The organism is Azospira sp. I09, assembly GCF_009177135.1.
In the GTDB taxonomy this organism is placed as follows: domain Bacteria; phylum Pseudomonadota; class Gammaproteobacteria; order Burkholderiales; family Rhodocyclaceae; genus Azospira; species Azospira oryzae.
In genome coordinates, this window is the sequence record NZ_AP021844.1 from 2,915,676 (window position 1) to 2,970,729 (window position 55,054).

A 55,054-nucleotide genomic window follows, 5' to 3' on the forward strand; every position below is an offset into this window, starting at 1 on the left:
TGGAAAACACCTACCCGGACGGCGACAACTACGTCTGCGCCGATTGCGGTTTTGAATGGCCCCAGGCCGGTGCGGCGGCGGAAGAAGAAGCCGACGCCGTGATCAAGGACGCCAACGGCACCGTGCTCAACGACGGCGACGCCGTGGTGCTGATCAAGGACCTCAAGGTCAAGGGTTCCTCCATCGTCCTCAAGCAGGGCTCCAAGGTGAAGAGCATCCGTCTGGTGAGTGGCGGCGACCACGAGGTGGACTGCAAGCTGGACCAGGGCAATTTCATGCTCAAGGCCTGCTTCCTGAAGAAGGTCTGAGTCGTATAGGCACCGGCAGCGCCGGTCCCGCCGCAGCAAGGCCCGCCTCTCCGGCGGGCCTTTGTTTTTGCGGCTTTACATTCTTTTACCGAGGCCGTCAGCTACTTAACGGGGAGCGCCCCTAAATTTGCCGCATCGCATACTTACGGCGCCCACCGTCAGGGTCCGCCGCTGCCGCCATGACTTTGCCCCCCATCTCCGCCAGCGCAGCCGCCCGGGCGGAACGCCTCTACCACCAGGGCATCGCCTGTCTGGAAGCGGGGCAGGGGCAGCAGGCGGAAGCGCACCTGCGCCAGGCCCTGGTCCTGGCGCCCCAGCTGACCCGGGCCCGGGCCAACCTGGGCTATGTGCTGGAGGAACGGGGCGCCTGGGCGGAGGCCGAGGCCGCCTACCGCCGCGCCCTGGCGGAAGATCCCGGCCTGGGGCCGGTGTGGCTCAACCTGGGCGGCCTGCTGCTGTCCCGGGGGCGGGCCGAGGAGGCCCTGCCGGTGTGCCTGCAGACCCTTACCCTGCTGCCCGGAGCGGCGGCGGCCTGGGTCAATCTGGGGGCAGCCTGCATCTGCCTGGAGGATTTCGCCCAGGGCGAGCGCTGCCTGCTGAAGGCCCTCAGCCTGGAGCCGGACCGGCCGTCGGCCCACATCAACCTGGCCTACCTGCTGCTGCGCCAGGGGCGCTACGAGGCGGGCTGGGAGTGCCTCGAGGCCCGGCCCTGGTACCGGGAACTGGCGGCCCACGCCCATTGCCCGCGCTGGCGAGGCGAGGCGCCGGCGGGGCGCCACCTGCTGGTGCTGTGCGAGGCCGGCCACGGCGACATGATCCAGTTCTGCCGCTACCTGCCCTTGCTTGAGGCCCGGGGCGCCCGTCTCAGCCTGGTCTGCCAGCCGGCCCTGGTGCGCCTCTTCGCCGCCCTGCCGGGGGTGGAGCGGGTCATTCCCCTGGCCGACCTGCCCGGCGCCCGGGGCGACTGGGATGCCTGGGTGCCCCTGATGAGCCTGCCCCGCCATTTCGCCACCCGGGTGGACAGCATTCCCGCTGCCCTGCCCTATCTGCAGGCTGGCGCCCCTGAACGCCAGGCCTGGCGGCGGCGCCTGCCGGCGGCAGGCCTGCGGGTGGGTCTGGCCTGGCGCGGCAATCCCCGCTTCGAGAACGACGGCGAGCGCTCCCTGCCCGGGCTGTGGACCCTGGCGCCCCTGGCGGCGGTGCCCGGCATCGCCCTGGTCAGCCTGCAGAAGGGCGAGGCGGAGGAAGAGGCCCTGTGGCCCCCGGCCGGCATGCACATCGCCGCCTTGGGCTCGGAGCTGACGGACTTCGCCGACACGGCGGCCCTCATCGCCAACCTGGATCTGGTGATTGCGGTGGATACGGCGGTGGCCCATCTGGCGGCGGCCCTGGGCGTGCCCTGCTGGCTGCTGCTGCCCCGCTACAAGACCGACTGGCGCTGGCTCGAAGGGCGCCAGGACTCGCCCTGGTATCCGGGGGTGATGCGCTTGTTCCGCCAGGAGCGGCGGGGCGACTGGGACGAGGTGGTGGCCCGGGTGGCCGGGGAACTGGCGGCCTGGGCTGCCGGTGCAACTCCTGACAGCGGGACCCCTGCCCTAGAGGAGGGCGCTCACGGAGAGGGTGCCTAGGGCCGGCCCGTCCTCGTTGCCGAAGCACTCGGCCAGATGGGCGCAGACGCCGCAGGAGGGAGCGCGGCAGGCGCGGATTTCGGCCTGCTCGCACAGTTGCAGGTAGAAGAACTTCTTCCAGCGCATATTGCCCGTGTTGCGCGCGAAGAGCCGGGGAAAGTGTTCCCGCAGCAGGTCCGACAGGGCCTGTCGGTGGGGCAGGCCCAGGTCCTGCCACAGGTGGTTGTCGCCGAGGCAGCCCTTGGCCACGGCGGCGGCCAGGGGCCGGCTCTCCGGTCCGCTGCCATGGTCGAGCAGGAGGGCCAGCAGGTCCTCGTACTCGTCGTCCCGCGCCCGGGGCAGGCGGGCGAGACGGCCCAGGTCCATCAGGGCCAGGTAGTGGGCGGCGTCCATGGCGGCGGCTCGGGGCGGAACGGGATTCAGGCCTTGGCCGGGGCGTGGCTGATGCACTTCTTGGAACAGTTGCGGGCACAGGCCTCGCAGCCGACGCAGTTTTCCGGGTGGGCCACGGTCATGACCTTTTTCTCGTACTCGTCGTCGTCGCCGTCGTCGATGGCGATCAGCTCGCCCTCGTCGTCCATGGCCATGAGGGAGAGCACGTCCCGGCCGCAGGTCTTGAAGCAGCGGCCGCAGCCGATGCACTTTTCGTCGTCGATGCTTTGCACGAAGTTGGGAGTCCACTCCACACCGGAGGGCAGGGTGACGCTGAAGACAGACATGATGGCTCCTTGTAGAAAAATTCAGCGGGGCAGGGTGGCGGCCAGGGCGTAGTGGCGCCGCTCCGGGCGGCAGGCGCCGGCGGCGCCGTGCTCCCGGGTGCACACCAGCCAGTTGCCGGCGAGGCGCCAGGCGAATACCGACTGGCCGTAGCAGCGGGCTTCTTGGAAGGCGCCTTCCTCGTCGTCCACGATGGGGGCGGGCACTTCATAGACGTGGTGGTAGAAGCAGTTCTCGCCCCAGCGGTCGAAGCCCATGACCCGCACGCCGCCGGCCTGGAGGTCGGCCTCCCGCTCGAAGCGGATGGGCACCGCGGTACGCCGCCGGTAGTCCGCCGGCAGGTAGCGTTGCCATTCGCGGCGCCAGGAGGTCTCGTCCCGGGTCAGGTCGGGCAGGCGTTCCACGATTCCTCCTAGCCCAGCTCGGCCAGGCGCTGCCGCGCCGCGGTGAGGGCGGCGTAGGCATCGTGGGTCTTCTGGGCCGTTTCCATGATGTTTTCCCAGTTCACCGGCAGCTCCTCCGAGAGGTCGTGCAGGTTCATCTTCCAGGTCATGGCCTGGGCCGAGAGCTTCTTGATCTGGGCCTTCAGTTCTTCGGGATTGTCGCTCATGGGGGATTCCTTAAATCGTGGCCATAGAGGGCACAGAGATCACAGAGGGGAAAACATCGCAGCGGAAACGCCGGGGGGTTTGACGATCCGTATTGCCGCCGCTACTGCCCGGAATTTCTCTGTGCTCTCTGTGTCCTCTGTGTCCTCTGTGGCTAAAGCCTTTCAACCGTAATTCGCCACCTCGCCAAAGCGGGCGATCATGGCCACCGCTTCGTTGACGATCTTGTCGCCCTGTTCGGCCAGGGCTTCCAGGGAGTCGAAGCCGAAGCGGTGCACGTCCCGGTGGTATTTGTTGAACACCACCAGGCGGCCGGCGATGAGCACCACGCGGCCGAAGCCCTCGTGGCTCATCTTGATCATGGGGGCGCACATCACCTTGCTCTGGCGCTCGATGGCCAGGCCGATGGCGTTGTAGTACAGCTCCAGGCGCCACAGCACGTCCGGGTCCGGGTCATCGATGATGGGGATGGCCTTGCGGGCCTCCTTGTCCAGCACGTAGGGACCCACCACTTCCACATCGCTCTTGCCGTCCCAGTGGCCGTAGCTGTCCTGGGAGCGCAGCTGCTTGACCAGTTCGGAGAGGAAGGGGGAGTCGGCAATGGCAAAAGTTGCGCAGACAGCTGAATCAGACATGGGATTTTTCCTCTTCCAGGGCGTCGTCGAAATTGCGTTCCTGATCCTTCATCAGGGCCTTGCGCAGCCAGGGCGGCGGGGTGCCCTTGAGCACGGCCTGCAGCTTGCCGATGATGGCGGTGATGGGTTCCGGATTGGGCACCTTCACCGGGTGGATCTTCATGTTCACCACCCGGGCCGCCGCCGAGCCGCCAATGGCGGCCACGTACACGATGGCGCAGTCCTGGATGGCTTCCAGCTTGGCTCCCAGCTTGTCCTCGGTGCCGTCCTCCTTCAGGTCCCCCTCGAAGCGGACCACGGTGGCCAAGGTCGAGCTGTCGGCGGTGATGTCGTAGATGGCGATGTTGCGGGCCCAGCCGAAGTGGGCGTCCACCTGTTGCAGGTCCTCGGTGGCGAATGCGACTTTCAGCGGTTTGCTCATGGCGGCACCTTCCTTGGTTGATTCAGTGACAAGCGACAGCCGCCGCACCGTGCGCGCAGCCGGTGCCGCAGCTACCGGCGGTTGCTTCGGCGGTCGGCCGGAAATCGTCGGGGACGGCTTCGTGCAGGTTTTCAATGAAGACATTGCCCACCTCGAAAATCAGGTTCCGGGTACCCCGGTAGCCCACGCTCACCTTGTGGGCCGCGCCGAGGCGGTCGAAGGTGGGCAGGCCGGAGCGCCAGAAGGGGATGCCCAGCCGCGCCGCCGCCTGGCGGCCGTGGGCATGGGTGATGAGCAGGTCGGCGCCGACGGCGCCCTGCTCGAAGTCTTCCAGGTCGCCGATCAGCACTTCGTCCGCCGGCACCCGGTTGAGGAGCGGGGATTCGGTGCTGCTGACGGCTACCTGGATTTCCGCCCCCATCTCCGTGAGGAAGGTGGTGAGGGCGTACAGCAGGTCCGGCTCGGCGGCCACCGCCACCTTCTTTTTGCCGAAGTGGAAGTGGCCGTCCAGCATGGCGTCCAGCAGCTGGCTGCGCTGGCGCTTGAAGCGGGGCGGCACCTCGGTGTTGGCGATGCGGGAGAGCAGGGCCAGGAAATCGTCGCAGGGCTTCAGACCGGTGAGCCGGTCGAAGACGGTGTAAGGCACGCCGGCGATGTCCTTCAGCTTTGCCGCCGCCGCCCGGCCTTGTTCGCCGATGACCAGGGTGTAGGCCGACTCGCCCATGCTGCGCAGTTCGTCGAGCCGGGTGCCGCCCAGGGTGGTGGGCAAGAAGGTCTCGGGAATGTGGCCGTCCATGGAGCCGGAGAGGTCGGGCAGCACCACCGGGGTGAGGCCGAAGGCCTCCACCATCTCCTTCACCTCCTCGATGTCGCCGGGGGTGAGGTGGCAGCCGGGCAGGATGTTCACCTGCCAGGGGCGGCGCACGTTCGACGGTTTGGCGATGGTCTCCACCATGCGCAGCACCGCCTTGCCCCAGCCGTCCTGGAAGGCGCCGGCGAAGTCCGGGGTGGAGACGAACACCACCTCCATGTCCGCCAGTTCCGGGTGCTTCTGCCGGATCAGCTGGAGGAAGCCGTCCACGTCATCGCCCTTGGCCTCGGTGATGCCGGTGGAGATGAGGCCCACCAGGGCCGGGGCGGCCCGCTTGTGGATATTCACCAGGGCCTGCTCCACATTCTCCAGGCCGCCGAGGATGGTGGTGACCTCGTTCATGGCCGTGGTCTGCAGGGGAATGGTCTCCCGGAAGTGCTTGACGAAGAGCACCAGGCCGAAGGCGGTGCAGCCCTGGGAGCCGTGCAGCAGAGGCAGGGCCTGGTCCATGCCGAGGAAGGCCAGGGCGGCGCCGATGGGCTGGCTCATTTTCAGCGGATTGACGGCGCAGGCCTTCCTGCTGTGCTTGACCTCAGCCATGGCACACCTCGCCTGCGCATTCTTCCTGACTACAGGACTGCCATTCTTCGAGGTCCTGTTCCCAGTCGGGCCGCTCCCAGGGGGCCGGCTGGCGTACCTGCTGCCACACCGGGTTGTAGAGGGCCTTGTCGATCTCATCCACCAAATTGACGATGCCGTCGTAGCCGGCCAGGGCGTGGTGCCGTTCCTGGTTGATCTCCACCCAGGGGGTCTTGGCCTTCAGCGCCACGAACTGGGAGCGGCCGCCGGAGAGCATCACGTCGGCCTGGGAGTCCTTTAGCATCCGGTACATCTCCCGGGGCGGCAGCTCGTCGAACATGTGGGCGTCGGTGCCCATGATTTCCTTCACCTTCTCCCGGTCGTTGGCGGTGGTCTTGCGCATGGAGGTGCCGACGATTTCCATGCCCACTTCCTGCAGGGCCGAGACCACGGACCAGGACTTCACCCCGCCGGTGAACAGCAGCACCCGCTTGCCCTTCAGGCGCGCCTTGTAGGGCTCCAGTCGGGCCCAGGCCTTGGCCTCCTCCCGGGCGATGAGGGCCTCGGCCCGTTCCGGCAAATCCGCCGGGCCGCCCTGGCGCACCAGCAGGGCGCTGATCTTGCGCAGGGCGTCGGACATGTCGGAAACGCCGTAGAAGCTGCCCTCGAAGAAGGGAATGCCGTAGCGCTCCTCCATCTTGCGGGCCACGTTGATGAGGGCCTGGGAGCACAGCATGATGGCCGCCCTCGCCTTGTGGGCCGTGGCGATGTCGTTGTAACGGCCGTCGCCGGAGATGGTGGCGAGGATGCGGATGCCCAGCTCGTCGAAGAGGGGCTTCACCTGCCACAGCTCCCCCACCACGTTGTATTCGCCGATCAGGTTGATGTCGCAGGGGGTGGTGTACTCGGGCTCCCGGGTGCCGATGACGTAGTCCAGCAGGGCCTCGCCGCCCAGCTTGTTGCCCAGGTTCTTGCTGCCGACGAAGCCGGGGGCGTTCACCGGGATCACCGGCTTGCCGAACTTGGCGGCGGCGGCCTTGCACACCGCCTCGATGTCGTCGCCGATCATGGCCGGCAGGCAGGTCTGGTACACGAAGACCGCCGGCGGGTCGTACTTGTCGATGATTTCCTTGATGGCCCGATAGAGCTTCTTCTCGCCGCCGTACACCACGTCCATCTCGTTCATGTCGGTGGTGAAGCCGGTGCGGTAGATATGGGAGCCGGAGGAGAGGGTATGGCGCGAATCCCAGGAATTGCCTTCGCAGGCGATGGGGCCGTGCACCAGATGGGCCACGTCCACGATGGGCTGCAGGGCGATCTTGGCCCCGTCGAAGGCACAGCCGCCGGCAGCGGCACCCGGGGTGAGCTGCTTCTTGCAGCCCGCCTTGCGTTCCTTCTCGCCCTTGGCCTGGTTGGTGGCGCAACCCGGTTCTTCCAGGACACTGGCCACCTTCTGTTGCAACGCGCTCATGTCGGCTCTCCTACAATTTTTCTTTTGTGAGCCTTAAGTAGCAGGTTTGGTGCCAGTGCCCGGCACTGCCCCAAAGTGCTTGTTTTTGCTGCCTCGTCAGGGCCGTGGCGGCGCTGTGGGGCGCCGTCCTGTCGGTTTCGCGACAGCCCCGGGGCGCCTCTTGTTGCACTTGGCACCAGGCCGGCCGGACCGGGGGCCAGCCTTTATGCCGGCCCCCGCTCGCGGTATATTTGCCCCCCTATGACTGACATTCGCCCTGCCATCGTCCTGCTTTCCGGCGGCCTGGACTCCGCCACCTGCCTGGCCATCGCCAAGAGCGAAGGCTTTGCCCCCTATTGCCTGTCCTTCGACTACGGCCAGCGCCACAAGGCCGAGCTGCAGGCCGCCGCCCGGGTGGCGGCCGCCCTCGGCGCCAAGGAGCACCGCGTGGTGCGCCTGGACATCGGCCAGTTCGGCGGCTCCGCCCTCACCGACAGTTCCATTGCCGTGCCCGTCGAGGGCGTCCAGGCCGGCGGCATCCCCGTCACCTATGTGCCGGCCCGCAACACCGTCATGCTCTCCTTCGCCCTGGCCTGGGCCGAAGTGCTGGGGGCCAAGGACATATTCGTCGGCGTGAATGCCGTGGATTATTCCGGCTACCCGGACTGCCGCCCCGAATTCATCGCCGCCTTCGAACGCATGGCCAATCTGGCCACCAAGGCCGGGGTGGAAGGGGCCGAGCTGCATGTGCATGCGCCCCTGATCGACCTTACCAAGGCCCAGATCGTCCAGCGCGGCACCGCCCTCGGTGTCGATTACGGCATCACTGTCTCCTGCTACCAGGCCGACGACGAGGGCCGGGCCTGCGGCGTCTGCGATTCCTGCCGCCTGCGGGCCGAAGGCTTCCGCGCCGCCGGCCTGGCCGATCCCACGCCCTACCGTAGCGCCTGATGGACAGCCTGCCCGATCTGTCGCCCCTGCTGTGGCTGGCCGCCGGTCTCGGCGGCCTCTTCGGCGCCGTCGCTCAGCGCACCTGCTTCTGCACCATGGGCGCGGTGTCCGACATCGTGAACATGGGGGACTGGAACCGCATGGGCATGTGGCTGCTGGCCATGGGCACGGCGGTGCTGGGTACTGCCGGCCTGCAGCTGGCGGGCCTCATCGACGTGGCCAATTCCATCTACACCGCCCCCCGCCTGCTGTGGGCGTCCCACCTGGTGGGCGGCCTGCTGTTCGGCATCGGCATGGTGCTGGCCTCGGGCTGCGGCGCCAAGACCCTGGTGCGCCTGGGGGGCGGCAATCTCAAATCCCTGGTGGTGTTCCTGGTCATGGGCCTCACCGCCCTGGCCACCCTCAAGGGCCTGCCGGCCCTGCTGCGGGTCGGCCTGCTGGATGTCCTGGCCGTGGATCTGTCCGCCCCGGGCCAGGACCTGCCCCGGCTGCTGCAGCCTCTCCTGGGCCTGCCGCCGGCCACGGCGTCGGCCCTGGTGGCCGGCAGCGTCGGCGGCCTGCTGCTGGCGGCGCCCCTGCTGCGCGCCGACTTCCGCCAGGCCGAGTACATCCTCGGCGGTCTGGCAATCGGCGCCGCCGTGGTGGGCGGCTGGTTCCTCAGCGGCCATCTGGCCTTCGTCGCCGAACATCCCGACACCCTGCAGCCGGCTTTCCTTGGCACCAACAGCGGCCGCATGGAGTCCCTCACCTTCGTCGCCCCGCCGGCCTACGCCCTGGAACTGTTCGCCACCTGGAGCGACGCCAGCCGCAAGCTGACCCTGGGCATCGCCACGGTGCTCGGCGTCGTCGCCGGTTCCGCCCTGGTGGCCCTGTCCCGCCGCAGCTTCCGCTGGGAAGGCTTCCGCGATGCGGAAGACACGGCCAGCCACCTCATCGGTGCCGTCCTCATGGGCTTCGGCGGCGTCACCGCCCTCGGCTGCACCGTGGGTCAGGGCCTCTCCGGCATCTCCACCCTGGCCCTGGGCAGCCTCATCACCACCCTGTCCATCATTGCCGGCGCCTGGCTGGCCCTGCGCCTGCAGTACCGGCGCATGCTCAGCGAATAGCCCGCCCACCCGCATCAATCCCGGGTTTGACAGGCCCGGGGGTGCCCCCTATAATTCGCGCTCCGTTTTTGCGGGTCGGTAGCTCAGTCGGTAGAGCAGCGGACTTTTAATCCGTTGGTCGCGAGTTCGAATCTCGCCCGACCCACCAGCCTCTGGAAAAAAGAGGTGTACAAACGGAAGTAGGGCGGCTATAATGCGCCCCTCATTCGGGTTGTTAGCTCAGTTGGTAGAGCAGCGGACTCTTAATCCGTAGGTCGAGTGTTCGAGCCACTCACAACCCACCAGATTCAGGTAAAACGGCCTCCGCTAGGGGGCCGTTTTATTTTGCAGGGCTGCCGTTTTCTCGCTGGTGGCCCGAATGTGTGGCCCATGTAGCTCAGTGGCAGAGCACTCCCTTGGTAAGGGAGAGGTCGGCAGTTCAATCCTGCCCATGGGCACCATCCTTTCCGGTGGCGCCAAGCCGTCCGCAGCGCGCCCCGTCCGGGGCTATTTTTTTGTCTTGAGCCGGTGCAGGTTTTCTCTCCAGGGGAAGTCATGAAGATGATTGCGCGGAGTTGCTCTGTCCTGTTGTGCCTGTTCGCCTTCCTGGCGGCGCCGGCCTTTGCCAATGAAGGCGGCGGCGGGGCGGCGGCGGAGCCCCTGCGTTTCGTCGTCAATCTGGCCGGCAGCGGCCGCATCCTGCAGGTGGACATGGTGTTCGAAGTGGCCCACGCCGAGGTGGATGGGACTCTCAAGGCCATCCGTCCCAAGGTGCAGCACAAGCTCATCATCCTGCTCTCCTCCGAGCAGCCGGAACAGCTGCTGACCCTGGAGGGCAAGAAGGCCCTGGCGGAAAGCATCCGCGACGTCCTCAACAGACTCCTCGACGAGACGCCCAAGAGCGGCGTCAAGGAAGTGCTGTTCACCAACTTCATCATCCAGTAGGCGAGTCCGCCTTCCTGGTCGCCAGGGCCGCTACAGGCGGTGCCGGGCGGCAAGAAAAAAGCCCCGGGGCCTTGCGGCCGGCGGGGCTTTTCTTTTTGGCCGGGGCTAGCCCGGCCGTTGCGACTCAGCGCTGCTTCTTTGCATCCACCACGGCCAGGGCCGTCATGTTCACCAGGCGGCGCACGGTGGCGGTGGCGGTCAGCACGTGCACCGGCTTGGCCACACCCATGAGGATGGGGCCGATGGTGACGCCTTCGCCGCCGGTCATCTTCAGCAGGTTGTAGGAGATGTTGGCGGCGTCCAGGTTGGGCATCACCAGCACGTTGGCCTCGCCCTTGAGGGGGGATTCCGGATCGGACTGCAGGCGGATTTCCTCGGACAGGGCGGAGTCGCCGTGCATTTCTCCGTCGATCTCCAGGTCCGGGGCCTTGGCCCGGGCGATGTCGGCGGCTTCGGACATCTTGCGGGCGGAGGCGGACTGGGAGGAGCCGAAGTTGGAGTGGGAGAGCAGGGCCACCTTGGGGGTGATGCCGAAGCTGCGCACGGTCTCGGCGGCCATCACGGCGATGTCGGCCAGCTGCTGGGCGTCCGGGTTCTCATTGACGTGGGTGTCGCAGAGGAACAGGGCCCGGTTGGGCAGCAGCAGGTGGTTCATGGCGGCCAGGGTGTTGTGGCCGGCGGCCTTGCCGATCACCTCTTCCACCTGGCGCAGGTGGTGGGCGAAGCGACCGCTCATGCCGCAGATCAGGGCGTCGGCGTAGCCGAGCTTGACCAGCATGGCGCCGATGATGGTGTTGTCGGAGCGCAGGCGCATCTTGGCGATGTCGATGGTGACGCCGCGACGCTTCATCAGCTGGTGGTAGGCGCTCCAGCATTCCTTGTAGCGCTCGTCGTAGTTGGGGTTCACCACTTCGAAGTGCTCGCCGGCCTTGAGCTTGGAGCCGATCTTCTGCAGCCGGGCTTCGATCACTTCCGGGCGGCCCACCAGGATGGGCTTGGCCAGGCGCTCTTCCAGGATCACCTGGATGGCGCGCAGGACGCGCTCGTCCTCGCCTTCGGCGTAGATGACGCGGCTGGCTTCGCCCTGCTTGGCGGCGGAGAAGACGGCGCGCATGCCGACGCCGGTGTGGGTGTTGAATTCCTTCAGCTTGTCCCGGTAGGCGTCCATGTCCACGATGGGACGGGTGGCGACGCCGGATTCCATGGCGGCCCGGGCTACGGCCGGGGCGATGATGGAGATGAGGCGGGGATCGAAGGGCTTGGGAATCAGGTACTCGGGGCCGAAGGTCAGCTGCTGGCCCTGGTAGGCCATGGCCACTTCGTCGCTGACTTCTTCCTGGGCCAGGGCGGCGATGGCCTTGACGCAGGCCAGCTTCATTTCCTCGGTGATGCGCTTGGCACCCACATCCAGGGCGCCGCGGAAGATGAAGGGGAAACAGAGGACGTTATTGACCTGGTTGGCGTAGTCGGAGCGGCCGGTGGCGATGATGGCGTCGGGACGGACTTCCTTGGCCAGTTCCGGCATGATTTCCGGGGTCGGGTTGGCCAGGGCGAAGATCAGCGGGTCCTTGGCCATCTGCTTGACCATCTCGGCCTTCAGCACGCCGGCGGCGGAGAGGCCGAGGAAGATGTCGGCACCGACGATGGCGTCGGCCAAGGTGCGGGCGCTGGTTTCCTGGGCGTAGCGGGCCTTGGTGGCTTCCATCTTGGCGTCGCGGCCGACGTAGATGACACCCTTGGAGTCGCAGACGGTGACGTTCTCGCGCTTGATGCCCAGTTCGCACCACAGGTTGAGGCAGGAGATGGCGGCGGCGCCGGCGCCGGAGCAGACCACCTTGACGCTGGCGATGTCCTTGCCGATGACCTTGAGGCCATTGAGCATGGCGGCGGCGGAAATGATGGCGGTGCCGTGCTGGTCGTCGTGGAAGACGGGGATGGACATGCGTTCCTTCAGCTTCTCTTCGATGTAGAAGCATTCGGGGGCCTTGATGTCCTCCAGGTTCACACCACCCAGGGTGGGTTCCAGGGCGGCGATCATGTCGATCAGCTTGTCCGGGTCGTTCTCGGAGATTTCGATGTCGAAAACGTCGATGCCGGCGAATTTCTTGAACAGGCAGCCCTTGCCTTCCATCACCGGCTTGGCGGCGAGGGGGCCGATGTTGCCCAGGCCCAGCACGGCGGTGCCGTTGGTGACCACGCCCACCAGGTTGCCGCGGGAAGTCATTTCGTCCACGGCGTTGGGGTTGGCGACGATTTCCTCACAGGCGTAAGCCACGCCGGGGGAGTAGGCCAGGGCCAGGTCCCGCTGGTTGGTCAGACCCTTGGTGGGGCGAACGGCGATCTTGCCGGGGGTCGGCAGGCGGTGATATTCGAGCGCTGCTTCGCGCAGATCCTTTTCCATGACTTAACTCCTGGGGAGCCGCGCGGGCTCCCGGGCTTGCTGTGAAAAATAAAAGAGCGGAAGTATGCGGGTTTTTCCCAATGGACGCAAAGAGCGGTTATCCACAACTGCTTGTTGCGGCACAGCATTTTGGCCTCGGGAAGCGGGCGGAAAAAGCGCGAAAAATCGCTTCCGGGAATGTCGCCGCTGACGGGGTGGCGGTCGCTGCCGGCCGCCACCCGAGGAGACCTACCAGGGCTGGCCGGGCAGGGCGGCGCGCCACTTGTCCCAGTCGATGGCGGCAGCGGTGGCGTCGGCCAGGCGGTTGAGGTCCGCCTCGCGCCGGGCCACCGGGTCCACCGTCTGCGCCGGGGCGAAGCCCATCTCGGCACCGGCCCAGGCCAGCAGGGCGGCGAGGGCCGCGGGCTGGTCGAAGAGGCCATGGCAGTAGGTGGCGAGGATCTGCCCGTCCGCCGACAGGGCGCCGTCAGGGCGGCCGTCGGCGAAGATGGCGGCGGGCCGCTCCAGGGCCGGGCCGTGGCTGACGCCCATATGGATTTCGTAGCCGGCCAGGGCCGCGTCCCCGGGCAGGCACAGCCGGCCGCTCACGTTGCGCAGCTGCTTTTCCGCCGCCAGGGTGGTTTCCAGGTCCAGCAGGCCGAGGCCGTCGGCGGAGCCGGGGGCGCCTTCCAGGCCGAGGGGGTCGTGCAGGCGGCGGCCCAGCATCTGCAGGCCGCCGCAGATGCCGATGACCTTGCCGCCGTAGCGCAGGTGGCGGCGCAGGGCAGTGTCCCAGCCATGCTGGCGCAGCCAGGCCAGGTCGGCCTGGACGCTCTTGGAGCCGGGCAGGACGATCAGGTCCACGTCCTGGGGCGGCGCCTCGTTGGGGCCGATGAAGCGGAAGTCCACTTCCGGATGCAGGCGCAGGGGGTCCAGGTCGTTGTGGTTGGAGGTGCGCGGATAGACAGGCGCCACGGCCCTGAGACGGCGGCCCTGGCTGGGACCAGCATCCAGGCTGGTGCGGGCCACGGCATCCTCTGCGTCCAGGTACAGGCCGTGCAGGTAGGGCAGGACCCCCAGAACGGGTTTGCCGGTGCGGGCCTCCAGCCAGTCCAGTCCCGGCTGCAGCAGACTGATGTCGCCGCGGAAGCGGTTGATGAGAAAGCCCACGGTGCGCTGCTGTTCGCTCTCCGAGAGCAGCGCCAGGGTGCCCACCAGATGGGCGAAGACGCCGCCCCGGTCGATGTCGGCCACCAGCACCACCGGGCAGTCCACCGCCTCGGCGAAGCCCATGTTGGCGATGTCCCGGTCCCGCAGGTTGATCTCCGCCGGGCTGCCGGCCCCTTCCACCAGCACCGCCTCGTATTGGTCGCAGAGGCGGCCGTAGGATTGCAGCACCGCCGCCATGGCCCGGGGCTTGTACTCGTGGTAGTCCCGGGCGTTGAGGTCGGCCACCGCCTGGCCGTGGATGATGACCTGGGCGCCGGTGTCGGTGTTGGGTTTCAGGAGCACCGGATTGAAGTCGGTATGGGGCTCCAGGCCGGCCGCCAGGGCCTGCAGGGCCTGGGCCCGGCCGATCTCGCCGCCATCCACGGTGACGGCGGAATTCAAGGCCATGTTCTGGGACTTGAAGGGCGCCACGCGCACGCCGCGCCGGTGCAGCAGACGGCACAGGGCCGCCACCACGGTGCTCTTTCCCGCGTCCGAGGTGCAACCCTGGACCATGAGGGTGGGCTTATTCATTTAAAATCCGCTCTTTCGTGCCAGGACGATGCAAAAGCGCCGGCACTGTTGCCCGGTCGGCCGGCCGCTCTGTGCGGCCCCCGCCCGGGGTCTGATTGAAACCACGGATTATCCCATGCCCAGCTGGCTTGCCCTGCCCTTAGCCGCCCTTCTCGGCGTCGGTCTCGACCGGCTGCTGGGGGAGCCGCGTCGCGGCCATCCCCTGGTGGCCTTCGGCGCCCTGGCCAACTTGCTGGAAAAAGCCCTGCGGCCGCCGCCCGCCGTCGCCTCCCGCTCCGCCCTGCGCATCTTCGGCCTGCTCGCCTGGAGCTTCGCCGTGCTGCCGCCGGTGCTGCTCGCCGCTTGGGCCAGCGCCACGCCCTGGCTGGGCATCCTGGCCGACGCCGGCCTGCTCTACTTCGCCCTCGGCGCCCGCAGCCTGAAGGAACACGCCGACGCCGTGGCCGTGCCCCTGGCCGGCGGCGACCTGGCCACGGCGCGCCAGAAGGTGGGCTACATGGTCAGCCGCGATACCACCGCCCTGGACGAATCCGGGGTGGCCAAGGCCTGCGTCGAATCGGTGCTGGAGAACGGCAACGACGCCGTCTTCGGCACCCTCTTCTGGTTCGCCCTGCTGGGCGGTCCCGGCGCTTTGTTGTTCCGCCTGGCCAACACCCTGGATGCCATGTGGGGCTACAAGAACGAGCGCTTCCTGCACTTCGGCTGGGCCGCCGCCCGCCTCGACGACCTGCTCAACTGGCCCGCCGCCCGCCTCACCGCCCTGACCTACGCCTGGCTCGGCAACACCCGCCAGGCCCTGGCCTGCTGGAAAGCCCAGGCCCCCACCTGGGAAAGCCCCAACGCCGGCCCGGTGATGGCCGCCGGCGCCGGCTCCCTCGGCGTCCTCCTGGGCGGTGCCGCCATCTACCACGGCCGGGAGGAACAGCGCCCGCCTTTGGGCGAAGGCCGCCCTGCCGCCGCCTTCGACATCGACCGGGCCAGCCATCTGGTGCAACGCGGCCTGGTCCTGTGGCTGGCAGCCATCGTTGCCCTGCTGCCCCTCATCGCCCTGGTGCAGTTCCTTCTCGGAAAGGTCTTCCATGCTTGAACACGGCGGTCGCCTGCGCCAGGCAGCCCGGCAGTGGGGCATTCCCCTGGCGGACTGGCTCGATCTGTCCACCGGCATCAACCCCTGGGCCTATCCCATTCCCGGCATTCCCATCGGTGCCTGGCAGCGCCTGCCGGAAGAGGAGGACGGCCTGGAGGTGGCCGCCCGCAATTACTACGGGGCCAAGCACGTGCTGGCCCTGGCCGGCTCCCAGGCTGCCATCCAGACCCTGCCCAAGCTGCTGCCACCGGGCCGGGCGGCGGTGCTGGCTCCGTCCTACGCCGAACACGCCGCCGCCTGGGTCAAGGCCGAATGGGCCGTCACCCCCTTCGCCCCGCCCCGGCTGGAAGAGGTGGCCAAGGAGCACAACGTGGTGGTGGTGGTGAACCCCAACAACCCCACCGGCGAGCGCATCACCGCCCGTCGCCTGCGCGCCGCCGCCCGGGCTCTGGCCAAGCGGGGCGGCCTGCTGGTGGTGGACGAGGCCTTTGCCGACGCCGATCCCCGGGATTCCCTGGCCGACCTAGCCGGCACCAAGGCGGCGCCCAACATCATCGTGCTGCGTTCCCTGGGCAAGTTCTTCGGCCTGGCCGGGGCCCGGGTCGGCTTTGCCATCGGTCGGCCCGAACTGCTGGAGGCCCTGGCCGACACCCTGGGCCCCTGGCCGGTGGCCGGCCCGGCCCGCTGGGTGGCCCGCTGTGCCCTGGAAGACCGGGCCTGGCAGGCCGACATGCGCCAGGAATTGCAGGTGGCCGCCGAGCGCCTGGAAACCCTGCTGCAGGACAGCCTGGGGGCCAGCACCGGCACCGGCCTCTTCCGCTGGCTGCCCCATCCCCGGGCCGACTGGGTGTACGACGAACTGGCCCGCCGCGGCATCCTGGTGCGCCTGTTCCTGGAAGTGGACGGCTCCTCCAGCCTGCGCTTCGGCCTGCCCGGTAGCGACGACGAATGGTGCCGCCTGGAAGGCGCCCTCAACGAACTGAGGAAGGATCTATGAAAGCCGTGCTGCTGCTATCCCTGGCCCTCTGCGGCGGCGCCGCCCAGGCGGCCGACATCGTGCTCAAGGACGACACGGGGGCGACCCTGCGGCTGCCGGCCCCGGCCCGGCGCATCGTCAGCCTGGCGCCCCACATCACGGAGAATCTCTTCGCCGCCGGCGCCGGCGGGCAGGTGGTGGGCACCGTGGACTACAGCGACTATCCGGAGGCGGCGAAGAAAATCGCCCGGGTCGGCGGTTACTCCCGCCTGGACCTGGAAGCGGTGGCGGCCCTGCGTCCCGACCTCATCATCGCCTGGGAAAGCGGCAACGCCCCCGGCCACGTGGCCAAGCTGCGCAGCCTGGGCATCCCGGTCTTCATCTCCCAGCCCAACCGCATCGAGGACGTGGCCGAGCAGCTGGAGAAGTTCGGCCAGCTGGCCGGCACCAGTGCCGTCGCCAACGGCGCCGCCGCCCGCTTCCGCGCGCGGCTGGCGGAAATCCGCAAGCAGTATTCCGGGCAGCCCAGGGTGCCCACCTTCTACCAGATCTGGAAACAGCCCCTGATGTCCGTCGGCCGCCAGCAGATCATTTCCGACGTCATCAGCCTGTGCGGCGGCAGCAACGTCTTCGGCCAGGTGGAGCAGATGGCGCCCAAGGTGAGCGAGGAAGCGGTGCTGGCCGCCAATCCGGAAGCCATCATCGCCAGCGGCATGGGCGATTCCCGGCCCGAGTGGCTGGACGACTGGAAGCGCTGGAAGCAGATCACCGCCGTGGTCCGGGACAACCTCTTCTTCGTCCCGCCCGAGCTGATCCAGCGCCACACGCCGCGCATCCTGGAAGGGGCGGCCCGCCTCTGCGAACACCTGGAGACGGCCCGCCACCGCCGTCCGGCCCGGTAGGTCGCCGCCATGCGCATGCTCCTGCTGCTGTGCTCCCTGTTCCTGGCCTGGGGCGCCCGGGCCGAGGCGGAAATGGATTCCGAGACGGACTTCCATTTCCGCGCCTTCGGCATCGAGCCGGCAGACCGGGTGGAGTGGGGCGAAGGCCATCTCACCGCCGGCGTGGACCGGGAGCTGCGGCCCGAGCGGGGCACCCGGCGGCGCACGGTGACGCCCTTGGAAGCCACCTTCGGCCTGGGCGCCGGCTTCAGCGCCGTGGTCGGTCTGGAGGGCAGTTCCCGCACTCTCTTCGACGACGGCAGCGGCTCCCGCGCCGCCTCCCGGGAGGTGCTGCTCAAATACGCCCTGCCGGCCTGGAACGGGCTCCACGTGGCCGCCTTCGCCGGCGCCAACCGCCTGCATGACCAGGAGCACCACAGCCACACCCGGGGCTTCAGCCTCAACCTGGACACGGACCTGGGCACCTTCGGCAGCGGCTATTCCCAGGACCGACGGCGTCCCGGCGAGCCCCACCAGGGGCGCGAGTGGGGCGTGAACTGGTTCCGCCTGTGGGACGCCGGCCCCCTGCACGGCTGGGGCCTGGCGGCGGAGGCGCGCTTCGTGCGCAGCCCCCTGGGGGAACGCATCGACCACTGGCTGCTGGGCGTCGCCCGGGTGGTGGGCAAGGGCCTGCTGGCGGACGTGGCCATCGGTGGCAGCGGCGGCGACACCGACGCGCGGCGGCTGACGGCGGGCATTTCCTGGTTCTACTGAGCCCTTTGCCGCCGGGCTGGCTATGATGGAAGGGTTCTGCCCGCCGGAGCCCGCCATGAAAAAACAGTCCGTTCCCCTCGCCGAAGCCTACCGCCTGCTGGAACCCGGCCCGGTGCTGCTGCTCACCACCGCCGATCCCCGGGGTGGGCGGCCCAATGTGATGACCCTCTCCTGGCACATGATGATGGAGTTCGAGCCGCCCTTGGTGGGCGTCCTGGTCAGCGGCCGGGACGACAGCTTCGCCTGGCTCGAGGCCAACGGCGAGTGCGTGCTCAACATTCCCACCGCCGACCTGGCGCCCCAGGTGGTGGCCTGCGGCAACAGCCACGGGCGCCGCCGCGACAAGTTCCGCCTCACCGGCCTGACGCCGAGTCCCGCCTCCCGGGTTGGCGCTCCCCTCATCGACGAGTGCTATGCCAGCCTGGAGTGCGTGGTGCACGACCGGGGCTGGGTGGCGCGCTACAACCTGTTCGTGCTCGAAGTGGTGGCCGCCTGGGCCGAACCGCGCAAGCGTCCCCGCACCCTGCACCACCGGGGCTGGGGCGAATTTGCCGTGGCCGGCTCGGTGCTGCGCCTGCCCTCGGCCATGAAGTGAGATGAAGATTTGACCCTGCGGCTTCGCCCCGCCCGGGAACTAGGGTCTTGCCGGGTGGCAGGGCGGCGGCCGGCGCTGTACCCTATCGGCATGCAATCGTGTCCTAGGATCAGGGAGCGTCATGGAAGCTTTTGTCTGGGATGAGCGTTTCGTCACCGGCATCCCCAGCGTGGATGCCCAGCACCGGCATCTGGTGGACATCGTCAACCGGGTCGGCGACCTCTTGCTGGCCGAGGGCGAGGGCACCGACGAGGCCCTGCAGAAGATTTTCAAGCAGCTGGCCGACTACGCCCATCTGCATTTCGCCGACGAAGAGCGGCTGATGACGGAGCTGGGCCTGGACATCCGCCACCAGGACCTCCACGTGCAGCACCACCGCCAGTTCGTCGAGCAGCTGCTGTCCATGTGGCAGGCCCGTTCCTCCCTCAGCCAGCCGGCTGAGACGGTGCACGGTTTTCTCGCCGCCTGGCTGACGGTGCACATCCTGGGCGAGGACCAGGTCATGGCGCGCCAGATGTCCCGGGTCCAGGCCGGCCAGTCCGCCGCCGAGGCCTTCGCCGCCGAGAGCGGCGAAGTGGCCGACAGCACCAGCGCCCTGCTCGACGCCCTGGGCCGCCTCTACCACCTGGTGTCCCAGCAGAACCGGGACCTGGCGGCCATGAACCAGCAGCTGGAGGCCAAGGTGGAGGAGCGCACCCGGGAGCTGTCGGCGGCCAACGTCCGCCTGGCGGCGGAGCAGGCCGAACTGGCGCGGCTGCTGCAGAAGGTGGAAAGCACCCAGCAGCAATTGCTGCAGTCGGAAAAGATGGCGGCCATCGGCCAGCTGGCGGCCGGGGTGGCCCACGAGATCAACAATCCGGTGGGCTTCGTCCATTCCAACCTGGGCAGCCTGAAGCAGGACATCGCCCTGCTGTTCAAGGTCATCGACACCTACGAGCAGCACCTGCCGGACAGCGGCCCGGCCTTCGCCGCCCTGCAGCAGGTGCGGGAGGAGGCGGACCTGGCCTACCTGAAGAGCGACCTGCCGGCCCTGCTGGCCGAGTCCGACGAGGGCCTGGCCCGGGTCACCAAGATCGTCAAGGACCTCAAGGATTTCTCCCACGTGGACGAGGCCGAGCTGCAGACGGCGGACCTCAACAAGGGCATGGAAAGCACCCTCAACGTGGTGTGGAACGAGCTCAAGTACAAGGCCGAGGTGGTGCGGGAGTACGGCGACATTCCCCTGGTGCAGTGCATGCCGGCCCAGATCAACCAGGTGTTCATGAACCTGCTGGTGAACGCGGCCCACGCCATCCCTGAGCACGGCACCATCACCGTGCGCTCGGGCCGGGAAGAAAACGGGGTGTGGATGGAGGTGCAGGACACCGGCAAGGGCATGACGCCGGAAGTGCAGAAGCGCATTTTCGAGCCCTTCTTCACCACCAAGCCGGTGGGCAAGGGCACGGGCCTGGGCCTTTCCCTCTCCTACGACATCGTGGTCAAGAAGCACGGCGGCCGCATCGAAGTGCGCAGCGCCCCGGGCCAGGGTTCCACCTTCCGCGTCAGCCTGCCCCTGGAGCCGGCCGCCCCAGGGGCCGCCTAGGCCTCAGGGTTCAGCCGCCGCGGTGGTTGGCGGCGTCCTGCTGCTCCTCCTGCACCATGAGGCGACGCAGGACGAAGGGAAAGAAGCCGGAAATGATGAGGGAGACGGCCGTCACCAGGGCGGCGATGCCGGCGCCGCTGTCGGCCAGGATGGGATGCAGGAGGGCGCCGAATCCGGCCAGGCTGGCCACGGCGGGCACCAGGCAGAGCAGGCCGAGAAACTCCATGACGATGAAGCTGAGGGGCAGATTTTTCATGGGGACCATGATGCCAGACTCGGGCGCCGGGCTAAAGCCGGGCCACCAGGGCGCGGATGCGGGCCACCGTCTCTTCCGGCCGGGCCTGGCGGGAGACTTCCAGGCCCAGTTCCCGGGCCAGCCGGTTGAGGGCGATGGGATTGAGGGGAATGCCGCCGGCGTCGATGGCGGCGATCAGCCGCCGGGCCCGTTCCTCCGGGCTGGCCGGCGGGAGCGGCCGTTGCCGGCCCAGGAGACGTCGCAGCAGGCGCGCCAGCATGACGCTCTCAGGCCCCCAGCAGGCGGGCCACCGCCTCCGGGTTGGCGGGGAAGTAGAAGTGCACGTAGGAGGCGGTGAGGCGGCCGACCCGGTAGATGGGCTCCCCCGGCGTGTTGCCGGTGAGCTTGAGCGCCCGTACCAGGGGTTCCAGGGGCGTGTTGCTGGTGGAGTAGTGGAAGCTGTGGCCGGGCAGGCGGCCTTCCGGCAGTTCGGCGGCCATCAGGCCCAGGGCGGCCAGCTTCTTCTGCATGCGGCTCTCGCCGGGCAGCAGGCCGAAGCCGGCCGTGCTTTCCCCCGTCACCGAGACCAGGGTTTCGAACAGGCTCATCATGCCGCCGCATTCGGCCAGCAGGGGCTTGCCGGCGGCCGCGTGGGCCTGCAGGGCGGCGGCCATGGAGCGGTTGGCGGCGATGGCGGCACCGTGCAGTTCCGGGTAGCCGCCGGGCAGCCACACAGCGTCGCAGGGGGGCAGGGCGGCGTCGGCCAGGGGCGAGAAATGGACGAGGCGGGCCCCCAGGTTTGCCAGGCATTCCAGGTTGGCCGGGTAGGCGAAGCAGAAGGCGGCGTCCCGGGCCACTGCCACGGCCTTGCCCGCCAGCAGGGGGGGCAGGGCGGGCGGCGGGGCCGGGGCGAAGTGTACCGGCGGCGGCAACTGGGCCGCGGCGGTGGCGGCGAGGGCGTCGGCCATGGCGTCCAGGCGCTGTTTCAGGTCCTCGATCTCGGCGGCGGGGAGCAGGCCCAGGTGGCGCTCCGGCATGGCGGCGTCGTTGTCCCGGGACAGGTGGCCGTACCAGGCGATGTCGGCTTCATCCAGGGTGTCGCGGCACAGTTGGGCGTGGTAGGCGCTGCCGACCCGGTTGGCCAGCACCGCGCCGATGGGGGCGCCACCGCCCTGTTCCTCCCGGTAGTGCTTGAGGCCGAAGGCGACGGCGCCGAAACTGCCGGCCATGGCGGAGGCGTCCAGCACCAGCAGGATGGGCAGGCCCAGCAGGCGGGCCAGGGCGGCGGCGGAGGGTTCGCCGTCGTTGAGGCCCATCACCCCTTCCACCAGGATCAGGTCGTTCTCCGCCGCGGCCCGGGCCAGGCGCCAGCGGGCGTCGGCCTCGCCGCCCATGCGGAAGTCGATGTTGTCGCAGGGCTGGCCGCTGGCCACCTGGTGGATCTGGGGATCGAGGAAGTCCGGGCCGCACTTGAAGACCTTGACCCGGCGCCCCTGGCGCGCGTGGAGCCGGGCCAGGGCGGCGACCACGGTGGTCTTGCCCTGGCCGGAGGCGGGGGCGGCGACGAGGAGGGCGGGGCAGGCGAGGGAAGTCATGGGCGGCGGCTCGGTGGAGATTTTGGGGGGATGGCCTGGGAGGCAGGCGGGACGGGCATCGGCGGCATGCCGTCGCCAGGATGCCCGTGTCTATTGCCGGTCAGGCCGGCGGCCCTTCAGAACTCGATCCCGGGCATGGCGGCGACGCCGGCCTGGAAAGCGTGCTTGACCATGCCCATTTCGGTAACGGTGTCGGCGGCGGCCACCAGGGCCTCCGGCGCGGCGCGGCCGGTGACGATGACGTGCTGGTGCGGCGGGCGGGCGGCGAAGGCGGCCAACACCGCATCCAGTTCCAGCCAGCCGTACTTGAAGGCGTAGGTCAGCTCGTCCAGGATCACCAGGTCGATGGCCGGGTCGGCGAGGTAGACACAGGCCTGCTCCCAGGCGGCCCGGGCGGCGCGCAGGTCCTTCTCCCGGTCCTGGGTTTCCCAGGTGAAGCCTTCACCCATGACGTGCCAGTGCACCCGGGGCTGCTGCCGGAAAAAGCCTTCCTCGCCGGTGTCGGAGCGGCTCTTCACCAGCTGGATGACGGCGGCGCTGTGGCCGTGGCCCAGGGCCCGGGCGAGGACGCCGAAGGCGGCGGAACTCTTGCCCTTGCCGTTACCGGTATGCACCAGCAGGACGCCGCGCTCCTGGCTGGCCTGGGCGATCTTGGCGTCGACCACTTCCTTCTTGCGGGCCATGCGGCTGTTGTGGCGTTGGTTGCGCTCGTCGCTCATGGGGAACTCCGGGAATCGGGGAAAAAGGGAAAAGAAGCGGGAATCAGCAGGGGATGAACCAGCGGCTGCCTCCGTCCTCCACCTCCCGCAGGGGATGGCCGTAGAGGCGGCTAAGGTGGGCAGCGGTGAGGATCTCGGCCACCGGGCCGCTCTCCCAGGTGCCGTCGCCCTGCAGCAGCAGGGCCCGGTCGCAGTAGCGGGCGGCCAGGCCCGGGTCGTGCAGCACCATCACCACGCCGGCGCCCCGCTCCCGGGCCAGGCCGGCGAACAGTTCCAGGGCGGTGATCTGGTGGGAGAGGTCCAGGTGGGCCAGGGGCTCGTCCAGCAGGTAGAGGTCCGGCGCCTGGGTCAGCAGGGTGGCGATGGCCAGGCGCTGGCGCTCGCCGCCGGAGAGGGAAGGCGTCTCCCGCTGTTCCATGCCGGCCAGCCCCACCCGGGCCAGGGCGGCCCGGGCCAGTTCCGCATCGGCGCCCGATTCCCAGTCCCAGCGGCCCAGGTGGGGATGGCGCCCGGCCAGGGCCGTCTCCAGCACGCTGGAGGCGAAGGCGTCGGCCTGGGTCTGGGCCATCCAGCCCCGTTGCCGGGCCGCCGCCCGGGGCCCCAGTTCCCCATAGCTGCGCCCCTGCAGGCGCACCTCGCCGCCCTGGGCCGGACGCAGGCCGGCCAGGGTGGACAGCAGGGTGGACTTGCCGGCCCCGTTGCGTCCCAGGATGGCCAGCCGTTCCCCCGGCTGCAGTTGCAGTTCCAGGTCGCGGCAGACCTCCCGGTCGCCGATGCGCACGGTGAGTCGGCTGGCTTGCAGCAAGGCAGTCATCGCGGCGCCCGGGTGAGGAGGAAGAGGAACACGGGCACACCAATGAGGGCGGTCAGCACCCCCACCGGCAGCTGCTGGGGCGCCGCCACGGTGCGGGCCAGGGTGTCGGCCAGGGCCAGCAGGGCGCCGCCGGCCAGCGCCGAGGCGGGCAGCAGCAGGCGCTGGTCGTTGCCCACCGCCAGGCGCACCAGATGGGGCACCACCAGACCGACGAAGCCGATGGAGCCGGCGGTGGTGACGGCGGTGGCGGTGGCCAGGGAAGCCACCACATAGACCAGCCGGCGCAGGCGCACCACGGCCACGCCGAGGGCCTGGGCCGTGGCCAGGCCCCGGGCTAGCAGATTAAGTTCCCGGGCAAAGGGTAGGGCCAGCAGCAGGGCCGCCGCCAGGGCCAGCAGGGGCGGCCGGGCATCGGTGGCCTGGGAGAGGTCGCCCATCAGCCAGTAGAGCATGCCGTGCAGCTTGTGCTCCGGCGCCAGGGACAGCATCAGGGCCACCAGGGCGCCGCAGCCGGCGGCGACGATGACCCCGGTGAGAAGTAGGCGGGTCTGGGTCCACGAGCCGTCGCCGTGGGCCAGGCCGAAGACCAGGAAAGTGGCGGCCAGGGCGCCGCTGAAGGCGAGGCCGTTGATGCCGAAGGCGGACAGCCCGAGCAGGATGGCCACCAGGGCGCCGACCCCGGCGCCGCCGGAGATGCCCAGCACATAGGGATCGGCCAGGGGATTGCGCAGCAGCACCTGCATCAGGCAGCCGGCCACCGCCAGCAGCCCGCCGCAGGCAAAGGCGGCCAGGGCCCGGGGCAGGCGCAGGTTATGCACCACCGCGTAGCCCGGCGCCTCGGCGTCCCCGAGCAGCCCCTGCAGGACGACGCCGGGGGGAATGCTGATGCTGCCCACCGCCAGGGCCACGACCAGGCTCACCCCGGCCAGCAGCACCAGCAGGGCAATGACGATCAGGGCACGACGGCGGGAGGGCATGGTTGGTCTTTAGAAAGTGGCCTTGAAACCGACCAGTGCGCTGCGAGAGAAGTTGATCGGATAGATGCCGTTGTCTCTGGTCCAGATGCCGTTCTTGTGGTCGAAGAGATTCTGGACCGTGGCGAACAGTTCCCAGCCTTGCAGGCGGTAGCGGTAAGTGAGGTTGGTCAGATTGTAAGCAGCCTGGCGCTGACTGCGGTTATTGGCGAAATCCCCGATGGCGTAGCTGTCACTGCGCCAGTTCTGGCTTAGGGTCAGTTCCGAGCGCTGGGTGAAGGCATAGGTTCCGGATAGGGCGAGGTTGTGATGGGGGACACCGGGAAGTTCCTTGCCATCGAAGGCGCCATTGCCCTGGCTTTCTCTATCGATGATTGAGCGGGTATAGGCGTAGTTGGCGTTCAGCGACAATTGAGGCGTGGCTTGCCAGAACTGCTGGACTTCCAGGCCGTACTTGTGGGATTTGTCGATGTTGGTGTTGAAGCTGGTCAGCCAGTTTCCGGTGTTGTAGTAATAAATTTCGTTGTCCAGATTGCTTCGGAAAACAGCAAGCTTGAAGCGGTTTCCCGGTGCCATTCGATTGAGCCCCAGCGTCAAGGTTTTCGCTTTGGCCGGGTTTATGAAGGCGTTGAAGGTGCCCCCAACGAAGAATCTGTCAACATCCGGCGCCTGAAAGGCTTGGTTAAGGTTGGCGAAAACGGAATAGCGGCTATCTAGCCGCTGGTTGATGCCCAGATCCCAGGCATCCAGGTCCCGCTCTCGGGACAATTGAGCGCCGCCAGCGGGTAGATGCTCATAGCGAACGCTTTCTCTGCGCGTCCCTGCTGACAGAGTGGTGTCGCCGAGGCGATAGACGCCCTGAACATAGTAGGCACGGCTGTTTTTCTTGGTTTGATCAAATGCCTGGATACGATTGCCGTCCGTACTCTGGAAGCCTGCTGTAAGGTCAAAGGTGTCGCCGGTGTGGACCACGGCCAGATCGTTGCCTTCGATGTCGTAGTCTGCCTTGAAGGTGCCGACGAACTCTGAGTGCTTGTCTTCCCGGCGATGAGCGTAGGTGAGTTTGGTGCTGTCGTTCAGGCTCCACTCGCCGCCCAGGCGCCATTGGTCGGTAGTGAATTGCTGATGTGTATATCTGGTGGCACCGGCTTGTGAAGGGTCTGCATCAAACTGGGCTTGGGATAGTGCGTTGGGGTAGCGAGTGTCGATGTAGGTACTGGAGACATCGACGTTCAGCCATAGATCACGCAGAGGACGTACCTTCAGCGCAGCTCGTTCATTGCGCATTTCGGAGGAATCCTTATGGCCGCTGATATCCGCCTGACTATATCCGCCATGCTTGCTGTGGTCGGCGCTGGCGGAAATGCTGTAGTTCTCGCCTTGCGTGCCAGCAGCAGTGTTCAGCCCTAGCGCGCCGTCGGTACCGGTATAGGCGCCGATAGAGATACCTGAATAGGGGCGGGTATGAATCTGGATCGTACCTGCCATGGCGCCATCCCCGTTGAGAACGGAACCGCTCCCTTTGGTGATTTCAATACGGTCGATGGCGGATAAGGGAATGGCGCCCAGCAGTTGGGGCACCATGTCGATATTGTTCAGGCGCTGTCCGTCGAGGCTGACGGCAATATTCTGGTAGCCGTTCTCGCTGCCGTAGCCGCGCATGTCGAGCATGGGGGTAAAACGGTTGCCAAAGCTGGGGGCAACATTTACCGAGCTATGCTGGGCTAGGTAGTCGAAAAGGGTTTGGGCCCCGGAGCGGTCAATCATCGGCCGGGTGTGTATTTCGGCAGCGTAGGCGGCGTCTGCCTCAGCATAAGCAACGCGGGTTGCTGTTACCTTAATGGTTTCCAGTTCCGTGCTTTGGGCGTGGGTGTGGGCGGTGAACAGCAGGCCGAGGGAGGCTGCAGAAAGGGAAATGCATGGTTTCATGAGGTGAGACTCCTCGTATCCGGCGAGCGTCCCCGCAATGCCGGAAGGTGGCGAAGGAAGTGAGCTGATGGTGGTCGGGCCGATCCGGCTCACTCGGTATTCCGTTCAGGCCGGTATCCGGGCTCGGAAGTCTTGATCCATCGCCTTCCCGGGGGTGACCCAGTGGCATCGTGATGGACCCGCACTTCCTTACCGTTGCGGGGGCAGCACAGGCATTGCGCCGCTGCTGGCGGCGCGCACCTGTTTCCCGTTTAACCGCGGAGGAGGACTCCTCCCGCGGCACCTGACGCGGAGCGTTGTCCCTGGTGGAACAACGGGGGCGGATGGTACTCCATACCTGCCTGTATGGCGAGGCCGGCGCCTGGGCGCTTCGGCATAAAACACATTCAAAATATGGTCTTAGTCCTTGACCTTGCGTGTTTTTGGCCTCTATAGTTCGCGCCTATGACTAAGCAATTGGATGCCCTCGAGGGCAAGGTGGCGCAGGTGGTCAACCTCTGCCACAGCCTGCGGGCCGAGAACCAGGAACTGCGCGCCCGACTGGCCAGCGCGGAAGACGAGCGCCTGCGTCTGGTCGAGCGCATGGAGGCGGCCCGTGTCCGCCTCGAGGCGCTGGCCGAGCAGTTGCCGGAGGAGGGCAAGGCATGAGCGGCAATTTCATCGACGTGGCCATCCTCGGCCGCGAATACCGGGTGGCCTGTCCGCCCGGCGAACAGGAAGCGCTGCTGGCTGCCGTCGCCTATGTGGACCGCAAGATGCAGGACATCGCAGCCAAGAGTAAGACTGCTGCCGCCGAGCGCGTGGCGGTCATGGCGGCCCTGAATATCGCCCACGAACTGCTTTCCGCCGGGAAGGCGGAGAGCCCCGCAGAAAATCCTGAAACCCCCGTTGACGGCTCTGACTTTCAGCGTAGAATCGGAGCCATGGAAACACAGTTGGACGCGGCCCTCCAAGGCCAGGAACCCTTGTTCTGAAGCCTTCTTGGCCGCACCAGAAAAAGTTTCCGCCGATTGTCCCCTGCGGTGTTCGTCAAGGCCATATATTCCTTGAACCAATGCTAATTGGCATCGGCCGCGAACCACTCATCCGCTGTTGTGAGCGCCCTTCGTCGGGTGCACCTGATGCGGACGGCAAGCGACCACTCTGAACTCAGGTTCAGGATGCCGGCCTAACGGCACAGGCGGGGGCCTAATACAGCAGCGCGGTGCGAGCAATCCACCGCGCTGTTTCCTTTTGTGGCCCCTCTTTTCCCCTGTTCGCCCATGGCTTACTGGCTGATGAAATCCGAGCCGGACGAAGTGTCCATCGACGACCTGGCCCGTCTCGGCCGGGTGCCCTGGTTCGGCGTGCGCAACTACCAGGCCCGCAATTTCATGCGCGATGCCATGAAGCTGGGCGACGGCGTGCTCTTCTACCATTCCGGCTGTGCCGTGCCGGGCATCGCCGGCCTGGGTCAGGTGGCGTCCGCCGCCTACGCCGATGCCACCCAGTTCGATCCGGCCAGTCCCTATTTCGATGCCAAATCCTCGCCCGGGCAGCCCCGCTGGCTCAACGTGGATGTGGCCTTCGTCGCCCGCGGGCGCTTCGTGGCCCTGACCGAGCTGCGGTGCCATCCGGCCCTGGCGGCCATGGGAGTGCTGCAAAAGGGCAGCCGCCTGTCCATCACCCCGGTGACGGCGGAAGAGTGGCAATTCATTACCCGCAAGTTGATGGAGCTGAACGATGTTTTTTGATTTCTGGTGGCTGGCCTATGTGAGTCTGGGCCTCTTCGCCGGTTTCATGGCCGGCCTCCTGGGCATCGGCGGCGGCGCCGTGATGGTGCCCCTGCTGGTCATGATCTTCGCCGGCCAGCAGTTCCCGCCGGAGCAGATGCTGCATCTGGCCCTCGGCACCTCCATGGCTACCATCATCTTCACCGCCATTTCCAGCCTGCGCACCCACCACCAGCATGGCGCCGTGATGTGGGACACGCTGCGCTCTTTCACTCCGGGGGTGCTGGTGGGGACCGTGCTGGGCACCCAGCTCGCCGCCCGCATTTCCACCCAGGGCCTGGCCCTGTTCTTTGCCTGCTTCATTTCCTGCGTGGCGTTGCAGATGGCGTTGAACTTCAAGCCGAAGCCCCACCGGGAACTGCCCGGCCCGGCCGGCCTGGGGCTGGCGGGCGGGGTCATCGGCGCCCTCTCTTCCCTGGTGGCCATCGGCGGCGGCTCCCTGACGGTTCCTTATCTGGCCTGGTGTAACGTGCCGGTGCGCAACGCCATCGGCACTTCGGCGGCCCTCGGCCTGCCCATCGCCTTCTTCGGCACCCTGGGCTACATCTGGAACGGCTGGGGCGAGGCCGGCCTGCCGGCCTGGAGCGTTGGTTACGTCTATCTGCCGGCCCTGCTGTGGGTGATGGCGGGCAGCGTGGTGGCGGCCCCGGTGGGGGCGCGTCTGGCCCATCGCCTGCCGGTGGCGACCCTGAAGCGGATTTTCGCCGGCGTGCTGGTGCTGCTGGCAGCCAAGATGTTGCATGGCGTCATGTAGATGGCGGCTTGCCGACCTTGATGCATATGGAAAGGGCCTGCGGGCCCTTTTTTGTTTTTGCGCCGCGACATACGGGCGGGTATGGAAATTTGCGTAACTGTTATATCATTGCGTAATCCATGTCCGTTCCCGGACGCAATACGGGTTTCCCACATTGGGGAAAACCCGCCGGGAGGGCTGGGTAGAGGGGGAGTCGGTCTTTTTCTGCCGACCTAAACAAATACTCAAACTGAGGAGAACACTCGTGAGCAGCGCTGCCTACGAACGGATTCGCAACAATCCGAAGTTCGACAAGCTGGTTGCCACCCGCAGCCGCTTCGCCTGGACCCTGTCTGCCGTGGTCCTGATCCTGTACTACGGCTTCATGGCCGTGGTCGCCTTCAATCCCACCCTGCTGGCCTCGCCCCTGGGCGAAGGCCGTATCGCCACCATCGGCTGGCCCATCGCCGCCCTGATGATGCTGCTGTTCTGGGTCATGACCGGCCTCTACGTGCATCGCGCCAACGGCAAGTTCGACGAAATCAACGCCGAACTGATCAAGGAAGCCACCAAGGAGGCCCAATAATGCGTAACCTGTCCCGCTTCCTGCCCCTGTTGGGCCTGCTGCTGGCCGCCGGTGCCGCCTATGCCGGTCCCGGTACCGTCGGCGAGGCTGAAAAGCAGCCCCTGAACGTGGCCGCCATCGCCATGTTCGTGGCCTTCGTGCTGTCCACCCTGGGCATCACCTACTGGGCCGCCAACCGCACCAAGTCCACCGCCGACTTCTACACTGCCGGCGGCGGCATCACCGGTTTCCAGAACGGCCTGGCCATTGCCGGCGACTACATGTCCGCCGCCACCCTGCTGGGTCTGACCTCCATGGTGTTCGCCAAGGGCTATGACGGTTTCGTCTACATCGTCGGCTTCTTCGTCGGCTGGCCCATCATTCTGTTCCTGATGGCCGAGCGCCTGCGTAACCTGGGCCGCTTCACCTTTGCCGACATCACCTCCTACCGTCTCGACCAGAGCAAGGTGCGGACGGTGGCTGCCATCTCTTCCCTGACCGTGGTGCTGTTCTACCTGATCACCCAGATGGTCGGCGCCGGCCAGCTGATCAAGCTGCTCTTCGGCCTGGACTATGAGGTGGCCGTGGTCGTGGTGGGCGTGCTGATGATGGTCTATGTGACCTTCGGCGGCATGATTGCCACCACCTGGGTGCAGATCATCAAGGCCTGTCTGCTGCTTGGCGGCGGCACCCTGATGATGCTGCTGGCCATGTCTCACTTCGGTTTCGATTTCGAAACCCTGGTCACCAAGGCCACCGAAGTGCACAAGGACGGCACCAAGATCATGGGTCCGGGTTCCCTGCTGGCCGATCCGGTCAATGCCGTGTCCCTGTCCCTGGGCCTGATGTTCGGTACCGCCGGCCTGCCCCACATCCTGATGCGCTTCTTCACCGTGCCGGATGCCAAGCAGGCCCGCAAGTCCGTGTTCGTGGCCACCGGCTTCATCGGCTTCTTCTTCCTGGTGGTGGTGCTGCTGGGTATGTCCGCCATCGTTCTGGTCGGCACCAACCCCGAGTTCTTCGAAGGCGGCAACGTCGGCGGCAAGATGATCGGTGGCGGCAACATGGTGGCCATGCACCTGGCCAAGTTCGTCGGCGGTAACATCTTCCTCGGCTTCCTTTCCGCCGTGGCCTTCGCCACCATCCTGGCCGTGGTTTCCGGCCTGGCTCTGGCCGGCGCTTCCGCCATCTCCCACGACATCTACGCCAATGTGATCTGCAAGGGCAAGCCCAAGGGCGGTTCCGAACTGAAGGTGTCCAAGATCGCCTCCATCTTCATCGGTCTGGCTGCCATCGGCCTGGGCATCATGTTCGAAAAGCAGAACCTGGCTTTCATGGTCGGCCTGGCTTTCGGCATCGCTGCTTCTGCCAACTTCCCGGTGCTGATCCTCTCCATGTACTGGAAGGGCCTGACCACCAAGGGCGCCATTGCCGGCACCATCTGCGGCCTGACTGCCGCCGTGGTCTTCGTGGTGCTGTCCAAGGCCGTGTGGGTGACCGTGCTGGGCAAGGCCCAGGCCATCTTCCCCTACGACCAGCCGGCCCTGTTCTCCATGCCCCTGGCTTTCCTCATCGCCTTCGTGGTCTCCAAGCTGGATACCAGCGCCCAGGCCAAGCGCGAGATCGAAGCCTTCGACGACCAGTACGTGCGTGCCCAGACCGGTCTGGGTGCCGCCGGCGCCAGCAACCACTAAGCGCCAGCTGCAGCGTCAGCGTCATAAAAAAGCCCCGGGAGTTTCCCGGGGCTTTTTCTTTGTGCCGTTGCCGGCGGCCAGCGCAGTTTGTTGATCAACAGCCCTTGAAGGCGGGCTTGCGCTTGGCCAGGAAGGCGTCCAGGCCTTCCTTGTAGTCGGCGGTGTCGAGGAAGGCGAAGGAGGCGGCCTTTTCTTCCTGGGTCAGGGGCATGCCGGAAGCCAGGCGGCGCATCCACTGCTTGTGCCAACGGGCCACCAGGGGCGCGCCGGCGGCGATGCGGCGGGCGGTGGCGGTGACTTCGTCCTCCAGCTGGGCATCGGCCACCACCCGCGTCAGCAGGCCCTTGGCGTAGGCCTCGGCGGCAGAGAGGATGCGCCCTTCCAGCAGGATCTCGGACATCACGGCGGGGCCGGCCAGGGCCAGCAGGCCGGACATCTCACCCGGATACATGGAGAAGCCCAGCTTGTTGATGGGGGCGCCGAACTTGGCTCCTTCGCCGGCGATGCGCAGGTCGCAGTTGCCGGCGATTTCCAGGCCGCCGCCGATGCAGGCGCCCCGGATCAGGGCCACGGTGGGGTGGGGGCAGTCGCGCACCGCATCCAGGGCGGCACCCACCTTGTCGTGGTAGTGCAGGGCCTGATCCAGGTTGGCCCGCTTGACCAGGAATTCCTCGATGTCGCCACCGGCGGCGAAAGCTACGCCAGCCCCGGTGAGAACGACGCAGCGCAGACTGGAGTCGGCCGAGAGTTCGGCCATGGCGGCGGCCAGGTCGCACCACATGGCGTAGTTAACGGCGTTGAGCTTCTCCGGGTTGGAGAGGGTGACGGTGGCGATGTCGCCGTCACGGGAGACGAGAATGCGTCCGGACATGGCGGTTCTTTCAAGGCGGGGTGGAAAAAAACAGGGGCTGCACAGGCAGCCCCGGGGTGTGCGGCGGGTGCGGTTCAGCGGCTGGTGGCCTTGGCCATGGCTTCGCTGCCGGCGATGAGGTGGCTCTTCATGACCTTCTCGGCCAGGTCCGGGTCCTTGGCGGTGATGGCGGCCAGCAGTTCCCGGTGTTCTTCCATGGACTTCTTCAGGCGGCCGTCCACGGACAGGGACTGGTAGCGGGTCAGCTTGAGGACCTTGCGCAAATCCTGGATCACCTGCAGCAGCCAGCGGTTGCCGGCGATTTCCCAGAGGGTCAGGTGGAAATTCTGGTTGGCCTCGAAGTAGGCCGGAATGTTGCCGGTGGCGGCCGCCTTTTCCAGGATGTCCTGGATCGCCTGCAGGCGGGCCACGTCGGCCGGGGTGGCCTTCTGGGTGGCCTCGAAGGCGCAACGGCCTTCCAGCATGGCGATGATGGGGAAGATTTCCTGGATGTCGCCCCCGGACAGCTCGGTGACGTAGCAGCCGCGGCGCGGCTTGAGGGTCACCAGGCCTTCGGAGGCCAGCACCTTCAGGGCCTCGCGCAGGGGGGTGCGGGAGATGCCGTAGTCTTCGGCCAGGGCCTGCTCGTCGATCCAGGTGCCGGGCGGCAGTTCATGGGAAAAGATGCGCTGACGCAGGCGCTCGGCCACTTCTTCGTAGAGGGCGGGCTGGGCGATACGGATGGCGTTCATGAACGATCGGTGGGACAGAAATTCAGCAGGATATAGAAAATCCGGACGCAGAGTCTGGTGTCTTTGCCCTATGCGTTACGTAATAAGCCAAGCATTACGCAAGCCGCAAGCAGGGCGCAATTATAGCCCAGTTGGCAAGTATTGCATTCATAATTATGGATACAGTATTATCCAGGGTTCGGGATGTCAAGCTGGCCGAGAAGCGGGTTCATGGCTGCCGGCGCTCCCTTAGCAAGCCCTTCCCCGCCGCCTGTTTGGGCGGCGTAGAATCGAAAATCTAGCCGTCGCAGTGCCCCTGGCATGCGGCGGGTGTACCGAGAAAGGTCTGACATGTCTGCCGACGCATCCAAGCCCCAATTGCCCAATTCCGACAACCTGGACGCCTGGGCCAAGGCCGCCGCCAAGTCCGCTCCCGGCGGCGACGTCAATGCGCTCAACTGGATCACGCCGGAAGGCCTGACCGTCAAGCCACTGTACACCAAGAAGGACGTGGAGGACCTGCCCTACGCCGACACCCTGCCCGGCTTCGCCCCATATCTGCGCGGCCCCCAGGCCACCATGTACGCCGTGCGGCCGTGGACCATCCGCCAGTACGCGGGCTTCTCCACCGCTGAAGAATCCAACGCCTTCTACCGCAAGGCTCTGGCAGCCGGCGGCCAGGGCGTTTCCGTGGCCTTCGACCTGGCCACCCACCGCGGCTACGACTCGGACAATCCCCGGGTCCTGGGCGACGTCGGCAAGGCCGGCGTGGCCATCGATTCCGTCGAGGACATGAAGATCCTCTTCGACGGCATCCCCCTCGACAAGATTTCCGTTTCCATGACCATGAACGGCGCCGTGCTGCCCATCCTGGCCGGCTACATCGTCGCCGCCGAAGAGCAGGGCGTCTCCCAGGAACAGTTGTCCGGCACCATCCAGAACGACATCCTGAAGGAGTTCATGGTCCGCAACACCTATATCTATCCGCCCAAGCCGTCGATGAAGATCATCTCCGACATCTTCGGCTACACCGCGCAGCACATGCCCAAGTTCAACTCGATTTCCATCTCGGGTTATCACATCCAGGAAGCCGGGGCCAACCAGGCCATCGAACTGGCCTTCACCCTGGCTGACGGCATGGAGTACGTGCGCACCGGCATCGCCTCCGGCCTCGATGTGGACGCCTTCGCCGGCCGTCTGTCCTTCTTCTGGGCGGTGGGCATGAACTTCTACCTGGAAATCGCCAAGATGCGCGCCGGCCGGATGCTGTGGCACCGCATCATGAGCCAGTTCAATCCCAAGAGCGCCAAGTCCCTCATGCTGCGGACCCACAGCCAGACCTCCGGCTGGTCCCTCACCGAGCAGGACCCGTACAACAACGTGGTGCGCACCACCATCGAGGCCATGGCGGCCGTCTTCGGCGGCACCCAGTCCCTGCACACCAACGCCCTGGACGAGGCCATCGCCCTGCCGACGGAATTCTCCGCCCGCATCGCCCGCAACACCCAGCTCATCATCCAGGAAGAAACCCACATCTGTAACGTGGTGGACCCCTGGGCCGGTTCCTACATGATGGAAAAGCTGACCCAGGACATGGCCGACAAGGCCTGGAGCATCATCCAGGAAATCGAAGCCATGGGCGGCATGACCAAGGCCGTGGAATCCGGCTGGGCCAAGATGCAGGTGGAAACCTGCGCCGCCGACAAGCAGGCGCGCATCGACTCCGGCAAGGACGTCATCGTCGGCGTGAACAAGTACAAGCTGGCCAAGGAAGACCAGATCGACATTCTGGACATCGACAACCACGCCGTGCGCGAAGCCCAGATCGCCCGCCTGAAGAAGATCCGCGCCAGCCGCGACAGCGCCGCCGTGCAGGCCGCCCTGGATGCCCTGACCCAGTGCGCCGAGAGCGGCGAGGGCAACCTGCTGGACCTGAGCGTCAAGGCCATCCGCCTGCGCGCCACCGTGGGCGAAGTGTCCGATGCCCTGGAAAAGGTCTTCGGTCGCTTCCGTGCCAACAACCAGACCATTTCCGGTGTTTATGGAGGCGTTGTGGAAGGACAGGAAAGCTGGGAATCCATCAAGGCCGACATCGCCAAGTTCGCCGAAGAAGAAGGCCGTCGCCCCCGCATCATGATCGCCAAGCTGGGCCAGGACGGCCACGACCGTGGCGCCAAGGTAGTGGCCACCGCCTTCGCCGACCTGGGCTTCGACATCGACATGGGCCCCCTCTTCCAGACCCCGGAAGAAGCCGCCCGCCAGGCCGTGGAAAACGACGTGCACGCCATCGGCGTTTCCTCCCTGGCCGCCGGTCACAAGACCCTGCTGCCGGCCCTGGTGAACTCCCTCAAGAAACAGGGCGCCGACGACATCATCGTCTTCGCCGGCGGCGTCATTCCCGCCCAGGATTACGACACCCTCTACGCCGCAGGCGCCAAGGCAATCTTCGGCCCCGGCACCCGCATCGAGGATTCGGCCAAGCGCGTCCTGGAAGAAATCCGCAAGTCCCGCGGCTAAGCCTTGACGATGCAGATGTCGGAAGCCTCCACGGTGGGGCAGCACTCCCTCGCCGGGGCCGACCAGGCCCTGGTGGACGGGGTCCTGGCGCGTCAGCGCCGGGCCCTGGCCAAGGCCATCACCCTGATCGAGTCCAGCCGGGCCGACCATCAGGTGCGGGCCCAGCAGGTGCTCGCCTCCCTTCTGCCCCACACGGGCAAGGCCATCCGCATCGGCATTTCCGGCGTCCCCGGCGCCGGTAAGTCCACCTTCATCGAAGCCCTGGGCATCCACCTGATCGAACGGGGCCATCGCCTGGCCGTGCTGGCGGTGGATCCTTCCTCCTCCGTCTCCGGCGGCTCCATCCTGGGTGACAAGACCCGCATGGAAACCCTGTGCCAGCGCGAGGAGGCCTTCATCCGGCCGTCCCCCTCCGCCGGCAGCCTGGGCGGCGTCGCCGAGAAGACCCGGGAAGCTATGCTGCTGTGCGAGGCCGCCGGCTTCGACGTGATCATCGTCGAGACCGTCGGCGTCGGCCAGTCCGAGACCACGGTGGCCGGCATGGTGGACATGTTCTGCCTGCTGCAGCTGCCCAATGCCGGCGACGACCTGCAGGCCATCAAGAAAGGCATCGTCGAGATCGCCGACATGGTGGTCATCAACAAGGCCGACATCGACCCCCGGGCCGCCCAGGTGGTGCGGGCCCAGTGGAACAACGCCCTGCACATGCTGCGCCACGCCAGCCCCAACTGGGCACCGCCGGTGATCACCCTGTCGGCCCTGCACAAGGAAGGCATCGGTGACTTCTGGGCCCAGGTGGAAAAGTACCGCCAGGCCCTGACGCCCACCGGCGAGTTCGAGGCCCGGCGCCAGCGCCAGTCCATCGACTGGATGTGGAGCCTGATCGATTCCGGCCTGCGCCAGTATTTCCGTAACCACCCGGCGGTGCGCCGGGACCTGCCCGGGCTCACCCAAGCGGTGACCCAGGGCCGCACCACGCCGGCCGCGGCGGCTTACAAGCTGTTGGGCGACCTGCGAACCGATTCGCCATCCGAATAACGTTTCAAACCTTTCGACCCTGTTTCGACCCATTGGGAGAAGTCCACATGCACGACATCATTCACGAGCTGGAGAAAAAGCGCGAAGCCGCCCGCCTCGGCGGTGGCCAGAAGCGCATCGACAGCCAGCACAAGAAGGGCAAGCTGACCGCCCGCGAACGCCTCGAGCTGCTGCTCGATCCCGATTCCTTCGAGGAATGGGACATGTTCAAGGAGCACCGCTGCACCGACTTCGGCATGGCCGAGACCAAGAACCCGGGTGACGGCGTCGTCACCGGCTACGGCACCATCAACGGCCGTCTGGTCTTCGTTTTCTCCCAGGACTTCACCGTCTTTGGCGGCTCCCTCTCCGAGACCCACGCCGAGAAAATCTGCAAGGTCATGGACCACGCCATGAAGGTCGGCGCTCCCGTGATCGGCCTGAACGACTCCGGCGGCGCCCGTATTCAGGAAGGCGTTGCCTCCCTGGGCGGCTACGCCGACGTGTTCCAGCGCAACGTCATGGCCTCCGGCGTGATCCCCCAGATCTCCATGATCATGGGCCCCTGTGCCGGCGGCGCCGTGTATTCCCCGGCCATGACCGACTTCATCTTCATGGTGAAGGATTCCTCCTACATGTTCGTCACCGGTCCCGAAGTGGTGAAGACCGTGACCCACGAAGAAGTGACCGCCGAGGAACTGGGCGGCGCCGTGACCCACACCACCAAGTCCGGTGTGGCCGACCTGGCCTTCGAGAACGACGTGGAAGCCCTGAACTACCTGCGTCGCCTGGTGAACTTCCTGCCCGCCAACAACCGGGAAAAGCCCCCGGTGCAGAAGACCAACGATCCTGCCGAGCGTCTGGACTTCTCCCTCGACACCCTGGTGCCGGACAACGCCAACAAGCCCTACGACATGAAGGAACTGATCATCAAGATGGTTGATGACTGCGACTTCTTCGAAATCCAGCCGGACTACGCCAAGAACATCATCACCGGCTTCGCCCGCATGGATGGCCACCCCGTCGGCATCGTCGCCAACCAGCCCCTGGTGCTGGCCGGCTGCCTGGACATCAAGTCCTCCATCAAGGCTGCCCGCTTCGTGCGTTTCTGCGACGCCTTCAACATCCCCGTGGTGACCCTGGTGGACGTGCCCGGCTTCATGCCTGGCACCTCCCAGGAATACGGCGGCATCATCAAGCACGGCGCCAAGCTGCTCTACGCCTACGCCGAATGCACCGTGCCGAAGGTCACCCTGATCACCCGCAAGGCCTACGGTGGCGCCTACGACGTGATGTCCTCCAAGCACCTGCGCGGTGACGTGAACCTGGCCTGGCCCAGCGCCGAAATCGCCGTGATGGGCCCCAAGGGCGCTGTGGAAATCATCTTCCGCGAAGAGAAGAACGACCCTGCCAAGCTGGCCGAACGCGAAGCCGAATACAAGGCCAAGTTCGCCAACCCCTTCGTGGCCGGTGCCCGTGGCTTCATCGACGACGTCATCATGCCCAACGAGACCCGTAAGCGGATCTGCCGTTCCCTGGCCATGCTGCGTGACAAGAAACTCGACAACCCGTGGCGCAAGCACGGCAACATTCCGCTGTAAGCGACGGGAAGGACTAAAACATGTTTAAGAAAATCCTGATTGCCAACCGCGGTGAAATCGCCTGCCGCGTCATCAAGACCGCCCGCAAGATGGGCATCAAGACTGTCGCCGTCTACTCCGAGGCCGACAAGGACGCCCTGTTCGTGGAGATGGCCGACGAAGCCGTCTGCATCGGCCCGGCCGCTTCCAAGGAATCCTACCTGGTCGCCGACAAGATCATCGCCGCCTGCAAGCAGACCGGCGCCGAGGCGGTGCACCCCGGCTACGGCTTCCTCTCCGAGAACGCCGAGTTCTCCCGCCGTCTGGAAGAGGAAGGCATCAAGTTCATCGGTCCCAAGCACTACTCCATCGCCAAGATGGGCGACAAGATCGAGTCCAAGAAGCTGGCCATCGAAGCCAAGGTCAACACCATTCCCGGCTACAACGATGCCATCGACGGCCCCGACGCCGCCGTGGAAATCGCCAAGAAGATCGGCTACCCGGTGATGATCAAGGCCTCCGCCGGCGGCGGCGGCAAGGGTCTGCGCGTGGCCTACAACGACGCCGAAGCCCACGAAGGCTTCTCCTCCTGCGTCAATGAGGCCCGCAACTCCTTCGGCGACGACCGCGTCTTCATCGAGAAGTACGTGCTGGAACCCCGCCACATCGAAATCCAGGTGCTGGGCGACTCCCACGGCAACTACGTGTACCTGAACGAGCGCGACTGCTCCATCCAGCGCCGTCACCAGAAGGTCATCGAAGAAGCACCGAGCCCCTTCGTTGATCCCGAGATGCGCAAGGCCATGGGCGAGCAGGCCGTGGCCCTGGCCCGGGCCGTGAATTACGAATCCGCCGGTACGGTGGAGTTCGTGGTCTCCGGTGCCACCAAGGAGTTCTACTTCCTGGAGATGAACACCCGTCTGCAGGTGGAGCACCCCGTCACCGAACTGATCACCGGCCTCGACCTGGTGGAACAGATGATCCGCGTCGCCTACGGCGAAAAGCTGCCCCTGACCCAGGCCGACGTGCAGATCAACGGCTGGGCCATGGAGTGCCGGATCAACGCGGAAGACCCCTTCCGCGGCTTCCTGCCCTCCACCGGCCGCCTGGTGAAGTTCCAGCCGCCGGCCGAGGTGGACGGTCAGGTGCGTGTGGATACCGGCGTCTACGACGGCGGCGAAATCTCCATGTACTACGATTCCATGATCGCCAAGCTGATCGTGCACGGCGCTTCCCGCGAGCAGGCCATCGCCCGCATGCGTGACGCCCTGAACGGCTTCGTCATCCGCGGCATCTCCTCGAACATCCCGTTCCAGGCCGCCCTGATGCAGCACGCCCGCTTCCAGTCCGGCATCTTCGACACCGGCTTCATCGCCAAGGAATACCCGAAGGGCTTCGACGCCTCCATGGTGCCCCACGACGATCCGGCCCTGCTGATCGGCGTCGCCGCCTTCGTGCATCGCCGCTACATCGACCGCGCCGCCCAGGTTTCCGGCCAGCTGCCGGGCCACGAGCGCAAGGTGGGCGACGAGTGGGTGGTGATCCGCAACGGCGAACGTCACCCCGTGGTGGCCAAGCCCATCGAGGGCGGCTATCTGGTGACCTACAACGGCGAGAAGTACGAGCTCCTCTCCGACTGGCGCCAGGGTCAGTCCCTGTTCAACGGCACCTGCAACGGCGAGGAATTCACCCTGCAGGTGGAACGCCACCGCATGACCTACCAGCTGTTCCACTGGGGCACCCGCGCCGACATGATGGTGATGTCCGCCCGCGCCGCCGAACTGCTGGCCCTCATGCCGGAAAAGGCCGCTCCCGACCTCTCCAAGTTCCTGCTGTCCCCCATGCCGGGCCTGCTGCGCGAAGTGTCCGTCGCCGTCGGCCAGGAAGTGAAGGCCGGCGAGAAGCTGGCCGTCATCGAAGCCATGAAGATGGAGAACATCCTCAAGGCCGAACAGGACTGCAAGGTGAAGAAGATCTCCGTCACCGCCGGCTCCAGCCTGTCGGTGGACGAAATCATCATCGAGTTCGAATAAGCGGCTGCTGCCGCCTCATCCCGCCCGCCGTCGCCCTCAGGTGACGGCGGCAGGATTGCCCAAGGGCCGGTTCTACCGGCCCTTTTTTTGGCGATATTATACGTCGCGTACCCACTGGCGATAGGGGGGTATGATGAACACCTCTAATCGTCTGTGGAACCTGTGGGAAATGAAAGAATTTTTCCTTCCAAATCTCTTGCTGCTCGCTAAAGAGTTAGGGCGCCTCGCGGAAGAGTATGAAAACGCGGAAGCGGGAAGTACGCTGGAAAAAGATGTTCAACTGAATAACGCCAGCAAACTAAGAGAGTATGCGCAGGATTTCTCGGCCCTCGATCTTCCAATGTGTCGTATTCAGGCTGAACGGCTTGCTGGTCAGATGGGCCTAAATGCCAGTGAAATTGCACAAGGGCTAAAAGACCTTTATGCAAGGATGGAAGATGAATGCACTCTGCGTAAATTCCTAACTCTTTCGGATACGCAGGCCGGTTACGTCTTCCCCTCATCCCCTCCATTTGGCTTGGAAGTGGTTCAGAAACTTCCCAAAATCGCTTATGAAGTGGAAGAGGCCTCTAAATGTATTGGTCTTGGGCTAGATACTGCTGCTGTGTTCCACTTGATGCGCGTTGTGGAAATTGGAATTGAGGCAATTAGAAAATCCCTCGCCATCCCGGACCCAGTAAAGGCTTCAGGACGTAATTGGGGGATTCTAATAAAAAAGATAAGCGATGCAATTTCGGAAAAATCGCAATGGGCCTCGAAGGATGACAAACAGTTTTTCTTTGAGGTACTAGCGTCACTTGATGCAGTAAGAAATGCGTGGCGCAACGCAACCATGCATGTAGAAACCAAATACAAACCAGAGGAATCAGAGCCGATCTTTATCGCAGTAAAGAGCCTTATGAAGAAAATCGCCAACCGGATGGATGAATACGGGATGCCTCTTGCTTAAGAAAAGCAAAAGGCCCCGCCCTTTTTCGACCCCGGACCTACTCTTGCTGGCCGGCGTGGTTCAAAAGGGAGAGACCTCAACGGGGATTGTACTCACGTTATAGCAACCCCACACGACATATTTTCGCGGAAACATGTCGAACTACCCAATGAAAACGCCGCGCAATGGCTTCGTGCAGTCGGGCTCCAATTGCCCGAGGCGAACACCATTGAACGGCGAGGTTTTAGTCTGCTGATTACGGCAGGCACTGTCAACAGCAAACCCCATTCCCGGTCTTGCCACCAGATCAGCCGGTACTCTAGTGGCCACACGTTATCGCTGTTGGCCAGCCAGTGCAGCCCGCAGCGCTGTTTCCTCTTGGTCCTGAAAGCCACCCTTGCAGAGAATTAAGTTCTGGCAGTTGGCCGGGAACAGGGTGCGATCATCATCCAGGGCGACCCATGGCACGTCCTTTTTCCGGGCAAGCTGAAGATAGCGCAAGATTTCCTGGTATCGCACTGGCTCCGGCACATAGCCCACAGGATATTGCTTGCGGATCGGACGGGGGATCACGGGCGTAAAACCGACAACGCGGGCGCGAAGTTCGGCGGGCACAACGTCCAGCCAGTCTTCGCTACACCGCCATGAAGACGAAATAACCACAGCAACGTCTGGATGGTCGCCCAGCACGGTCATAAGCCTGGGGAGGTGCAGCCATAGTCCCCCAACAGGTGGGGGAAAATCATGCAATACACCATCGAAGTCGAGGAAGAGGATCATGGTGCCTTCCAAAGCGAAACGCCCCTCCAATGGCTTCGTGCAGTCGGGATGCAATTGCCCGAGGCGAACACCCTGGAGAGGCGAGGTTTCAGTGTGTGGATTACGGCAGGCACTGTCAATAGCAAAGCATTTAGTCGCCCACCGGCATCGGTGGCTCCTCCCGCAACTCGAACATCTCCCGGATTTCCCGGGGGGCCAAATGTCGCAGATTTGCTTCTTCCGCGAGTACGGCTTTCTCCTGATCCACTTGGGCTTCCAGTGCTGCCAGGTAGGCCCCGGTCTTTAGTAGCCCCTTTACGCGGTCTGGCCACCCCAGCAACCAGCGATTGGCGATGGATATTGCGGTATCCCCCATCGTCTCGATTCTCAGCGCCACGTCCGCCGGATAGGCGGATGGATTGTGCAGTGCTTCCATGATTTAGTCCTCCGATTGTGCCTGACGCAGCGTTTCCAACATCCAGCTAACGAAAGCACTCCATCCTACGAACGTCAGTGCGTTTTCGTAGACGTACTCAGCCCGCTGCGAGTCTGGAAGGCTCCAAACCCAACGCTGCACAATATCCTCCAACTCAAAAGGAACATGCCGGAATTGAACGACCTGGCGACCGTCCAAGTCGGTGAATTTGACTCCAGCCGGGATGCCGCAGTAGAGCGAACGGATTTTCTGGTCAATGGCCATGGCAGTCACCTCGCGCCACTTGGCGGCCCATCCGCCGCTCGTCAAAAGCCCCGGGAAGCACCATGGCCCCTGTTTCATCGGTAATGCCACAGAACCCCACTCCAAAGGCCTGGAAGCCCAGGCGGGAGTGGTGCCCGCTGTAGTCCAGACGGTCGTGATGATGCCCGTGGAAAGCCGTGGCTACCCGTAGGCTGCGGGCCAGCTCGTCAATGGCCTCAAACCCGTGAGGATGGCAGGCAGGTGCCTCGTGCGTTACCAGGATGTCGGCCCGCTGGCCGAGTAGCCGGTTGTAATCCTCCGGGAAGATGGTGCTGCGATGTTTTCTGGCCCATTCCAGGCGATGGGGACGAACCAGGGGTTTTTTGTACTTGCCGAGCAAGGCGGCATAGGACTCATACCGCACCTCCGGCGGATACCACGCCTCTCCCCGGAATACGCCCCCCAGGCCCGCGATCCGGACGCCGGCAATCTCAACGACACGCCCGTGCAAATTGCGCTCCGCCAATTGTGAGCCAAAAAGATTGTCGAATTCAGCTTGGCTATCCGTATCGTGATTGCCCGGAATCCACCAGATTTCCGCCAGGCCCAGGATGGGCGCCAGCACTTTGTCCAAAGACTGCTGGGGTTGCAGGTCGCCCAGGAACACCACCGCCGCCGGCTGGTGCTCCTGCACCGCCTGGATAACGTGCTCGAAATTGCCATGCGTGTCGCCACAAAAGAAGATGCATCCCATGGTCAAACCTCAAGCACCAACTCAGGCCGGAAGCCGCTGGTGGCCACTTCGCGGGGATAGCCCCGCTGGTTCGACACTACCCGGCAGCCATTTTCAGCCACGAAGTCGTTGTTGGTATGGGTGTGGCCATGGCACCAGACATCAATCCGATGGGCGACCATCAGGTGGCTCAGATCGGTGACAAAGTACGGGGATACCGCACTCCCTTCGTGTTGCGGGGCGACACAGCCCCGATGGGGGGCAAAGTGCGTCACCACTACGGTTTTGCCATCGAAGGGTTTGGCTAGCTCCGTATCCAGCCATCCCAGCGAACGCCGATACATCGCCACGGTTTCCCGGGGCTCCAGCGTCTTGCCATCATGCCCACGAATAACCCAATAGTCGTTGATCCCATTGCGGGCACCCGTCATGGCCAGGGCTTGCTGGGCACCATGTCCATGGAGGCTAAAGCCACTCCAGAGCGTACAACCGAGAATGCGCACGCCGTCCAGTTCCACCGTGCGCCGCTCTAGGCACGTGACTCCCTGTTCGGCCCAGACCGGCTTTTGTAGTTCGGCATATAGGCCAAAGCTCGCATCGTAGAACTCATGGTTGCCGGCCACGTAGAAGACCGCCGGGGCCTTGGGCCAGTCGGCAAAAGTCGTGGCTGCCCACCGCATGCCGTGAGTGTGGGGGGCAATATCTCCGGCCAGCAGCACCACGTCTACATCCAACGGCGCGGGTTGCCAGGAGGCCGCCAGGCACTCCAGATGCAGGTCGGAATAAAGCGCAATTTTCATGGTTCGGCCTCGGGTCTTAGAGGTTCAGGGTTGGGTTGCCAGCCATGCCAAGCGGTTGGCCTTTGCGTCATCCAGAGAATGGTGACGGCGCAGGCCCGTGGTAAAGGCCTTCTCCACGGCCAGATCAAATGCTGGGCTTCGATCCAGGATTTCCGGCTTGCCGTCGACGTTCGCTGGCCAGGTTTCCTCCTGCTGGAAAATCTCCTGAATCCAGGGCCAATCCCATGACAGGGAATCAGTCACCAGCTTTACGGGGGCATCCAGGCTCTCCAGCCACTTCCCAAGCCGAAGGGTGAGCCTGTTCATGGGAATACGTGCCACCCCGCCTTCCAGATGAGGCAATACTGCTTTCCGAACGAAGTCGCTGCACTGCCGATCCTCGTAGGTATCGGACAACTCGGCATAGAAGGTGCGCTCACCATCTTCGGCCACCAGGCCGATGGAAATCAGGCGGGGATCAATGCCCAACTCGGTGAATTCCGTATCGAAAAAAACACGCATCAGCGGTATGGATGAAGATACTTTGCTCATGACGAAGCCCCTTTCGACTGAATCAATCACATGCCAAACCCGATACTGCGCCGGGCCTCGGATTTGGGAAGCACCAACTTGGCCACCGTCTCACCGGTCAGTAGCGCATTGGCAAAGGCTTCTTTGACCAGGCGGGTGGTCTTTCGCAGATCCAGATCGTCCCGCTCCGCCAGCCGGGCACTGCCGTCCTTGTCCAGATGGATGTGGGTCCAGGTCTTTAGTCGCAAAAGTTCGGCATGGCATTCAATAATGCGGCGCCGTTGCAACAGGTCCGGGCGGGGCACCTCAAATACCTCCACCCGGGAAAGCAAGGGGGTTGGCACGCCTAACAGGCTATTGGCGGTGAGCACCACAATGGCCCGGCTGGCGTCGAACTCCATCTCGAAGAATTCGTCTTTGAAGCGACGCCCCGTATTGGGCTCCAGCAGGTCCAACAAGGCGGGCAACACGGGGTACAGGCCATCGGCGATCTTATCCACCTCGTCCACCACAATGACCGGGGAGGCGGATTGCCCTTCGGCCAGTATGGTGAAGACGGAACCCGGGCGGGCGCTCCGCCAGCTGGTATGGGAACCCGTGATTTGAAAGCCGCCCTGGGCGCCGCCAGCACTGATCTTGTCTGTGGGCACGCCCAAGGCCTCGGCCAACTGGGTGGCAAAGTAGGTTTTGCCTACCCCGGGGTCACCCAACAGGAGCACTGGGGTGATGTTGAACTCCTGGGGCTTCATGGCGGCAGAGAGCACCAAGTCCATTTGCAGGCGGCTGATCGGGTCGCCCAGGTTCTCGAAACGGCATTTGGCGGCATCGAGCTTCTTGTGGGCCTTCCCTGCATTGGGGATGGTGCGATAGCCTTGGTTGTGCCGGGCGTTTTGCAATGAACGGCCAGCCGCGCCTCGCTTCTCAGAGTCCAACCCTGCCATCCGCTCGGCGGCTTGTTCGACCAACTCAGGATTGAATACCTGGACACTGTGACGGGGCTTTTTGTGGCGCCCCGTCGCACCCGCCGTCCCGAAGGCCGACTGCCAGTGTGAAATGCAGCGCTGCATCAGGCTCTCCATTATTTCGCTGGGGAGGTGCAGGGCTTTCTTGGTGAAACCCTGGATCCAACGAACGGCCAACTCTTGCTGGCCGAATAGCATTTCTTGCTGCAGGCAAAGCAGGGTTTGTCGGGGATCTTCCCAACCCGGGTCGGCAATGAATTCCAGTACGTCCTTGACGGTGGCGAACTGCTTGCCTTGGCTATAGACCAAGTGCAGAGATACCGCTACAAACAGGTCTTTGGAGAATTCAAAGGCGATGTTATCCAGTGCCCCACGGGCGGGGGTGAGATGACGAGCGGCGACGGTGCAGGCGTCGGCCAGGTCGTTGTTACTACCGAAACGGATATGGCTGGATAGCAACGGCTGAAGTTGGAGTTTAGAGGCCATGCGATGACTCCCTTGGCAACAAAGCGGGGGCGCGACAATGCACAACAGCGGCGGGCAACCGCTGTGTGAATTCCTGAAGGGGGAGGTGGCTCGGGGAGAGCCGAGACGGCTGGATCAGCCGATGAGGGGGTATCGCTCGCTGTGAGTGAACAAGCGGCTACCGAACCAGACAGGTTTGACCTGTGGCTGCATGGGGGATATGCAGTGGGTAGCGTGGGCGTTCATAGAGTGTCTAACGATTAATATGGCGTTGGGTTGACAGAGAAAAGCGGATTGTCGTGGCTGAGATGGCGTTGTGGTCTCGGCCGAGTTCCGGCCGAGACGGGTTGTGGTGAGTATTCTCCTAGGTTTCCTCACTGTGCCAAGTCGTCGTTAAGAACAACGGACGAACGAAGTCCTCAACTTGTCATGAATGGTGTTCAATTCGGTGAATTTCACCACTTCACCTAAGCTACCGTCGTCATTGATCCAGCGCAGTCGATTACCATCAGGAGTGAGGAAAAGTACTTTGCCATAGGCTGCGGGGTAGTGCTGCGCTTTGCGGGCAGCATCCTTGGTGCTTTCTTTTGTCTCCAGCAGGCGTTGCATGGGTGGGTCACCATCTTCATGCGAAACACACACCACGAAGTCTGGATAGAAGTAATGCTCGTGCTCGGCCCGCACCACGCGTACCGAGTATGGCTTCTTGTCTGGGTTCCGATGCCACCAGTGCACAAACTCTGCTTCATCAAGGGCGCGGGCAAACGCCTGCTCCAGCGAATTCAGTTTGACTGCTCCGTCGTAGCGCCCCACGCTAAAGACCGCGCCATCGTCCAGCGTAAACACCTTGTCCGCCCACCAGTGGCGTTCATCCATGAACAACACCGACTCGACATCTTGTGCGGCCTCAGTGGAGGGGGGCAACACGCCGTAGACGTTTTTGGCTGAACCTTCCAGCGCGATGTCCAGAGGGAAGATCATTGCGTCTGGCAAGGGTTGTGCATCCACCTGCTTGGCTTGATTTGCGATTGCCTGAAAGATGGCTTCGCGCAATTCTTGAGCAGAATCCCGAATGACCCAGTGCGCGGCATCACGTGTCAGGCGGATCAAGTCAGTCTCCGACAAGGGGTCATCGGCTGGCGTGGTAGCCAACACGGCGTCCAGAGTTGGACGCAGGCGGGAACATAGGGTCAACACGATGATGCGGTAATCTTCTTCCTCCGCATGCGGCAACTCCTGTAGCGCGGTCATGGCCTCCCGCGCCAGCGCAGCACGGTCTGTCACGACATGAATTTTCTGCTCATAGCAGGCGCCTTCGGTCAGCTCTTTATGCCGCTCGCTTTGTTGAATGCGGTTGAGTGCGGCGTGCACGGCGGTCTCTGCCAGCGTGGTGCTGATCGGCAGAGACTGTGCCACGTGCTGCGAGATGGCCGACAAAGCCACAAGCGATGGCTTCTCTTCTGACTTCAAGGCATTACTCAGGGTGGGGAGGCCTTGCTTACGATAGAACACACGTAGGCGGTTTTCACCCAAAGCTTGCACAACTTCGGCGCGGGTGTGCGGTTTATCGACGCGTGCAACCTTCTTCTCATTGGGGTCTGCCACGGTAGTGTCCAGCGGCCACAAGGCATCACCGAACAGATCCTGTCCCAAGGACTGTGGCTCCGGCTGTCTGTAGTGCTCGCTCCATTCAGGTGGCAACTGCGCAGCATCGGACGCACCAGAGGGCTCCTCTGTGGCTGATATGCTCGGCATCCCTAGGTTGTAGCTCAGGGGCTGCTCTGGGGTTGGCCGGTTGGTGTAGACCACGCCACCGGCCACGGTGTGCCGGGTGGTCAGCTTTTCGGTCTGGCCTTCAAGCTGGCTTTTAACCATGCTGGTGGCTTGCACGGCAGCTTCAAAACCTGCCTGTGCTTGGGCGTTACCCAGGTACACATAGGCTGTGTTCAGGTCTGCTGGGATCGGTAGTGGCTTAGGGAAGCCGTCGCGCACTTGGCGGGCTACACGCATGACCCGCCCGATAAACTGCATAGCGAAATCTGTATCGTTCACCGGCTTTGTGCTCGCCAGCACAAAAGCTCGCGGTGCATCAAAGCCCGTACCCGCCGACTGTTTGAAGATCAGTACCTGCTTGCTGGTGTCGTTGGCAATGGCGGCCATTAGCACCGGGTCAGGCTCGTCTGCCGAATGTTTGCCAATGGCTGCGAGCGGCACATGGCATTGACGCATCAGCTCGTCCGCCGCCTCATCTACCGTACGCTCGCCATTGGCCACCTGCACCAACAGGAGTGGTGTGCAAGCAATGCCCGCCTGCTTGAGTTGTTGGCCGATCAGCACGTTACGTGCCCAGGCCTGGCGCAACACGGTGCGGCGCAGGTCGGTCACCTGTTGCATGGAAGAGCCCAGGCTGTAAACCACCGCTTCGATGTACTGTTTGTTCAGTCGGGCTTTGACCACATCATCACGGCTGACAGAAAAGTGTTCCTGCCCGCTGTAGCCCGCGTGGGCCAGAAAGTCCGTCAGACGCTGATCCTTAGGTGTGGCCGTGGCCATCAGCAGGTAGTCGGCTTGCAACCAGTGGGCGAATTTTCCAAACTCGGTGCTTTTGTCCAGGCCGATATGCGCTTCATCCACCACCAGGCCAATTCGCAGGCCCTTGGCGCGGGCACGGGCCACCAGGGCAGCCAGCGTGCGAATATCGTCGTCGCCATCAGCGTTATAGCCCTTGGTACGCCACTGCGCACGAGCAACGCCCTGCGCGGTGGAAATGAGCACTGTGCCTGCCCCCACATCCTGGTTACGTCCCTGCGAGAACAAGGTAGGCGCCAAGCCTGACGAGTGTTGCAACAAGGAATCCAGCGTCTGGCTCACCAGTGTCACGAATGGCACGAACCAGAACCACAGCACCTCGCGCTGCGCACCCACGTGCTGCAGGACCTGGCCCATGACAAAGGTCTTGCCTGCACCCGTGGGTGCCCGTAACAAGCATGGCGGCGACGGTGTGCGCAGAAGGGCGGTGCTTATATTGTTTATCAACTCGGCCTGGAAGGCTTCAGGCTGTAAGGTGGTGGCGTGACCCCCTAGATTCAAAGGCACCTGCAGCAGCTGATACGTTGCGTGTGTTGTCGTCATTGGCGGCTCCCCTGGCCTTGAGTCAGTGCATGGCGCAAGGCATGGACCTGTGCCTCCACCCCCCGCTCAGCCAGCAGCGCAGCCAAGGCTTTGGGGCGTGGCGCATAGACCACCAACTTGGCCACGCCATGCTGCGCTGGCAGCGCACACAGGTTTTCCATCACTTCGGTGTTGACCGACGAACACAGCACCAGCAGCCAATCTGCCCCCTTGGCCACGATGCGGATCTCGCTTTGGGCGTAAGCCACGGGCACGGCAGCGGCATGGCGGAGTGCCAGCAAGGTGGCGGCGTGCTCCGGCCCGGCATCCAGCGCTACGTCGGCGGGGTTCAACTTGTCGAGTTGCAGGTAGGCAAATTCGCCGCTCTGCGCCAGTGGATAGCCAGGCTTGCCGCCATAACCCTGCATCACGCGGCGGATGCGTTCGGCGCACACGTCGCGGCAGAGATTCTTGGCGAGTTCTTTATCCGTGACTTCGGTACTGCTGCACAGGATGAAGCGGCGTTGACCACCGTCTTCTGCGTTTAACTCCAGCACCACTTGCCCCGTAGTGCCTGAGCCCGCGAAGAAATCCAGCACGATGTCGTTCGGTTTCGTTGCCTGGGACAGCAACCCTTTAATCAGTGAAGTCGGTTTTGCATAGTTGAAGGCCCGATCCCCAAAAATCTGCGCCACCTGCCGTGCCCCCTCCTGGTTTGTAGCCGACGTCAAACTGATATCAGCCTCATAGGTGCCTTCTTCAAAGGTGGGCACAACCCAGCTGGACAAAGGTTGAGTTTGGTTTCGGAGATCTGCCTTGTAGCGTTTGAACTGCGGGCGGCCAAACCCCACAGGCTTTCCTACCCATTGCTCAAGATCTGGCAAATCCCGTCGCAGTATTGGGGTCTTGCCACTTTTGGGGACATCCCCTTTGTCAATTGCAGCTAGCAAGTCTTCTAGCGTATTCCAGGTCTCCACGCGCTGATCTTGCGGGAAAAGGATTTGTCCCAAGCGAACAAACTCCTCCATACTTTTCGCCTGTAGTGCCTGCCCAGGTTTCAATCGTGTTTCGCTGGCGTAGACCCAAATCCGGTCAGGGTTTGGAGGGTAGGAAATCCCAGTCTTCTCATCGACTAAAGGGTAGTAGAGATTCGGTCGTTCTTTATAAGAAAACCCTAAAGTAAGATTATCTGGTCGCCAGTCCCCACGGGGATCATTATCGGGGTTGCTGTACATCTCATAGGTTTTGTCAAAACCCTTGAAAGCAAAACCCAGGTTGCCATAAACCAATACGTGCTCGTGATCCACCGACAGGAAGCACTGCTGATCGGCATTGGAGCCTTGACGCGTTCGCCAAACAATAGTTCCTAGTCGCCGTCCAGGAAAAACTTCATCCATCAGCATTTCTAACCGGGCACGGTTCTCGTCGTTGATACTGACCAAGATCACGCCATCGGCTGTCAGCAGGTCTCGTGCCAGGGTCAGCCGCTGGTACAGAAACTCTAGCCACTGGCTGTGCCGCCAGCGGTCGTTTACGCCCACGTAGCTGTCGTTGTAGACCCAGTCCTTGTTTCCAGTGTTGTAGGGGGGATCGATATATATCACCCGAATTTTGCCAGCGTGGGTGCTTCGCAACAGCCGCAGGCTGTCGAAGTTATCGCCCTCGATGATCAGGTTGCGGTGCTCGGTGCACCCCTCTGGTGTGTGGCTCCAATCTGGCACGAGGCGGGGCAACACCACATTGGCGTTCAGGGCCTGGTCGTGCTCAATGGAATTACGTTCCCAATACAACCCCAGCTTCTGGCGGGTGAGGTGTTCAGCCAGTAATCGGCGCAGTTCTTGGGCGTTGAGATGATCAAGCTGAGAAAGCAGATCAGGGTGGGATTTGACTCTTGTCATCAGATCACTTCCCACCGAAGTGACCTGATGACATCACGCACCGCTTTAGCTGTGTGCTGTGCTGTGCTGTGCTGTGCTGTGCTGTGCTGTGCTGTGCTGTGCTGTGCTGTGCTGTGCTGTGCTGTGCTGTGCTGTGCTGTGCTGTCAGTAATTATGGGCTGATTCATTTTTCAACACCTGTTTCTGGTTTGTTCTTCTGACCGCCAAATACCCCCTGAGCGGCAAACCCGTTGGCTGGCCGTGGCTCGATCTTGATTCGGGCCAGCACAGCGCGGAAATCCAACCCCTTATCTGCCATTTCTCCCATGAGCGCAGCGATAACCGCCAAGTGGACAGGCACCTCGCCCGTCTTGGAGAGATTGGAATCGGTGACGTGGCAAGATCAGTCTTTAGACGACTGATCCGGTTTTGTTTTTTGCGCGGTAGAGATGGCTGAAATGGCGGCCTCAAATGAAGTGGCCATTTCTTCATTGCCCAGCAACTCGGCTATCTCCATGAATCGCTTGGATTGCTCCGGGTCGTCTTGCTCAGGCTTTGGCTTTGGGTTTTCTGCCACGTTTGATTCCTTTCCTGTGCGACTCCTCATTGAGCAGTCGTTTCATAGGTTAACCGCTTGCCCTTCACACCCTGAAGCAGTTTTTCAGCCCGCTCCTGATCTTCGATACCGAGCGCCTTGCGATTGTTGTAGCGGAAATCGAATTCTGCAAGGTAGCGGTTCAGATGGTGGTGGCCACAGTGCTGATAGACGCCCTTCATGCCGCGCTTGAAGATCGAGAAGAAGCCCTCGATGGTGTTGGTGTGAATGGTGGGATCAATCTTGGATACGTATTCACCCATGCCATGCCGGGTAAAAGCGTGACCAGCGAAGTGCTGACCTACATTTTTGTACTGGCCGGCTTCGTCGGTCATGATCCGTGCTTCCCGGGCGATGTTTGCTTCCAGGATTGGGATCAGGGTCTTGGCTTTGAGGTCGTCCACCACCATGCTGCGGGCCTGGCCGCTAGTGCGGTCAACCAAGGACAGTACCTTGTTCTTGTGGTCGTAGCCGCGCCCCTTCTTCTCGCCCTTTGGCTTCTTGGTGTAGTCACGCCCAATGAAGGTTTCATCTACTTCCACTGGACCACCTTCGGAACCGAACGGGGAGAAGTCGCCGGAGCGCATGGCTTCCCGAATCCGGTGAGACATGAACCAGGCTGACTTGAGGGTGATGCCCAGGGTGCGGTGAAGCTGATTGGCACTGATTCCCTTCTTGCTAGAAGAGATCAGGAAGATGGCTTGGAGCCACAGCCGCATTGGGATGTGGCTAGACTCGAAGATGGTGCCAACTTTCACGGTGAAGGGCTTCCGGCAGTTGTAGCACTTGTAAGCGCCTATGCGAGTGCTCTTGCCCCCCATCTTGCTTATACGTTCCACACAGCCACAGTGAGGGCAGACCGGGCCACTGGGCCACAGACGGGATTCTACGAATTCGTAAGCAGCTTCTTCGTTGTGGAAGTACGGAGCAGATAGAATGGACGCACCCATGACAGCCTCCTTGAATATGCATTCAGTATAGGAGAGGTAAGTGGGTACGTCAAGTATAATATCGCCCTTTTTTTATGGCCGGACGTCGGCCCGGGCCTGCAGCACGGGATGGGGCGGGGCGGAGGGCGAGGCCAGGGTGCGCAGGGCGCCGTAGGCCAGGAAGGCGCCGAGGAGGGCGCACAGGGTGAAGAACAGCGCCAGCTCGCGGCGCAACAGGCGTTCGATCCTGGGCAGGGTGTCCCTGCCGGGCGGTACTAGCGGCATCTGGTTCATTTTTTTCTCCCTGGACTGGCTGCCCGCCTGCGCCGTCTGGCGGCGGGCCGGCAAGGCCAGTAAATACCCTGTTGCTTACATGGATATTACGGCGAGGGAGGGAGGCCGGTGGCGGCAGACGCGGTGCCGCGTCAGACCTGGGCCAGGATTTCCAGGATGTCCGTGGCTTCGGGCAGGGGTTGGGCCACCAGGAGAAAGTCGGCCATGGTGTCCAGTTCGGCCAGGGCCGCTTCCAGGGCCTCGCGGACTTCCGGGTGGTCGAAACCGTGGCCGGCCTGGGCCCGGACGATGGCCGCCGCCAGACCCTGGGCCAGGGCTTCGGCACTGTCCAGTTCCAGGTGGGCGGCGTGGTCCGCCAGGCAGTGGGCCGATTCGGCCAGGGCTTCCCCATCCGGTTCCAGGCAGGCCAGTTCCTCCCGCATCAGGGCCGCCTGCTCGCCGATTTCGCCGGCAAAGAGGCGCAGCAGGGTGGGCGAGACGGCGGGACGCTGGCTTTCCCGGCATTCGGCCAGGCGCTGGGCGACGTGGGCCACCCGTTCGGCGAAGACCGGCAGGCCCAGGTCCCGGGTGTCGCCGAGCAGTTCCAGGGCGGCGGCGATGGCGGCGCGCAGGTAGGGGTCCTCGGCCGCCTCCGGGGCGTCGAGAAGGTCGCCGACGCCGGCCAGGGATTCGGCCAGGTGCAGGGTCTCCGGCAGGTTGAGGCTCATGGCGGCGGCGCAGAGGTCGATCAGGGCCCGCCGGAAGGGAGCCAGATCGCCGCTGCCGCGCCCGTTCCAGGCGGCCACGGCGGCGTTGCCGGCGGCGCTCCAGGCGGCTACCGCCTCAGCGTCCAGGTCCGGGGCCTCGGGCTTGGCCATCAGGGAAATCAGTTCGGTCACCGGCGGCAGCTGGCCGGCACCCTGGCGGATGCACTGCTGCAGTTCCTCGGCCAGGCCGCCCTCGGGGGCTTCGCTGCCATTCAGGGCGGCCCGCATCTGCAGGTCGATGCGGGCGCAGAGGCGGCGGGATTCCGCATCCACTGCCAGGGTGCCGTCGGAGATGGCGCGCAGGAACACTTCGGCACTGTGCCAGAAGGGGGCGAAGTCGCCGCCGGCGGCGGCTTCCAGGTGGCGCACCGCGGCCCGCATCTCCGGCAGTCCGGCCGGGTCCCCCGGCTGTTGCAGCCAGGCCAGCATGCCCCGCTGGTAACGGCTGCGGGCCTGACGCTGGGAGGGGGAGGGCGGGGCAACGCTCATGGCAGGGGCGGAAGGATCGGTGGATGGGGCATTTTACTCCTCTGCCCGGGGACGTCTGTGGTTAGAATGCGGGCATAAATACAAGCGGAGACATCCGTGTTCCACTCCCCCTCGGCTCCCAGAGACCGCCCGGCCTTGCTGTGGCAGGCCCTCCTGTTTTTTCTGCTCCTGCTGCCTGCCGCCGTCCGGGCCCATCCCCTGGTGCTGGATCAGGACGACGGCAGCTTTGCTCTGGTGCCCCACGTGGAAGTGCTGGAAGACCCGGGCGGCAAGCTCGACCTGGCCGCCGTGCGGCAGGCCGCCGCCGCAGGCCGCTTCGCGCCGGCCCATGCCCTGGGCGAATTGAACTTCGGCTATTCCTCCTCTGCCTTCTGGCTGCGCATTCCCCTGGAGTCCCGCCTGCAGCGTTCCAGCCCGTGGCTGCTGGAGATCGCCTTTCCCTCCCTCGACCGGGTGGAGCTATTCCTGCCCCGGGCCGACGGCCGCGTCGACTACCAATTAACCGGGGACCGCCTGCCCTTTGCCGAACGCCCCTATCCCAACCGCAATCTGGTGCTGCCCCTGGAGCTGGCGCCCGGGGAATCCCTCGCCCTCTATCTGCGGGTGGAGTCGGAGGGCAGCCTGACTTTGCCCCTGACCCTGTGGACGCCGGATGCCTTCCGCCTGCACAACCAGGACGCCTACGCCGGCTTCTCCCTCTACTACGGCATGCTGCTGGCCCTGGGCCTGTACAACCTGCTGCTCTTCTTCGCCCTGCGGGAGCGCATCTATCTGGTCTATGTGGCCTTCGCCGTGAGCATGGCGGTGGGCCAGCTGTCCCTCAACGGCCTGGGCAACGAATACATCTGGCCGGCCTTCCCCGCCTGGGGCAATGTGGCCCTGCCCTCGGGCTTTGCCGCCACCGGCTTCTTCGGCGCCATTTTTACCCGCCTCTTCCTCAATACCCGGCACAGCAATCCCCGGGCCGACAAGCTGATCCTGGCCCTGGCCGCCGGCTTTGCCGTGGCCGCCCTGGGGCCGGCCCTGCTGCCTTACCGCTGGGCCGCCATCCTCACCTCCCTGCTGGGTGCCGCCTTTTCCGCCGTGGCCGTGGCGGTGGGCGTCCATGCCCAGCTGCGGCGCCACCCGGGGGCCCGCTACTTCCTCCTGGCCTGGTCCCTGCTGCTGGTGGGGGTGGGCATGATGGCCCTGCGCAACCTGGGCTGGCTGCCCACCACCCTGTTCACTTCCTACGGCATGCAGATCGGTTCGGCCCTGGAGATG

At 64.7% G+C, this 55,054-nt stretch carries 56 protein-coding genes, 3 tRNA genes, 1 other RNA gene and 1 riboswitch (2 of these 61 only partly in view); of the genes, 27 read left to right on the forward strand and 33 right to left on the reverse strand.

Annotated elements, in window-relative coordinates; translation table 11 throughout:
• Together AZSP09_RS13600 and AZSP09_RS13605 are read left to right on the forward strand one after the other, a co-directional pair.
• On the forward strand, window positions 1-308 hold the 3' portion of the coding sequence (locus tag AZSP09_RS13600; protein ID WP_014235670.1) for a zinc ribbon domain-containing protein YjdM. The gene continues 34 nt to the left of window position 1, outside the view; the window shows 308 of its 342 coding nt (coding positions 35-342); its start codon lies off the left edge, out of view; its stop codon occupies window positions 306-308.
• A gap of 179 nt (window positions 309-487) precedes the next feature.
• Complete coding sequence (locus AZSP09_RS13605) at window positions 488-1,936, forward strand: tetratricopeptide repeat protein (protein WP_152090340.1); 1,449 nt, start codon at window positions 488-490, stop codon at window positions 1,934-1,936.
• Here the strand turns inward: AZSP09_RS13605 and AZSP09_RS13610 are convergent.
• From AZSP09_RS13610 to nifE, 8 genes are all read right to left on the reverse strand, one after another.
• Window positions 1,904-2,329 (reverse strand): nitrogen fixation protein NifQ, encoded by a 426-nt coding sequence (locus AZSP09_RS13610; protein WP_152090341.1) that lies wholly within the window; start codon window positions 2,327-2,329, stop codon window positions 1,904-1,906. The two genes, AZSP09_RS13605 and AZSP09_RS13610, sit on opposite strands and share 33 nt — an antisense overlap.
• 26 nt (window positions 2,330-2,355) lie before the next feature.
• Entirely contained in the window at window positions 2,356-2,655 is a 300-nt protein-coding gene (gene fdxB, locus AZSP09_RS13615) for a ferredoxin III, nif-specific (RefSeq protein ID WP_152090342.1), read from the reverse strand.
• A gap of 21 nt (window positions 2,656-2,676) precedes the next feature.
• A complete protein-coding gene (locus AZSP09_RS13620) occupies window positions 2,677-3,057 on the reverse strand; it encodes a hypothetical protein (protein ID WP_014235666.1) in 381 nt (126 codons plus the stop codon).
• Window positions 3,058-3,065: 8 nt separating this feature from the next.
• Window positions 3,066-3,263: a CCE_0567 family metalloprotein gene (locus tag AZSP09_RS13625; RefSeq protein WP_014235665.1), complete on the reverse strand. Its 198-nt coding sequence runs from the start codon at window positions 3,261-3,263 to the stop codon at window positions 3,066-3,068.
• Between the two features lie 162 nt (window positions 3,264-3,425).
• Window positions 3,426-3,896, reverse strand: a complete 471-nt coding sequence (locus AZSP09_RS13630; RefSeq protein ID WP_152090343.1) for a NifX-associated nitrogen fixation protein — start codon at window positions 3,894-3,896, stop codon at window positions 3,426-3,428.
• Entirely contained in the window at window positions 3,889-4,317 is a 429-nt protein-coding gene (nifX, locus tag AZSP09_RS13635) for a nitrogen fixation protein NifX (protein ID WP_197739016.1), read from the reverse strand. Before nifX ends, AZSP09_RS13630 begins: the two co-directional genes overlap by 8 nt.
• A gap of 22 nt (window positions 4,318-4,339) precedes the next feature.
• Window positions 4,340-5,728 carry a nitrogenase iron-molybdenum cofactor biosynthesis protein NifN gene (gene nifN, locus AZSP09_RS13640; protein WP_152090344.1) on the reverse strand — a complete coding sequence of 463 codons (1,389 nt, stop codon included), beginning with the start codon at window positions 5,726-5,728 and terminating at the stop codon, window positions 4,340-4,342.
• Window positions 5,721-7,178 (reverse strand): nitrogenase iron-molybdenum cofactor biosynthesis protein NifE, encoded by a 1,458-nt coding sequence (gene nifE, locus AZSP09_RS13645; RefSeq protein ID WP_152090345.1) that lies wholly within the window; start codon window positions 7,176-7,178, stop codon window positions 5,721-5,723. The genes nifN and nifE overlap by 8 nt, the downstream gene beginning before the upstream one ends.
• Before the next feature lie 240 nt (window positions 7,179-7,418).
• On the opposite strand from nifE, the gene queC reads away from it, so the two are divergent.
• From queC to AZSP09_RS13675, 6 genes are all read left to right on the forward strand, one after another.
• On the forward strand, window positions 7,419-8,108 hold the full coding sequence (gene queC / locus AZSP09_RS13650; protein WP_130459795.1) for a 7-cyano-7-deazaguanine synthase QueC: 690 nt from the start codon (window positions 7,419-7,421) through the stop codon (window positions 8,106-8,108).
• Complete coding sequence (locus AZSP09_RS13655; protein ID WP_152090346.1) at window positions 8,108-9,214, forward strand: YeeE/YedE family protein; 1,107 nt, start codon at window positions 8,108-8,110, stop codon at window positions 9,212-9,214. The genes queC and AZSP09_RS13655 overlap by 1 nt, the downstream gene beginning before the upstream one ends.
• A gap of 72 nt (window positions 9,215-9,286) precedes the next feature.
• Window positions 9,287-9,362 (forward strand) — tRNA-Lys (locus AZSP09_RS13660).
• 60 nt (window positions 9,363-9,422) lie between these two features.
• Window positions 9,423-9,498 (forward strand) — tRNA-Lys (locus tag AZSP09_RS13665).
• An 81-nt stretch (window positions 9,499-9,579) separates the two neighbouring features.
• Window positions 9,580-9,654: transfer RNA gene (locus AZSP09_RS13670), tRNA-Thr, on the forward strand.
• Between the two features lie 94 nt (window positions 9,655-9,748).
• A complete protein-coding gene (locus tag AZSP09_RS13675) occupies window positions 9,749-10,138 on the forward strand; it encodes a flagellar basal body-associated FliL family protein (protein WP_152090347.1) in 390 nt (129 codons plus the stop codon).
• Between the two features lie 124 nt (window positions 10,139-10,262).
• Here the strand turns inward: AZSP09_RS13675 and AZSP09_RS13680 are convergent, their stop codons facing one another.
• Both AZSP09_RS13680 and AZSP09_RS13685 read right to left on the reverse strand, forming a co-directional pair.
• Entirely contained in the window at window positions 10,263-12,539 is a 2,277-nt protein-coding gene (locus AZSP09_RS13680; RefSeq protein ID WP_130459797.1) for an NADP-dependent malic enzyme, read from the reverse strand.
• Window positions 12,540-12,767: 228 nt separating this feature from the next.
• Entirely contained in the window at window positions 12,768-14,261 is a 1,494-nt protein-coding gene (locus AZSP09_RS13685) for a cobyric acid synthase (protein ID WP_152090348.1), read from the reverse strand.
• 115 nt (window positions 14,262-14,376) lie between these two features.
• Here AZSP09_RS13685 and cbiB point away from each other — a divergent pair, with 115 nt between their 5' ends.
• The 6 genes from cbiB to AZSP09_RS20625 all read left to right on the forward strand — a co-directional run bounded on the left by cbiB (window position 14,377) and on the right by AZSP09_RS20625 (window position 20,156).
• Complete coding sequence (gene cbiB / locus AZSP09_RS13690; RefSeq protein ID WP_152090349.1) at window positions 14,377-15,348, forward strand: adenosylcobinamide-phosphate synthase CbiB; 972 nt, start codon at window positions 14,377-14,379, stop codon at window positions 15,346-15,348.
• Window positions 15,341-16,345 carry a threonine-phosphate decarboxylase CobD gene (gene cobD, locus AZSP09_RS13695; RefSeq protein WP_152090350.1) on the forward strand — a complete coding sequence of 335 codons (1,005 nt, stop codon included), beginning with the start codon at window positions 15,341-15,343 and terminating at the stop codon, window positions 16,343-16,345. Before cbiB ends, cobD begins: the two co-directional genes overlap by 8 nt.
• Window positions 16,342-17,226 carry a cobalamin-binding protein gene (locus AZSP09_RS13700; protein WP_152090351.1) on the forward strand — a complete coding sequence of 295 codons (885 nt, stop codon included), beginning with the start codon at window positions 16,342-16,344 and terminating at the stop codon, window positions 17,224-17,226. Before cobD ends, AZSP09_RS13700 begins: the two co-directional genes overlap by 4 nt.
• 9 nt (window positions 17,227-17,235) lie before the next feature.
• On the forward strand, window positions 17,236-17,979 hold the full coding sequence (locus AZSP09_RS13705; protein WP_152090352.1) for a hypothetical protein: 744 nt from the start codon (window positions 17,236-17,238) through the stop codon (window positions 17,977-17,979).
• 55 nt (window positions 17,980-18,034) lie between these two features.
• Complete coding sequence (locus AZSP09_RS13710; protein WP_152090353.1) at window positions 18,035-18,574, forward strand: flavin reductase family protein; 540 nt, start codon at window positions 18,035-18,037, stop codon at window positions 18,572-18,574.
• A gap of 121 nt (window positions 18,575-18,695) precedes the next feature.
• Complete coding sequence (locus AZSP09_RS20625) at window positions 18,696-20,156, forward strand: ATP-binding protein (RefSeq protein ID WP_152090354.1); 1,461 nt, start codon at window positions 18,696-18,698, stop codon at window positions 20,154-20,156.
• Between the two features lie 10 nt (window positions 20,157-20,166).
• Here AZSP09_RS20625 and AZSP09_RS13720 read toward each other — a convergent pair whose 3' ends face one another.
• The 7 genes from AZSP09_RS13720 to AZSP09_RS13750 form a co-directional block, all read right to left on the reverse strand.
• Window positions 20,167-20,421: a hypothetical protein gene (locus AZSP09_RS13720; protein ID WP_232058797.1), complete on the reverse strand. Its 255-nt coding sequence runs from the start codon at window positions 20,419-20,421 to the stop codon at window positions 20,167-20,169.
• A gap of 22 nt (window positions 20,422-20,443) precedes the next feature.
• Window positions 20,444-20,671: a hypothetical protein gene (locus AZSP09_RS13725; protein ID WP_152090355.1), complete on the reverse strand. Its 228-nt coding sequence runs from the start codon at window positions 20,669-20,671 to the stop codon at window positions 20,444-20,446.
• Window positions 20,672-20,678: 7 nt separating this feature from the next.
• Window positions 20,679-21,986 (reverse strand): cobyrinate a,c-diamide synthase, encoded by a 1,308-nt coding sequence (locus tag AZSP09_RS13730; RefSeq protein ID WP_152090356.1) that lies wholly within the window; start codon window positions 21,984-21,986, stop codon window positions 20,679-20,681.
• Between the two features lie 116 nt (window positions 21,987-22,102).
• On the reverse strand, window positions 22,103-22,705 hold the full coding sequence (gene cobO, locus AZSP09_RS13735; RefSeq protein ID WP_152090357.1) for a cob(I)yrinic acid a,c-diamide adenosyltransferase: 603 nt from the start codon (window positions 22,703-22,705) through the stop codon (window positions 22,103-22,105).
• A gap of 43 nt (window positions 22,706-22,748) precedes the next feature.
• A complete protein-coding gene (locus tag AZSP09_RS13740) occupies window positions 22,749-23,519 on the reverse strand; it encodes an ABC transporter ATP-binding protein (protein ID WP_152090358.1) in 771 nt (256 codons plus the stop codon).
• Window positions 23,516-24,496 carry a FecCD family ABC transporter permease gene (locus tag AZSP09_RS13745; RefSeq protein WP_152090359.1) on the reverse strand — a complete coding sequence of 327 codons (981 nt, stop codon included), beginning with the start codon at window positions 24,494-24,496 and terminating at the stop codon, window positions 23,516-23,518. The genes AZSP09_RS13740 and AZSP09_RS13745 overlap by 4 nt, the downstream gene beginning before the upstream one ends.
• Before the next feature lie 9 nt (window positions 24,497-24,505).
• The gene (locus AZSP09_RS13750; protein ID WP_152090360.1) at window positions 24,506-26,515 is read right to left on the reverse strand and encodes a TonB-dependent receptor; all 2,010 of its coding nucleotides are present in this window, start codon (window positions 26,513-26,515) and stop codon (window positions 24,506-24,508) included.
• Window positions 26,514-26,724: riboswitch (cobalamin riboswitch) on the reverse strand. (Overlaps the previous gene by 2 nt.)
• Before the next feature lie 142 nt (window positions 26,725-26,866).
• Here AZSP09_RS13750 and AZSP09_RS13755 point away from each other — a divergent pair.
• The 7 genes from AZSP09_RS13755 (at window position 26,867) to AZSP09_RS13785 (ending at window position 31,186) form a co-directional block, all read left to right on the forward strand.
• The gene (locus tag AZSP09_RS13755) at window positions 26,867-27,070 is read left to right on the forward strand and encodes a hypothetical protein (RefSeq protein WP_152090361.1); all 204 of its coding nucleotides are present in this window, start codon (window positions 26,867-26,869) and stop codon (window positions 27,068-27,070) included.
• Window positions 27,067-27,396: a cell division protein ZapA gene (locus tag AZSP09_RS13760; protein ID WP_130459812.1), complete on the forward strand. Its 330-nt coding sequence runs from the start codon at window positions 27,067-27,069 to the stop codon at window positions 27,394-27,396. The genes AZSP09_RS13755 and AZSP09_RS13760 overlap by 4 nt, the downstream gene beginning before the upstream one ends.
• 37 nt (window positions 27,397-27,433) lie before the next feature.
• Window positions 27,434-27,613: non-coding RNA, 6S RNA (gene ssrS / locus AZSP09_RS13765), on the forward strand.
• Between the two features lie 86 nt (window positions 27,614-27,699).
• A complete protein-coding gene (locus AZSP09_RS13770) occupies window positions 27,700-28,155 on the forward strand; it encodes an EVE domain-containing protein (RefSeq protein WP_232058798.1) in 456 nt (151 codons plus the stop codon).
• Entirely contained in the window at window positions 28,145-28,948 is an 804-nt protein-coding gene (locus tag AZSP09_RS13775; RefSeq protein WP_152090362.1) for a sulfite exporter TauE/SafE family protein, read from the forward strand. The genes AZSP09_RS13770 and AZSP09_RS13775 overlap by 11 nt, the downstream gene beginning before the upstream one ends.
• Window positions 28,949-29,192: 244 nt before the next feature.
• On the forward strand, window positions 29,193-29,513 hold the full coding sequence (locus AZSP09_RS13780) for a DUF485 domain-containing protein (RefSeq protein ID WP_014235638.1): 321 nt from the start codon (window positions 29,193-29,195) through the stop codon (window positions 29,511-29,513).
• Window positions 29,513-31,186, forward strand: a complete 1,674-nt coding sequence (locus tag AZSP09_RS13785; RefSeq protein ID WP_014235637.1) for a cation acetate symporter — start codon at window positions 29,513-29,515, stop codon at window positions 31,184-31,186. The genes AZSP09_RS13780 and AZSP09_RS13785 overlap by 1 nt, the downstream gene beginning before the upstream one ends.
• Before the next feature lie 94 nt (window positions 31,187-31,280).
• Here the strand turns inward: AZSP09_RS13785 and AZSP09_RS13790 are convergent, their stop codons facing one another.
• Both AZSP09_RS13790 and AZSP09_RS13795 read right to left on the reverse strand, forming a co-directional pair.
• Window positions 31,281-32,057 carry an enoyl-CoA hydratase/isomerase family protein gene (locus AZSP09_RS13790; RefSeq protein ID WP_152090363.1) on the reverse strand — a complete coding sequence of 259 codons (777 nt, stop codon included), beginning with the start codon at window positions 32,055-32,057 and terminating at the stop codon, window positions 31,281-31,283.
• Between the two features lie 74 nt (window positions 32,058-32,131).
• Entirely contained in the window at window positions 32,132-32,788 is a 657-nt protein-coding gene (locus tag AZSP09_RS13795; RefSeq protein WP_130459816.1) for a GntR family transcriptional regulator, read from the reverse strand.
• Window positions 32,789-33,118: 330 nt separating this feature from the next.
• Here AZSP09_RS13795 and scpA point away from each other — a divergent pair, with 330 nt between their 5' ends.
• The 5 genes from scpA to AZSP09_RS13820 all read left to right on the forward strand — a co-directional run bounded on the left by scpA (window position 33,119) and on the right by AZSP09_RS13820 (window position 40,863).
• Complete coding sequence (scpA, locus tag AZSP09_RS13800; RefSeq protein ID WP_152090364.1) at window positions 33,119-35,284, forward strand: methylmalonyl-CoA mutase; 2,166 nt, start codon at window positions 33,119-33,121, stop codon at window positions 35,282-35,284.
• Window positions 35,285-35,293: 9 nt separating this feature from the next.
• On the forward strand, window positions 35,294-36,322 hold the full coding sequence (gene meaB, locus AZSP09_RS13805; protein ID WP_014235633.1) for a methylmalonyl Co-A mutase-associated GTPase MeaB: 1,029 nt from the start codon (window positions 35,294-35,296) through the stop codon (window positions 36,320-36,322).
• A gap of 47 nt (window positions 36,323-36,369) precedes the next feature.
• Complete coding sequence (locus AZSP09_RS13810; protein ID WP_014235632.1) at window positions 36,370-37,902, forward strand: acyl-CoA carboxylase subunit beta; 1,533 nt, start codon at window positions 36,370-36,372, stop codon at window positions 37,900-37,902.
• A gap of 20 nt (window positions 37,903-37,922) precedes the next feature.
• Window positions 37,923-39,914 (forward strand): acetyl-CoA carboxylase biotin carboxylase subunit, encoded by a 1,992-nt coding sequence (gene accC / locus AZSP09_RS13815; RefSeq protein WP_014235631.1) that lies wholly within the window; start codon window positions 37,923-37,925, stop codon window positions 39,912-39,914.
• A 130-nt stretch (window positions 39,915-40,044) separates the two neighbouring features.
• Entirely contained in the window at window positions 40,045-40,863 is an 819-nt protein-coding gene (locus AZSP09_RS13820) for a hypothetical protein (protein WP_152090365.1), read from the forward strand.
• A gap of 312 nt (window positions 40,864-41,175) precedes the next feature.
• Here AZSP09_RS13820 and AZSP09_RS13825 read toward each other — a convergent pair whose 3' ends face one another.
• The 14 genes from AZSP09_RS13825 to AZSP09_RS13880 form a co-directional block, all read right to left on the reverse strand.
• Window positions 41,176-41,622, reverse strand: coding sequence for an HAD domain-containing protein (locus AZSP09_RS13825; RefSeq protein WP_152090366.1), 447 nt, complete (start codon window positions 41,620-41,622; stop codon window positions 41,176-41,178).
• Window positions 41,623-41,752: 130 nt separating this feature from the next.
• A complete protein-coding gene (locus tag AZSP09_RS13830; RefSeq protein ID WP_152090367.1) occupies window positions 41,753-42,037 on the reverse strand; it encodes a hypothetical protein in 285 nt (94 codons plus the stop codon).
• 3 nt (window positions 42,038-42,040) lie between these two features.
• On the reverse strand, window positions 42,041-42,301 hold the full coding sequence (locus tag AZSP09_RS13835) for a hypothetical protein (protein WP_152090368.1): 261 nt from the start codon (window positions 42,299-42,301) through the stop codon (window positions 42,041-42,043).
• Complete coding sequence (locus AZSP09_RS13840; protein ID WP_152090369.1) at window positions 42,291-43,034, reverse strand: metallophosphoesterase family protein; 744 nt, start codon at window positions 43,032-43,034, stop codon at window positions 42,291-42,293. Before AZSP09_RS13840 ends, AZSP09_RS13835 begins: the two co-directional genes overlap by 11 nt.
• 2 nt (window positions 43,035-43,036) lie before the next feature.
• On the reverse strand, window positions 43,037-43,813 hold the full coding sequence (locus AZSP09_RS13845) for a metallophosphoesterase (RefSeq protein WP_152090370.1): 777 nt from the start codon (window positions 43,811-43,813) through the stop codon (window positions 43,037-43,039).
• A gap of 24 nt (window positions 43,814-43,837) precedes the next feature.
• Complete coding sequence (locus tag AZSP09_RS13850; RefSeq protein WP_152090371.1) at window positions 43,838-44,344, reverse strand: 3'-5' exoribonuclease domain-containing protein; 507 nt, start codon at window positions 44,342-44,344, stop codon at window positions 43,838-43,840.
• Between the two features lie 26 nt (window positions 44,345-44,370).
• Entirely contained in the window at window positions 44,371-45,771 is a 1,401-nt protein-coding gene (locus AZSP09_RS13855; RefSeq protein WP_152090372.1) for an AAA family ATPase, read from the reverse strand.
• Window positions 45,772-46,143: 372 nt separating this feature from the next.
• On the reverse strand, window positions 46,144-48,882 hold the full coding sequence (locus AZSP09_RS13860) for a DEAD/DEAH box helicase (protein ID WP_152090373.1): 2,739 nt from the start codon (window positions 48,880-48,882) through the stop codon (window positions 46,144-46,146).
• Entirely contained in the window at window positions 48,879-50,759 is a 1,881-nt protein-coding gene (locus AZSP09_RS13865; protein WP_152090374.1) for a site-specific DNA-methyltransferase, read from the reverse strand. Before AZSP09_RS13865 ends, AZSP09_RS13860 begins: the two co-directional genes overlap by 4 nt.
• A 163-nt stretch (window positions 50,760-50,922) precedes the next feature.
• Complete coding sequence (locus tag AZSP09_RS19995; protein WP_172974768.1) at window positions 50,923-51,087, reverse strand: hypothetical protein; 165 nt, start codon at window positions 51,085-51,087, stop codon at window positions 50,923-50,925.
• Between the two features lie 54 nt (window positions 51,088-51,141).
• Entirely contained in the window at window positions 51,142-51,315 is a 174-nt protein-coding gene (locus tag AZSP09_RS20000; RefSeq protein WP_172974769.1) for a hypothetical protein, read from the reverse strand.
• Window positions 51,316-51,341: 26 nt separating this feature from the next.
• Complete coding sequence (locus AZSP09_RS13870; protein WP_152090375.1) at window positions 51,342-52,283, reverse strand: IS1595 family transposase; 942 nt, start codon at window positions 52,281-52,283, stop codon at window positions 51,342-51,344.
• Between the two features lie 72 nt (window positions 52,284-52,355).
• Entirely contained in the window at window positions 52,356-52,556 is a 201-nt protein-coding gene (locus AZSP09_RS13875; RefSeq protein ID WP_014235630.1) for a hypothetical protein, read from the reverse strand.
• 131 nt (window positions 52,557-52,687) lie between these two features.
• A complete protein-coding gene (locus tag AZSP09_RS13880) occupies window positions 52,688-53,791 on the reverse strand; it encodes a hypothetical protein (protein WP_152090376.1) in 1,104 nt (367 codons plus the stop codon).
• A 96-nt stretch (window positions 53,792-53,887) separates the two neighbouring features.
• Between AZSP09_RS13880 and AZSP09_RS13885 the strand changes: the two genes are divergently transcribed.
• A protein-coding gene (locus tag AZSP09_RS13885; protein ID WP_152090377.1) for a diguanylate cyclase crosses the window boundary here: on the forward strand, window positions 53,888-55,054 show its 5' portion. The gene runs 708 nt beyond the window's last position; the window shows 1,167 of its 1,875 coding nt (coding positions 1-1,167); its start codon is at window positions 53,888-53,890; its stop codon lies beyond the right edge, outside the window.

Coding starts and splice junctions, on each gene's coding strand:
- AZSP09_RS13625 (WP_014235665.1), bottom strand. CDS start 3,263: ATGAGCGACAATCCCGAAGAACTGAAGGCCCAGATCAAGAAGCTCTCG.
- cobO (WP_152090357.1), bottom strand. CDS start 22,705: ATGAGCGACGAGCGCAACCAACGCCACAACAGCCGCATGGCCCGCAAG.
- AZSP09_RS13870 (WP_152090375.1), bottom strand. CDS start 52,283: ATGGGTGCGTCCATTCTATCTGCTCCGTACTTCCACAACGAAGAAGCT.
- AZSP09_RS13745 (WP_152090359.1), bottom strand. CDS start 24,496: ATGCCCTCCCGCCGTCGTGCCCTGATCGTCATTGCCCTGCTGGTGCTG.
- AZSP09_RS13840 (WP_152090369.1), bottom strand. CDS start 43,034: ATGGGATGCATCTTCTTTTGTGGCGACACGCATGGCAATTTCGAGCAC.
- AZSP09_RS13610 (WP_152090341.1), bottom strand. CDS start 2,329: ATGGACGCCGCCCACTACCTGGCCCTGATGGACCTGGGCCGTCTCGCC.
- AZSP09_RS13855 (WP_152090372.1), bottom strand. CDS start 45,771: ATGGCCTCTAAACTCCAACTTCAGCCGTTGCTATCCAGCCATATCCGT.
- AZSP09_RS13865 (WP_152090374.1), bottom strand. CDS start 50,759: ATGACAAGAGTCAAATCCCACCCTGATCTGCTTTCTCAGCTTGATCAT.
- nifN (WP_152090344.1), bottom strand. CDS start 5,728: ATGGCTGAGGTCAAGCACAGCAGGAAGGCCTGCGCCGTCAATCCGCTG.
- AZSP09_RS13810 (WP_014235632.1), top strand. CDS start 36,370: ATGCACGACATCATTCACGAGCTGGAGAAAAAGCGCGAAGCCGCCCGC.
- AZSP09_RS13770 (WP_232058798.1), top strand. CDS start 27,700: ATGAAATCCGAGCCGGACGAAGTGTCCATCGACGACCTGGCCCGTCTC.
- AZSP09_RS13725 (WP_152090355.1), bottom strand. CDS start 20,671: ATGCTGGCGCGCCTGCTGCGACGTCTCCTGGGCCGGCAACGGCCGCTC.
- AZSP09_RS13700 (WP_152090351.1), top strand. CDS start 16,342: ATGAAAGCCGTGCTGCTGCTATCCCTGGCCCTCTGCGGCGGCGCCGCC.
- nifE (WP_152090345.1), bottom strand. CDS start 7,178: ATGAGCGCGTTGCAACAGAAGGTGGCCAGTGTCCTGGAAGAACCGGGT.
- AZSP09_RS13845 (WP_152090370.1), bottom strand. CDS start 43,813: ATGAAAATTGCGCTTTATTCCGACCTGCATCTGGAGTGCCTGGCGGCC.
- AZSP09_RS13705 (WP_152090352.1), top strand. CDS start 17,236: ATGCGCATGCTCCTGCTGCTGTGCTCCCTGTTCCTGGCCTGGGGCGCC.
- scpA (WP_152090364.1), top strand. CDS start 33,119: ATGTCTGCCGACGCATCCAAGCCCCAATTGCCCAATTCCGACAACCTG.
- AZSP09_RS13860 (WP_152090373.1), bottom strand. CDS start 48,882: ATGACGACAACACACGCAACGTATCAGCTGCTGCAGGTGCCTTTGAAT.
- AZSP09_RS13710 (WP_152090353.1), top strand. CDS start 18,035: ATGAAAAAACAGTCCGTTCCCCTCGCCGAAGCCTACCGCCTGCTGGAA.
- fdxB (WP_152090342.1), bottom strand. CDS start 2,655: ATGTCTGTCTTCAGCGTCACCCTGCCCTCCGGTGTGGAGTGGACTCCC.
- AZSP09_RS13830 (WP_152090367.1), bottom strand. CDS start 42,037: ATGGAAGCACTGCACAATCCATCCGCCTATCCGGCGGACGTGGCGCTG.
- AZSP09_RS13630 (WP_152090343.1), bottom strand. CDS start 3,896: ATGTCTGATTCAGCTGTCTGCGCAACTTTTGCCATTGCCGACTCCCCC.
- AZSP09_RS13605 (WP_152090340.1), top strand. CDS start 488: ATGACTTTGCCCCCCATCTCCGCCAGCGCAGCCGCCCGGGCGGAACGC.
- AZSP09_RS13775 (WP_152090362.1), top strand. CDS start 28,145: ATGTTTTTTGATTTCTGGTGGCTGGCCTATGTGAGTCTGGGCCTCTTC.
- AZSP09_RS13795 (WP_130459816.1), bottom strand. CDS start 32,788: ATGAACGCCATCCGTATCGCCCAGCCCGCCCTCTACGAAGAAGTGGCC.
- AZSP09_RS13820 (WP_152090365.1), top strand. CDS start 40,045: ATGATGAACACCTCTAATCGTCTGTGGAACCTGTGGGAAATGAAAGAA.
- AZSP09_RS13790 (WP_152090363.1), bottom strand. CDS start 32,057: ATGTCCGGACGCATTCTCGTCTCCCGTGACGGCGACATCGCCACCGTC.
- AZSP09_RS13875 (WP_014235630.1), bottom strand. CDS start 52,556: ATGAACCAGATGCCGCTAGTACCGCCCGGCAGGGACACCCTGCCCAGG.
- AZSP09_RS13835 (WP_152090368.1), bottom strand. CDS start 42,301: ATGGCCATTGACCAGAAAATCCGTTCGCTCTACTGCGGCATCCCGGCT.
- AZSP09_RS13655 (WP_152090346.1), top strand. CDS start 8,108: ATGGACAGCCTGCCCGATCTGTCGCCCCTGCTGTGGCTGGCCGCCGGT.
- AZSP09_RS13880 (WP_152090376.1), bottom strand. CDS start 53,791: ATGAGCGTTGCCCCGCCCTCCCCCTCCCAGCGTCAGGCCCGCAGCCGT.
- AZSP09_RS13675 (WP_152090347.1), top strand. CDS start 9,749: ATGAAGATGATTGCGCGGAGTTGCTCTGTCCTGTTGTGCCTGTTCGCC.
- meaB (WP_014235633.1), top strand. CDS start 35,294: ATGCAGATGTCGGAAGCCTCCACGGTGGGGCAGCACTCCCTCGCCGGG.
- AZSP09_RS13680 (WP_130459797.1), bottom strand. CDS start 12,539: ATGGAAAAGGATCTGCGCGAAGCAGCGCTCGAATATCACCGCCTGCCG.
- cobD (WP_152090350.1), top strand. CDS start 15,341: ATGCTTGAACACGGCGGTCGCCTGCGCCAGGCAGCCCGGCAGTGGGGC.
- AZSP09_RS20625 (WP_152090354.1), top strand. CDS start 18,696: ATGGAAGCTTTTGTCTGGGATGAGCGTTTCGTCACCGGCATCCCCAGC.
- AZSP09_RS13755 (WP_152090361.1), top strand. CDS start 26,867: ATGACTAAGCAATTGGATGCCCTCGAGGGCAAGGTGGCGCAGGTGGTC.
- AZSP09_RS13730 (WP_152090356.1), bottom strand. CDS start 21,986: ATGACTTCCCTCGCCTGCCCCGCCCTCCTCGTCGCCGCCCCCGCCTCC.
- AZSP09_RS13720 (WP_232058797.1), bottom strand. CDS start 20,421: ATGGTCCCCATGAAAAATCTGCCCCTCAGCTTCATCGTCATGGAGTTT.
- AZSP09_RS13785 (WP_014235637.1), top strand. CDS start 29,513: ATGCGTAACCTGTCCCGCTTCCTGCCCCTGTTGGGCCTGCTGCTGGCC.
- cbiB (WP_152090349.1), top strand. CDS start 14,377: ATGCCCAGCTGGCTTGCCCTGCCCTTAGCCGCCCTTCTCGGCGTCGGT.
- accC (WP_014235631.1), top strand. CDS start 37,923: ATGTTTAAGAAAATCCTGATTGCCAACCGCGGTGAAATCGCCTGCCGC.
- nifX (WP_197739016.1), bottom strand. CDS start 4,317: ATGAGCAAACCGCTGAAAGTCGCATTCGCCACCGAGGACCTGCAACAG.
- AZSP09_RS13850 (WP_152090371.1), bottom strand. CDS start 44,344: ATGAGCAAAGTATCTTCATCCATACCGCTGATGCGTGTTTTTTTCGAT.
- queC (WP_130459795.1), top strand. CDS start 7,419: ATGACTGACATTCGCCCTGCCATCGTCCTGCTTTCCGGCGGCCTGGAC.
- AZSP09_RS13825 (WP_152090366.1), bottom strand. CDS start 41,622: ATGATCCTCTTCCTCGACTTCGATGGTGTATTGCATGATTTTCCCCCA.
- AZSP09_RS13740 (WP_152090358.1), bottom strand. CDS start 23,519: ATGACTGCCTTGCTGCAAGCCAGCCGACTCACCGTGCGCATCGGCGAC.
- AZSP09_RS13760 (WP_130459812.1), top strand. CDS start 27,067: ATGAGCGGCAATTTCATCGACGTGGCCATCCTCGGCCGCGAATACCGG.
- AZSP09_RS13685 (WP_152090348.1), bottom strand. CDS start 14,261: ATGAATAAGCCCACCCTCATGGTCCAGGGTTGCACCTCGGACGCGGGA.